This is a genomic window from Variovorax sp. J22G73 (assembly GCF_030317035.1).
Classification (GTDB): domain Bacteria; phylum Pseudomonadota; class Gammaproteobacteria; order Burkholderiales; family Burkholderiaceae_C; genus Variovorax.
The window spans coordinates 282474-340144 of sequence record NZ_JASZYK010000001.1 but is presented as its reverse complement, the minus strand read 5'-3'; the positions used below and the strand labels follow the sequence as shown (position 1 = coordinate 340144).

The following is a 57671-nucleotide window of genomic DNA, read 5'->3' as shown; positions in this document are numbered from 1 at the left end:
CAAGGTGATCCTGGAGCCCGACGTGGACGACAGCCTGCAGCTGCGCGACAAGCTGATGGCCGACGAACTCGACCTGGTCATCGTGCCCGACACTTTCGCCGACTCGCGCCTGCCGCACAAGCTCATCGGCCAGGTGCGCAGCGCGTGGATGTGCAAGCCCGGGGTCGTGAACGTGGGCGCGTCGGGCGGCACCGTGCGGCTGCACGAGCTGGCGCGCCACCGCATGCTGGTGCAGGGCAACAACTCGGGCACTGGCCGCGCGTACGACGCATGGATGAAGGAGCAAGGCGTGCAGCCCGCCAACGTGATCGTGGTGAGCAACCTGGTGGCGCTGACCGGGCTCACCGTGTCGGGCCTGGGCGTGAGCTACCTGCCGCGCCAGTGCCTGGAGCCGCTGGTGGCCGCGGGCATGCTCGCGGTGATCGACGTGACGCCCGCGCTGCCGGTTGTGCGCTATGTGGCAATGCACAAAGGCGAGCACCGCAGCGCGCTGACTTCTTCGATCGTGATGCTGGCGCAGGCGTGCTGCGACTTCACGCGGATGTTCCAGGCGCAGGGGGAACTGGGGGAGCCGGGAGAGCTGGCCGAGTTGGATGGGCCGCCCGGGCAGGCAGGCGAAAGGGCCGCGCGCGATTGACCTGCTCGCGCGGCCACGGGCGCCACGCCGCGAGCGGCGGGCGCCTGGCCTGTCGCCCTACTTCTTCGCCAGCGAGGCGCGGTAGCTCAGCGCGTACGCCAGCTTGCCGGGCTTGGGCTGGTCCACGCCCGTGTTCAGCGCGGCCAGCGCAACGGGGTCGTAGGCCTTGGTGAGCTGGCCCATGAGCGTGGCGGTCAGGCCCGACGAACCGATGATGGTGTTCGGGTCCGCGCGGTTCATCAGGCCGGAAGCCGTGCCGATGGCCTGCAGGTAGCTGGCCGCGTCGGTCAGCGTGTAGGCCGACAGGTCGACGTTCTGCGGTGCGGCCTTCAGCCACTCGGACCAGTAGAACTCCAGGAACTCGGTGCTGTTGGCAGGTTGCGCGTAGCCGAGGTCGCGCGTGAAGTACAGCAGCGCGCGGTAGGGGTCGTCCTGCAGGCCGTTGTTCAGGCCCAGCTGCTGCGGCAGGTCGGCCGGCGTGATGGCGCGGCCGTCGGGCAGCTTGAGCCAGGTGGTCTTGCGCGCGCGCATGCCGCGCCAGAACGTGGCGTTGTTCTGGTCCATGAAGTTGCCCTTCATGACCACCGGCACCTTGACCTCGGCACCGCCGCCGTCCGGCGCGTCCCAGAAGCTGGTGAGCGTGTGGTGGCCGTCCGTGAGGTACAGCACGCCGCGCGGGCCGACCACGGCCGACTTGAGCGCCGTCGAGTCGATGGTCTTGCCCGAGCAGGTGAAGGTGCTCGGTCGGTGAGCTTCGAGGTGCCTGCGATGACGCTGCCGTTCTTGGAATCGGTCAGGCCCGCGGCTTCGCAGTAGTCGCCGAACTCCTTCTTCCACTCGGTCGAGGCGTTGGCGGTGTTGCGGTAGCGCGCCTGCTTGTAATAGACCTGGTCGTAGCCGATGGCGGGCTGCGTGGGGTGCGCGTCGCCGATGCGGATGGTCATGACGGCCGTGTCCTTGGCGGGCGCGGCCGCATAGGCGGTGAGCACCGGCTGCACCGGCAGCGCACGGCACACGCCCGAGATGTTGCTGGCCGCGGCGGCGCCCGTGCTGGCGCCGGTGCCGATGAAGTACGCGGTCTGCTTGCCCACGGGCAGCAGCAGGCGCGCGGCCTTCCGGGTGTCGGCCCACTGGCCGGCGACCAGGCCGTTCACGCCGGCGGTGGCCGAGGTGGCGGCGCCGCCGATGGCCGCGTTGGCGCTGAGCGCCACGTCGGTGTCGATGGTGTCGGTCTGCAGCAGGCTGGCGCCCACCGAGACGAAGTTGCGCTGGGTGCGGCCGGTGGCCGTGCCGGTGGTGGCGCCGAGCTCGGGCTGGCTGCACAGCCATTCGCCGTCGAGCGCGGTGGCGGGCAGCGCCAGCGCCGCGTTCTGCAGCACCCAGGTGCCGGTGCGGAAGCTGCCGTCGGCGGCGGTGCTGAACTCGTCGGCCAGCAGCGTGGCCGCGCCCGATTGCGCGTTGACCATGACGCGGCCGATGCGCTGGCCGTCCAGCGTCAGGGCGAGTGCGCCGGGGTAGGTCTTCTGGTCGGCTTCGGCGGCGAGCTTGCCGGTGTGGGCGTCGGCGCAGTTGTCGGCGTAGGCGCCGCCCAGGCAGGCGCGCACGGTGCCGTCGGCCTTCAGGTTCAGCTGGCCGAACGCGGACGCGGGCGCGCCCTGCTGCACGCCCTTGGCGTTGTAGCCGGCCGTGAGCTTGATGAAGCTGTACACGCCGGCCAGCGTGGCGACATCGGCCACGCCCTGGTTCGACGCGGCGATCTCGCCCTGCAGCACCGAGCCGTCGGCCGCCTTGAGGTTGGGCACCTGCGCGAGCGAACCGCTGAGCAGGCTGCCGTCGAGCTGGAAGCGCAGCGCCAGCTTGGGCAGCGCGGCGGCGAGCGCGTCGGGCACGCCGCTGCCGGCGAGCACGGCGAAGTTGCCGGCCAGCAGCGAGCCGTCGGGCTGGGTGGTGTAACTGGCGGTCAGGGCGCCGGCCAGGCCGAAGCGCGAGTCGACGAAGCGCAGCGTGAGCTTGCCCGCCGCGGGCTGGTCGAGCGTGATGGACACCGTGTCGCCGAAGCTGGCGGTGCCCGCGTACTGCGCGCCGCCGGCAAGCGGCTGCAGCGCGACGGCGGGCGTGTCAGTGTTGTTGTTGCCGGGGTTGGCGGCCGCGGGGCCGCTGAAGGGCACGAAGCTGCTGCCGCCCCCACCGCCACCGCCACAGGCCGCCAGCGACAGGGCCGCAAGGCCGGCCAAGCCCGCGGCGCGCGCGCGGGTCCATTGAAAATTCTTGTTCATGAGGGTCCACAGGAAAGGGCTGGAGCACGCCGGCGCAGGCAAAGCTGCCATGGCCGAAAGCGGCCCGATTCTGTGAACTTAAGGTGACAGACACGTGACGATGTGTGTCTGGAGCGTTTTCAGCGCTGATAGCAAATGCATCGGCCGAAAGGCAAATCTATCTTCAAAAAACCGCAGGCGACCTGCGTGCAACCCGTGAACCGCTCAGCGAAAGCGCTTGGTGAACTCGCGGACCACGCCGATCACGGTCGCGGCGCCGAGCAGCTTGATCGGGTAGCGCGTGTTCAGCGGCTTCAGGTACAGGTCGCCGCCGTCGCGAATGAGCTGCTTGAACGTGGTTTCATTCGAATCGTTCAGGGCGATGACGTAGTCGCCAGGCACGGCCGCCATCTCGGGCTCGACGATGATCAGCGAGCCATCGGGAAACGAGTCGCCCGTTTCGCCGACCATGCTGTCGCCGTGCACGCGCAGCGCGTAGGTGTGCTGCTTGACGGGCACCGTGACGGGCACGGTGTCGAACTTTCCCTTGGGCTTGAAGTTGTCGATGACGGTGTAGTTGCCCGCCTCGACCTCGGACACCAGGGGCACCTCAGCGCGCATGTCGAAACCCGGGCTGACGTTGGTGCCGCCGGAAACCAGCTCCGCCACCGACACGCCGAGCAGCTCGGCCACGCGCGGCTGGTTGGTTCGCTTGGGAGCAGTACCGCCCGGTTTTTCCCATTGTTGTACGGCACCACGACTCACCCCGACGGCGTCAGCAAACTGCTGCTCGCTCATGCCGAGACGCTTGCGACCTTCGCGAATAAGTTGATGAATGCTCACAGCCGGGGAGGCTATGCCTTCGTCGAGATAGAAAACTAATCGATGATAGCAATTCTGGCAGCGAAGGGAAGCCGGGGAATGCGATGAGAAAAGGCGTCAATCGGCGACGCCGACACCCGACACGGGGTGGAGCTGACGCAATGCCTGGGACAGCTGGATCGCAAGGTCGCGCGCGCCCGGTTCACCGCGCGACATGGCGTCCAGCGCCTGCTCGTAGTCGTCGGTGAGCTGCTTCCACAATGCGAAGTCGGCGCCCAGGTTGTCGGCGTCCTTGTCCATGGGTTGCTCCTGTCTTGACACCCGTCCAATCCGTCAATGGTCCGAGTGTGACGTTTTTTCTGTCCCAGTGTTAGAACTTTTGGAAGCTTAATCCGAGGCTCCCACTGGAATGAGGAACAACCCATTCGTGGTGATGGGCTTCAGCGCAGGTTCTTCAGGCCCCGCGCGTCAGCATCCGGCCCGCCCGCGCGAGCACCCGCGCCTGCGGCTCGCCGCCGCGGTAGGCCAGCACGCCGTTGACGAACACGCGCTCCACGCCCAGGCTCACGCCGTGCGGCTGGTCGTAGGTGGCGGTGTCGGCGATGGTCTCGGGGTCGAACACCACCACGTCGGCCATGGCGCCCGCGCGCAGCAGCCCGCGGTCGGCGATGCGCAGGTTGCGCGCGGTCATGCCGGTCATCTTGTGCACCGCCTGCTCCAGCGTGAAGAGGCGGCGCTGGCGCCAGTAGCGCGCGAACACGCGCGGAAACGCCCCCCACAGCCGCGGATGCGGATGCCGGTCGTGCGGCAGGCCGTCGCTGCCGATCATGGTGAGCGGGTGCGCAATGACGCGCTCCACGTCTTCCTCCTGCATCTGGAAGTAGCAGGCGCCGCCCGGCTTCAGCCGCAGGCAGGCCTCCTGCTCGGTGGTGCCCCACTCGCGCGCGATGTCGGAAAGGAGCCGCCCCGTCATCTCCGGGTGCGGGTCGGACCAGGTGAGCAACACGTCGATCACGCCGTCGACCAGGTCCTCGCGCAGCACGGTGGAGCCGGCCACGTAGGGGTACACGTCCATCGCGATCTTCTGGCGCTGCGCCATCGCCTCGATCAGCGGCAGCGTCTCTTTCGTGCGGCCCCAGTTGGCGGGGCCGGCGCACTTGTGGTGCGAGATGACCAGCGGCACGCCCGCGGCAAAGGCCGAGTCGCCGGCCTCGTGCAGCGCCTCGATGATCTGCTGCATCTCGCTGCGCAGGTGCGTGGCGTACACGCCGCCGTGGCGGGCCACCACGCGCGCCAGTGCCGTCACCTCTTCGGCGGGCGCGGCAAAGGCCTCTTCGTAGAACAGGCCCGAAGACATGCCGTGCGCGCCGTCGGCCATGCAGCTGTCGAGCAGTGCCTCCATGCGCGCGAGCTCGTCGGCGCTGGCCGGGCGGTCGAGCGCCTGCATGGTCGCGAAGCGCAGCGTGGTGTGGCCGATGAGCGCCGCCACGTTGAGCGCGGGCTGCGTGGCGTCGACCGCGGCGCGGTACGCCGCCATGGTGGCGTGCTGGAACGACTCGGCCCCCAGCAGCGTGAGCGGCGGCTTCGACTGCGGCGTGCGGTACGGCGCGAGCGAAATGCCGCAATTGCCCGTCACCACCGTGGTGATGCCCTGCGACACCTTGGGCAGGCACAGCGGGTCGCGCAGCACGATGGCGTCGTCGTGCGTGTGCGCGTCGATGAAGCCGGGCGCGATGACCTTGGCGCGGCAGTCGACCACGTCGATGTCGGCCAGCGCCAGGCCTTCGGGCAGCCGCTCGCGCAGGCCCTCGCCGAGCGCGACGATGCGGTCGCCCTGCAGCAGCACGTCGCCGGGCCACGAAGGGCCGCCCGAGCCGTCGACCACGAGGCCCGCTTCGAGCAGGATGGCTTTGCTTGAGTTCGCACTCACGATGCGCCTTTCTTGCGGATGTTGTTGTTGTCGCTGGCGGTGTTGTTGATGCCGCCCCCGTCCCAGCTCTGCAGCGGGTGGGTGGTGGCGTCGATGCCGTGGCGCTGGAACGCTTCGCGCGCGCGCTGCAGGCGCTGCACCGCGGGCTCGCCGCGGCGCTGGGCCACCAGCACGGTCAGTATCTCGATGGCGGTGAGGTGCGTCAGGTAGGCGTCGATGCCCACGTGCATCACCGCGTCGTCGGGCACCGAGAGCCCGAGCAGGAAGTCGGCCTTGGCCGCCAGCGCCGTGCCGGGCCGCGTGAGCGCGATCACCTTGGCGCCCTGCCCGCGCGCGATGTCCACCGCGTCGAGCAGCGACGGCATGCCGCCCACGTGCGAAATGGCGATGACCACGCCGCCCGGTCGCTGCGCGGCACCCGCCACCTGCTGCAGGTGGTAGTCGGCCCAGGCGTTGGCCGACAGGCCCAGGCGAAAGAGCCGCGCCTGCAGGTCGTTGGCCATGAACCACGAGGTGGCACCCGCCCCATACAGGTCGACGTGCGGCGCCGCCGCAATGGCCGCCACGGCGCCGTCGAGCACCTGCATGTCCAGCTGCCCGCGCACGCCCGAGACCGAGGCCGCCGCGCTGCGCGCGATCTTGCCTACCACCTCGTCGGCCGCGTCCTCGATGTTCACGCGGCGGTGCAGCGGCGAGCCGCCCAGCGCCAGCTCCTGCGCGAGCGCGAGCTTGAACTCGCGCAGCCCGGCAAAGCCCAGGTCGCGGCAGGTGCGCATGATGGTGGGCACCGAGCTGCGCGAGCGCTCGGCCAGCTGCTCGAAGCTCTCTTCGAGCACGCGGTCGGGGTCTTCGAGGATCAGGTCGAGAATCGCGCGCCGCGTCGCCGGGGCGTCGCTGCGGATCTGCGCGATTTTCTGGAGCAGGGAGGGGGTCATCGGCGCGCGTTCAGAAGTGCATGGCCACCGCGTCGCTGACGCGGTAGTCCTGTTCGACCACCGGCATCCAGTGCCATTTGTCGAAGGTGGTGCAGGGGTGCGAAATGCCCAGGCCGACGCGGTCGCCAACGACCGGCGCCTGCGCTTCCTCGCTCGCGTCCCAGCGCAGGTAGGCGTGCTGGTCGTTCAGCGCGGTGATCTTCCAGCCCGCGGGCACGTCCTGCGGCGTGCGCACGCCACGCGCCGCGCGCGCGATGGGCACGGGCAGCGACAGGTCGAAGGAGATGTCGCGCTTGCCCACCGCCAGGATCGCCAGGCCCGGCTCGGGGCGCGACTGCACCGTGGCCCACACCTCCATCGCAGGCTCCAGGCTTTCGCCGCAGCCGCAGCCCAGGCGCTCGTCCACCGCGTTCACCATGCGCTTGTAGAAGCCGTGGTCGTGCGTGACGTAGCAGCCCGAGCGCAGCAGGCCGCGCACGGGCGAACCCAGCGCGGGCTTCAGCCGCCCCGCCACCAGGTCGAAGATGGCCGAGCCGCCGGCGGAGACCAGCACCTCGTCGGTCTCGAAAAGCTGCTGCGTGTCGCAGTGGCGGGCCACGGCCTCGACGCGGTCCATCAAAGTCTTCGCGTAGGCGGTGTCGGGCTCGCTGGCGCCGGTGGCGCCCTGCCCTTCGTAGGTCTCGATGCCCACCAGCTTCACCGCGTCGCTGGCGCGCAGCCGCGTGGCCAGCGCGACGGCCTCTTCGTGCGTGCGGCAGCCTGTGCGCGCGCCTTCGACGCCAATCTCCAGCATCACCTCGAAGGGCACGCCGCCGGGGTGGCGTTTCGTCCAGTCTTCGATCAGCGCGAGCTGCGCCAGCGAATCGACCAGGAACACGATGCGCAGGCCCGCGTTGGCCTTCAGCAGCATCTGGATGCCGCCCAGGTCTTCGTCGCTCACCACCTGGTTGGCGATGAGCGTGCGGCGCGCGCCGGCGGCCACGCCCACGGCCAGCTGCGTGACGGTCGCGAAGGTCAGGCCCCAGGCGCCCGCGTCGAGCTGGCGCTGGAAGAGCTGCGGCGACATGGTCGTCTTGCCGTGCGGCGCCAGGTCGATGCCCCACTCGCGCACGCGCGCCTGCATCCACGCCAGGTTGTGCTCCAGCGCCTCGCGCTTGAGCACGGCCAGCGGCAGCGGCAGGTCGCCGGCGAGCACGTTCCACCCGGCGGCGCCCACTTCGCTGCGGCGGCGCGGCGCCTGCGTGCGCGGGTAGCCCTTGAAGCGGTCGCTGAGCAGCGGGTCGTTGAAGTCGTTGGCGGAAGCTTTGGCGGGTGCGGATGCGGATGCGGCTTGGTCGGTCATGGTCATGCGGCGATGTTGGAGAGCAGTTCCTTGCGGATGCAGGCGCTGTAGTGTCCGGTGGAAATTTCGTCGAGCGGCGGCACGGTCTGCGCGCAGGCCTCGATGGCGTGCGGGCAGCGCGTGCGAAACACGCAGCCCGAGGGCGGCGAGATGGGGCTGGGAATGTCGCCCTTAAGCGCGATGCGCTCGGTCGCCAGCTCGGGGTCGGGCTTGGGGCTGGCGGCCAGCAGGGCCTGCGTGTAAGGGTGCGAGGGGCGCGCGAACAGCGCATCGGTGGTGGCCACCTCCATCACCTTGCCCAGGTACAGCACCACCACGCGGTCGCACAAATACTCGACCACGTCGAGGTCGTGCGAGATGAAGAGCATCGTCAGCCCGAGCCGCTCGCGCAGGTCGGCCAGCAGGTTGATGACCTGCGACTGGATGGACACATCGAGCGCCGACAGCGGTTCGTCCGCCACGATGAACTCGGGCTCCACCGCCAGTGCGCGCGCCACGCCGATGCGCTGGCGCTGCCCGCCCGAGAACTCGTGCGGAAAGCGGCTGGCGTGCTCGGCGCGCAGGCCCACGGTCTCGAGCAGCTCGGCGATGCGCTTGTCGCGCGCGGCGGCGCCCTTGTGCAGGCCGTGGGTGGACAGCGCCTCGCCGAGGATGGCGCTGATGCGCATCTTCGGGTTCAGGCTGGCGTACGGGTCCTGGAAGATGATCTGCAGCTTGCTGCGCAGCTTGCGCATGCGCTCGCCGGAGAGCGCGCCGATGTCGTCGCCGCGGTACAGCACCTGGCCGCTGGTGCGTTCGAGCAGGCGCAGCACGGTGCGCCCGATGGTGCTCTTGCCCGAACCCGATTCACCGACCAGGCCCAGGGTTTCGCCGGGCTGGATGGCGAAGGACACGTCGTCGACCGCGCGCACGGGGCGGTCGCTGCTGCCGAAGTATTTCTTGAGTCCGCGGACTTCGATGAGGGGCGCTGCGGTGGTCATCGTGGGTGTTGGCTATGGGGTATTGATATTGGCCCCCTCCCCCAGCGGGGCAGGGAGCAAGACCGGAACACGGCGCGGGTCATGCGGCTCTCGGCAGCGCCTGCCCCGGCTGCACGCGCACACACCGCGCCTCGCGGCCATGGTGCGTTTCGATCAACGGCGGCATCGCCGCGCTGCATTCCGGCAGCGCCAGGTCGCAGCGCGGCTCGAAGGCGCAGCCCGGCGGCGGCGCCAGCGGGCTCGACACCTGCCCGCGGATCGCGAAGAGCCGCTTCGGCTTGGGCTGCCCCGGCACGCGCGCCTTGCCCGGCAGGCAGGCCAGCAGCCCCTGCGTGTACGGATGCTCCGGCTGCGCGAACAGTGGCCGCACCGGCGCGCTCTCGACCACGCGGCCCGCGTACAGCACCACCACGTCGTCCGCATGGTGCGCGACCACGCCCAGGTTGTGCGTGATGAACAGGATGCTCATGCCCGTCTCGGCCTGCAGCCGGCGCATCAGCTCCAGGATCTGCGCCTGGATGGTCACGTCCAGCGCGGTGGTGGGCTCGTCCGCGATCAGCAGCGTCGGGTCGCAGGCCATGGCCAGCGCGATCATCACGCGCTGGCGCATGCCGCCCGAGAGCTGGTGCGGGTACTCGTGAATGCGCTGCGCCGCCGCCGGAATCTCCACCAGCTCCAGCATGCGCAGCGCATGCGCCATGGCGGCCTTGCGGTCCAGCCCCTTGTGCAGGCGCACGCTCTCCGCGATTTGCTCGCCGATGGTGAACACGGGGTTCAGGCTGGTCATCGGTTCCTGAAAGATCATCGACAGCTGGTTGCCGCGCAGCGAGCGCATCTCGCGCTCGCCGATCTGCAGCAGGTCGAGCGTCTTGCCCTCGCGCGTGACGAACGACGCGGTGCCGCTGACCTGCGCGTTCGCGGTCTTGGGCAGCAGGCGCATCAGCGTGAGGCTGGTCACCGACTTGCCCGAGCCCGACTCGCCCACCAGCGCGGTCGTCTTGCCGGGCTGGATCGAGAAGCTCACGTCGGCCACCGAGCGCACGAGGCCGTCCTCGGTCGGAAAGCTGGTGCTCAGGTTGCTGACGGCCAGGCGCGGGGTGGAGGTGCTGTTCGTCATCACGATGTCTTCTTGAGCTTGGGGTCGAGCAGGTCTCGCACGCCGTCGCCCAGCAGTTGCAGCGACAGCGCCGTGAAGATGATCGCCAGCCCCGGGAACAGCACCACCCAGAAGGCCTGGTGCGCGTACTGCTGGCTGCCCGCGACCATGGTGCCCCAGGTCGGGATCTCGGGCGGCACGCCGACCCCGAGAAACGACAGCCCCGCCTCGGCCAGGATGGCGTACGCGAAGATGAACGACACCTGCACCAGGATCGGCGACATCAGGTTCGGCAAGATGTGCCGCCACAGGATGCGCGAGGTGCGCACGCCCAGCGCGCGCACGGCTTCGACGAACAGCAGCTCGCGCACCACCAGCGTCGACGCCCGCACCACCCGCGCCACGCGCGGCGTGTACACCAGCACCAGCGCCAGCACCGTGTTCAGCAGCGAAGGCCCGAGGATGGCCACCAGCGCAATGGCCAGCAGGATGTCGGGGAAGGACATCATCGCGTCGACCACGCGCATCAGCGGCGTGTCGAGCCGGCGGAAAAAGCCCGCCATCAGGCCCAGCACCGTGCCGGCGACGACGGCGCCGAGCGCCGTGAGCGCGGCGATGGCCAGCGAGTAGCGCGCGCCGTGCACGATGCGCGAATACATGTCGCGCCCCAGCTCGTCGGTGCCCAGCAGGTGCTCGGCGCTGGGGGCCTTCAGGCGCTCGAGCACGGCCGTGTCGTTGGGGTCGGCGGAGGCGAAGATCGGCGCGCCGATCGCCAGGATGGCGATCACCAGCAGCACCAGGGCGGAAACCATCACGATGCGGCGGTGCATCAGCTGGCGGAGCATTCTTGGCATTTGCATTCTTCAGACCTTCACGCGCGGATCGACAACGGCGTACAGCAGGTCGATGGAGAAATTGATCAGCACGTAGATCGCGGCAATCACGAGCAGCGCCCCCTGAATGACCGGGTAGTCGCGCCGCAGCACGGCGCTCACCACCAGGTTGCCCACGCCGGGCAGGCCGAACACGGTCTCGGTGATGACGGCGCCGCCGATCATGAGCGCCACCGTCAGGCCGATCACCGTGACGATGGGCACCAGCGCATTGCGCAGCGCATGCTTGAGCACCACCGTGCTCTCGCTCAGGCCCTTGGAGCGCGCGGTGCGCACGTAGTCTTCGCCCAGCACGTCGAGCATGGAGGCGCGCGTGAAGCGGATGATGAGCGCCGAGTTCAGCAGGCCCAGCACGGCCGCGGGCAGCACCAGCGCGTGCAGCCGCTCGCCCAGTGCCGCGTCGGGCGCGCCGTAGCCCGACACCGGGAACCAGCCGAAAGACACCGCGAAGACCTGGATCAGCACGATGCCGAGCCAGAAGCTCGGAATGCTCGCGCCCAGCATCGCGATGCCGGTGAACAGCTGGTCGACCACGCGCCCGCGAAACACCGCCGACACGATGCCGCACGGCACGCCGATGAGCGCCGCGATGGCCACCGCCATCAGCGCGAGCAGCGTGGTGGGTTCGGAGCGCTCCCACAGCGCCTGCGTCACCGGGCGCTGCAGAAAGATGGACGTGCCGAGGTTGCCCTGCAGCACCTCGCGCAGCCAGTAGCCGAACTGCACGGGCAGCGGCTTGTCCAGCCCGTACTCCTTCTGCACGCGTGCGATGTCGGCCGCGGTGGCCTGGTCGCCCAGCAGCACCGACACCGGGTCGCCCGAGGCCGCGCGCGTGAGCACGAACACGAGCACCGCCACGATGGCGAGCACCACCAGCATGCCGAAGGCGCGCGAGGCGATGTAGCGGAACATGGATTTCTTCATCACGCGGAAAACTCGATGGCGGCGGCGCTGCCCACGGCCACGTACTGGCCGGTGAAACGGATGTCGCCCTTGTGCACGCGGAACACGGTGACGTTGTCGCCCTGCTTGTTGTGGCACACGTAGAGAAAGCGCCCGCTCGGGTCGAGCGCGCAGCTGCGCGGGTAGTTGCCGCGCGTCCACTCCTCGCGCACCAGCGTGGGCGCGCCGGTGCGCGCGTCGACCTTGAACAGCGAGATGGAATCGTGCAGCCGGTTGAGCGACACGAAGTGCTGGCCGTCGGGCAGCATGCGAATGCCCGAGGCGTAGCTGGTGCCCTTGAAGCCCCGCGGCAGCGCCGAGGTTTCGCTCACCAGGGCCAGCACGCCGGTGGCGCTGTCGTAGCGCATGAAGGCGATGGTCGAGGCCTCCTCGTTCACCAGGTACAGCCACTTGCCGTTCGGGTGGAACACGAAGTGCCGCGCGCCCGAGCTCTCGGACACGGCCACCGTGCTCGGCTGGCTCAGCACGCCGGTGATGCGGTCGAAGCGGTAAGAGATGACGCGGTCCAGCCCCAGGTCGGCCACGAGCACGAAGTTGCCCTTCGGGTCGGCATGCACCATGTGCGCGTGCGGGCCGTCGTGGTCGCTGGTGGCAAAGCCCTCGTGCGCGCGGGCGGCGGCCGGCACCACGTCGGCGCCGGGCTTGCAGGGTGTGCCTGGGCCGCAGGCGTCCACGTCCTTGTAGACCGCGGCGGCGGTGCCCGCGTCGGGCGTGCCGTCGGCGCGCAGCGCGATCACGCTGACGTCGCCGCTCGCGTAGTTGGCGGTGAACAGGAAGCGGCCCTCGGGGTGCACGCTGATGTAGGCCGGGTCCTTGCCGCCGCAGGGCGTCTCGGACACGAACGACAGCGCGCCGTCGGCGCCGATGCGAAAGGCCGACACCGAACCGGCCTCGAACTCGTTGGCCGCGTACAGCATCGGCAGCTTCGGGTGGCGGGCCAGCGACGCGGGGTTGCGCAGTTTCGCGCCCTCGCCCGTGCTGGCCACCGCCGGCGGCGCGCCGGCGATGGGCTTGAGCGCGCCGGTCTCGCCGTCGAGCACGAACTGGTGCACGCCCAGCCCGCGCCCGCCGCGCCACGGCTTGCCGCCGTCGCTGTAGGTGCCGACGTAGGCGTACACCGGACCGGGCCTTGCGGCCGGCGCCGCGGAGGCGATGGACGAGTCGAGGCCCAGGGCCCCGAGGCCGGAGGCCAGTGCGCTGGCTTGCAGGAGTTGGCGACGCGATGGCATGGCGAGGGTCCTTGCGCGCTTACTTGATCTTCGCGTTCCAGAAGAACGGCCAGGTCGCGGGCGTGTAGTTGTCCAGCGCCGGGCTCTTGGCAGAGAGGCCGTTGAACTTGCCGACGTTGATGTAGGGCACCTCGTCGTACACCACCTGCTGCACCTTGCCCCACAGCGCGCCGCGCTTGGCCGGGTCGCTCTCGACGTTGAAGGCCTGCAGCGCGGCCTTCTTGGTGGGCGTTTCCCACCAGCCGGGCGCGCCGTCGCCGAGCTGCGGCGGCGAGAGCATGGGCTCGGGGAACTGGCCCGAGTGGGTCACGTAGATGTCCCACAGCTTGGAGTCGTTGCGCCGCTGCACCAGCGTGGCCCAGTCGACCACGTTCAGGTCGACCTTGAAGCCCGCGCGCTTCAGCTGCTCGGCCATCAGCAGGGCCATGTTGTAGTGAAAGTCGTACTGGCGGCTGGTGAGCACGCGAATGGGCTCGCCCTTGTAGCCGGCCTTGGCCGCGGCTTCCTTGGCCTTGGCGGCGTTGCGCTGGTTGTACTGGTCGGCGCCGGCGGTCGAGTAGAACGGCGAGCCCTTGGGGAAGTGGTTGGCCTCGGCCACGAAGAAGCGCGTGTCGCCGAAGCCGGCCGCGAGCATCTCGCCCTCGCCCAGCGCGGCCTGGATCGCCTGGCGCACCGGCTGGCTGGCGGCCACGCCTTCCTTGGTGTTGAGCACCAGGTACGGGAAGCCGAACGAGGGCGTCATGATCGGCACCGTCTTGCCGCCCGACTTCTCCAGGCGCGGCAGCGCTTCCACCGGCAGCAGGTCGGCAAAGTCGTACTGGCCGGCCAGCGCGCCCTCGACGCGGGTGCTGGCGTTGGGCACGGGCACGAAGCGCAGCTCTTCGATGGCCGCCTCGCGCTTGCCGCCGTAGCCGCTCGCGGGCTCCTTTCGCGCGGCGTACTTGTCGAAGCGCGTGAGCAGCACGAACTGGTCGGGGCGGCGTTCCTTGAACTTGTAGGGGCCGGTGCCGACGAAGTCCTTCAGCGGCGAGGCGATCGAGTCCTTGGCCATGATGGCGGCCATGCCGCTGGGCAGCGCCAGTTGCGAGAGCAGCGGCGCGTACGGTTCCTTCAGCACGATGTCGACACCCAGCGGGCCCTTGGCCTTGAGGCTGTCGATTTCCTTGCCCACGGCCTTGCCGCGCGGCGACTGTTCCATCCAGCGCTGCAGGCTGGCGACCACGTCGTCGGCCGTGAGCTCGCGGCCGTTGTGCAGCATCACGCCCTTGCGCAGGGTGATGGCGTAGGTCTTGCCGTCGGCCGAGATCTTCGGCATGCCTTCGGCCAGCATCGGCACCACGTTCCACTTGGCGTCGAAGGTGTAGAGCGTCTCGTACACGTGCTGCATGATGGTTCCGACCAGGTCGGCGGTGGAGGCCATCGGGTCGAGCGTCTGCGGCTCGGCCACCATCGCCAGCGTGGCGAAATTGCGCGGGCCCTGGGCATGCGCTTGCTGGTGCGGCAGCGCGGCGCACAGCATCGCGAGCAAGGAAGCGCCCAGCAAGGTGCGCTTGGACAGCAGAGGCAGGGCGATGCGCTGGACTGGACCGACGTGGGGCATGGGGGACTCCTTCTTGGGGCGGGCGCTCAGGTTGGCGAAAGTGAAAGAAATTTTCTTTCCGGCCTGCACTTTGAAGCACTATCCATGCCAAATCATCCGTGTTAACCCTCGATCAGGGGTTATTCTGAAATAGATTTTCAGATTGGAGAGATACTCGCGGCGCGTTTTCTTCGACTTTCCCCTGCCCTCTTTTTCATTCCAAGGAGTCCCCATGCCTCTCGAATACCTCGGTGCCCCGCCCCTCGCCTCCGACCGCCAGGTGCGCCCCTTCTCCCCGGCCGTGCGCGCCGGCGACTTCGTCTACGTGTCGGGCCAGGTGCCCGTGAACAAGGAAGGCGAGATCGTGGTGGGCGGCATCGAGGCGCAGACGCGCCAGGTCATGGAAAACCTGAAGACCGTGCTCGCGCTGGCCGGCGCCACGCTCGACGACGTGTGCAAGAGCACCGTCTGGTTGCAGGACGCGCGCGACTTTGGTGCCTTCAACCGCATCTACATGAGCTACTTCGGCGAGAACAAGCCCGCGCGCTCGACCACCGAGGCGCGCCTGATGGTCGACGCCAAGGTCGAGATCGACGTGGTCGCCTACAAGCCGAAGGCCTGAGGCTCAAGCCTGGGCCCAAGCCCGGGTGCGAGCCTGGCGCCTGGCCTGGCCGTGGGCTTCAGCCGGCCAGTTCGGTCTTGCGCTGGATGATGCGCGAGACCAGTCCGTACTCGACCGCCTCTTCGGCCGACAGCCAGCGGTCGCGCTCGATGTCGGCCAGCACCACGTCCAGCGGCTTGCCGGTTTCGCGCGCGATCTCGTGCGCGATGCGCAAGCGGGCCTTGATGATTTCCTGCGCCTGGATCGCGATGTCGGTCGCCTGCCCGCCCGCGCCGCCGCTGGGCTGGTGAATCAGGAAGCGGGTGTTGGGCAGGCACACGCGGCGCTCGCGCGGCGCGGCCAGGAACAGGTGCGTGGCCGCGCTGCCGACCCAGCCGGTGCCGATCATGTTCACCGGCGCGCTGATGAAGCGCACGATGTCGTGGATGGCGTCGCCCGACTCCAGGTGGCCGCCTGGCGAGCTCACGAGGATGTCGATGGGCTTGTCGGCGCTGTCGGCGTCCAGCGCGATGAGCCGGCGCGTGACGTCGGCGGCCACCGCGTCGGTGATGCTGCCGAAGATGAGCAGCGTGCGCGACTTGAACGCCTTTTCTTCCAGGTAGGAGTTGCGCGGCTCGGCGGTGGCCGCGGGCTTGGTGTCGTCGTCGGATTCCATGGAGAACATGGGGTGCATGAGGAAGGCTCCTGTGGTTGGACTGTCTTGACGAACAAGCCCACAGTTTCGTGACATTGGCAGCTGAATGTCGGATGTGGCAAGCTGGCGCGATGCTCGACGAACGCTATCTCTCGCAATTTCCGGCCTTGCGAAACCGGCTGGTTCGCGCGGCGGCGCGCCTGCTGGGCGGCCAGGCCGAAGCGGAAGACGTGGTGCAGGACACCTACCTGCGCGCGCTGGAAGCCGGCAACACGCCGCCACCCGATTCGGCGCAGGCCTGGCTCACCACGGTGATGCAGAACCTGGCGGTGGACAGGCTGCGGCGGGAAGGCTGGATGCAGAGATGGCTGAAAGAGGCCGCCGTGAATTCGCTGCATGCGCTGCATTCGCTGTCGGCGCCTTCCGCGGAAGCCGAAGCGGGGCAGGCCGAATCCATCGCGCAGGCGCTGCGGCTGGTCGCTTGCCGGCTATCGCCCTCGGACGGTGCCGCGGTGCTGCTGCGCGAGGTGTTCGAAGCCAGCTTCAAGGAGATCGCGCAGGCCAGCGGGAAGACCGAGGCCGCCTGCAGGCAGCAGTTGCATCGGGCGTTGCTGCGACTGCGGGAGGGCAAGGAAGGGGAAGACGGCGGGTCGGAAGCCGTCTTCCATGTGTACCGGCAGGCACTGAGCGACTGCGATGCGCGGACCTTGTTCGCGATGCTGCGGCAGCCGCCTGCGCGTGCGATCGGGGTGTCTGTTGCGACTGCGCCGGGTTCAGGTTCGCCCCGCGTGGTGTGCCAGGTGATGCAGATCGGCGGACGGCTCGGGCTGGTGCTGACGCTGGGCGGCAAGGTGCTGTGCGTGCTGCCGCTGGATGCAAGGCAGCCCGAGGAAGACGCGCTGGCCGTGTTTTGAATCGGCTCCTTCCTCCTCTGGGGGAAGGTTGGGATGGGGGCACGCGCGGCCTTCGAGGCTGCGCGGCGTTGAAGGACGCGAGCCCCCACCCCTGCCCTCCCCCAGCGGGGGAGGGAGAAAGACTGAAGGCACGGCCGACGAATCGCGTTGCCTCGGCTCTGCTATTGGCTCCTTCCCCCTCTGGGGGAAGGCTGGGATGGGGGCACGCGCGGCCTCGAAGTCTGCGCGGCGTCGAAAGCCGCGAGCCCCCACCCCTGCCCTCCCCCGTAAGGGGAGGGAGAAAGACAAGAGCCTCAGCCTGCCAGCCGCCCCGCCACCAGCTGCAGCACCCGATCACACCGCTTCGCCAGGTCCTGGTCATGCGTGACCATCACGAACGCCGTGCCGTGCCGCCTTGCCAGGTCCAGCATCAGCGCGAACACGTTGTCCGCCGTGCTGCGGTCGAGGTTGCCCGTCGGCTCGTCGGCCAGCACGCAGGCCGGCTGCGTGACCAGCGCGCGCGCGATCGCCACGCGCTGGCGCTCGCCACCCGACAGCTCCGCCGGCCGGTGGTGCAGGCGCTGCCCCAGACCCACGCTCTCGAGGATCTTCGTGGCCGATTGCGCGGCGACCGATGGCTCCACGCGCCGGATCTTCAACGGCATCGCCACGTTGTCCAGCGCGCTGAATTCGGGCAGCAAGTGATGGAACTGGTAGACGAAGCCCAGGTGCCGGTTGCGCAGCCGCCCCTGCTCCGCCGCGTCGGCGTGCGCGATGTCCTTGCCCAGCAACTCGACCTTGCCACCCGTGGGCGCGTCGAGCCCGCCCATCAGGTGCAGCAGCGTGCTCTTGCCCGAGCCCGAGGCACCGACGATGGCCAGCGTTTCGCCGGCGTGCACGTCGAGATCGACGCCGTGCAGCACGGTCAGGTCGAGGCGCCCTTCGTGGAAACGCTTGGTCAGTCCACGGGCTTTCAGAACAACTTTGTCGGCGCCGGGCCGCCCCAAGCCGATGGCGGCCCCCTCGGGGGGCAGCGAAGACACGTCAGTGCCGAGCGTAGGGGACAGTTCACTCATAGCGCAAGGCCTCGGCCGGGTTCACGCGGCTGGCGCGCCAGCTCGGGTACAGCGTGGCGACGAAAGCCAGCACCAGGGAAATGATCGCGATCGGAACGATGTCGCTCTGCTGCGGATCGCTCGGCATCTTGCTGATCAGGTAGATGTCCTTCGGCAGGAAGCTCGCATGGAACAGCTGCTCCAGGAAGGGCACGATCACGTCGATGTTGTAGGCAATGCCCAGGCCCAGCAGCAGCCCGGCCAGCGTGCCGATCACGCCCACCATCGCGCCCTGCACCACGAAGATGCCCATGATGCTGCGCGGCGAGCTGCCCAGCGTGCGCAGGATGGCGATGTCGGCGCGCTTGTCGGTCACCGTCATCACCAGCGTGGACACCAGGTTGAACGCCGCCACCGCCACGATGAGCGTGAGGATGATGAACATCATGCGTTTCTCGACCTGCACGGCCGCGAACCAGGTCTTGTTCTGGCGCGTCCAGTCGCGGATGAGGAACTCGCCCGGCAGGCTCACGGCCAGCTGGTCGGCCACGTCGCGCGCCTCGTTCAGGTCCTTCAGCTTCAGGCGGATGCCCGTAGGGCCTTCGAGGCGGAACACCTTGGCCGCGTCCTGCTCGTGCACCATGGCCAGGGCGGAGTCGTACTCGTAGTGGCCCGAGTCGAAGGTGCCGACCACAGTGAACTGCTTCAGCCGCGGCACCACGCCGGCCGGCGTGACCTGCCCGCCCGGGGCCACCAGCGTGACCTGGTCGCCCGGCTGCACGAACAGCGAGCGCGCCAGCTCGGCGCCCAGCACGATGCCGAACTCGCCCGGCACCAGCTTGTCGAAGGTGCCCTTGCTGGCGATGCCGCCGGTGTCGGTCACCTCGGGTTCGAGCTTGGGGTCGATGCCGCGCACGATGGTGCCCTTCATGTCCTCGCCGCGCGCGATGAGCGCCTGCGTGTTGATGAAGGGGGCCGCGCCGATCACCTCGGGGTGCTTGCGCGCGGCGGCCATGATCTCGTCGAGCTGCGGCAGCGCCTGCCCGTCGCGCGAGAAGATCTCGATGTGCGACACCACGCCGAGCATGCGGTCGCGCACCTCTTTCTGGAAGCCGTTCATCACACTGAGCACAATGATCAGCGCCGCCACGCCCAGGGCGATGCCGAGCATCGAGACACCGGAGATGAAGGAGATGAAGCCGTTGCGCCGCGTCGCCCGGCCTGCGCGCGTGTAGCGCCAGCCGAGCTGCAGTTCATATGGAAGTCGCATCAAATTTCCTGCCGAGCCGCCTCAAGGGAAATTTGCCCGCCCTCGGGGGGCAGCGAATACACGAAGTGAGGAGCAAGGGGGTACGTCATACGGCGGAATTGTGGCATCCCGAAATAAACAAGGGCTTCCCGGACAATAGAGAGATGGCCGAACACCTCCCACGTCACTTGTTGATCCCTTTCGCCGGCCGCGGTTCCCCGGCTTGCCGCGCGGCACTGCCCACCCTGCGGCTCCCCAACCTCGAAACCCTGCTGCTTCGCCTGACCCTCGCGGACACCGACAAGCAGGACGAAAGCACACGCTCGCCCCCCCACGAACGCGCGCTGGCGCAGGCCCTGGGCATTGCCGCGGCCGACGGCTGCATCCCCTGGGCCGCGCTGGAAGCGCGCCAGCTCGGCATCGCCACGCCGGACGACACCGAAGGCTGGGGCGTGGTCACGCTGTGCAACTGGCAGGTCGGCATCGACGACGTGGCGCTGGGCGATCCCGCCGCCATCGAGATCGACGCGGCCGAGTCGGCCGCGCTGCTGGCCGTGGCCCGCCCTTTCTTCGAGGAAGACGGCATCGCGCTGCACCCCTCGCCCGTGCCCGGCCGCTGGCTGGCGCGCGCGCGCATCTTCGACGGGCTGGCCACCGCCTCCATCGACCGCGCCGTGGGCTACCCGATCTCGCAGTGGTCGCCGCTGGCCGATGCCGCGCGCCCGTTGCGCCGGCTGCAGAACGAGATGCAGATGCTGCTGTACACCGAGCGCGTGAACGACGACCGCGCCGCGCGCGGCGTGCCGCCCATCAACTCGTTCTGGCTCAGCGGCACCGGCGCGCTCAAGACGACGCCCGAGGCGACGGGCCCCGCCCCCGAAGTGAGCGACGCCTTGCGCGTGGCCTCGCTGCGTGACGACGGCGCCGGCTGGGCCGCTGCCTGGCAGGCACTGGACGCCGGCCCCATTGCCTCGCTGCTGTCCGACTACACGCGCGGCGCCGACGTGGCGCTCACGCTGTGCGGCGACCGCGCCGCGCAGCGCTACACCGTGCAGCCGCGCGGCCTGGCGCGCTGGGCCAGGAGCCTGTTCGACCGCAAGCGCGCGTCGGCCGTGCTGGAGTCGCTGTGAAGATCGTCGCCCGCGACATTCCGCCGCGCACCGTCTGGGCGCTGGAACAGGCCGGCGTGCACCCGCTGCTGGCGCGCCTGTTCGCAGCGCGCGGCGTGCGCGCCAAGGACGAGCTCGACGACGGCCTTGCGCGCCTGCTGCTGCCCGACACCCTGCGCGGCACGCAGGCCGCGGCCGTGCTGCTGGCCGACGCCATCGCGCAGGACAAGCGCCTGTGCATCGTGGCCGACTACGACTGCGACGGCGCCACCGCCTGCGCGGTCGGCGTGCGCGGCCTGCGCCTGCTGGGCGCCAAGCAGGTCAGCTACCTGGTGCCCGACCGCGTGGTCGACGGCTACGGCCTCACGCCGCCCATTGCCGAGCGCGTGGCCGACAGCGGCGCCGACATGCTCATCACCGTCGACAACGGCATCGCCAGCGTCGAGGGCGTGGCCGCGGCCAAGGCGCGCGGGTTGCAGGTGCTGGTCACCGACCACCATCTGCCCGGCCCCGAACTGCCGGTGGCCGACGTGCTGGTCAACCCCAACCAGCCCGGCTGCGAGTTCGAGAGCAAGAGCATCGCCGGCGTCGGCGTGATGTTCTACGTGCTGCTGGCGCTGCGCTCCGAGCTGCGCCGGCGCGGCGTGTTCGACGTGGCGACGCAGCCCAAGCTCGACGCGCTCTTGCCGCTGGTCGCGCTCGGCACGGTGGCCGACGTGGTCAAGCTCGACGCCAACAACCGCCGCCTGGTGGCGCAGGGCCTGCGCCGCATCCGCGCCGGGGCCATGCCCGCGGGCGTGGCGGCGCTGTTCAAGGCCGCGGGCCGCACGGCGGCGGTGGCCACCACCTTCGACTTCGGCTTTGCGCTGGGCCCGCGCATCAACGCGGCGGGGCGGCTGGCCGACATGACGCTGGGCATCGAGTGCCTGCTGACCGACGACGCGGGCCGCGCCGAAGAGCTGGCGCGCATGCTCGACGGCATCAACCGCGAACGGCGCGACATCGAGGGCGGCATGCGCGACCAGGCGCTGCTGCTGGCCGAGTCGCTGTTCGCGATCGACAGCGATGGCAGCGACGGCATCGCGGCGCCGCCGCCCGCCATCAGCGTGTTCGACCAGGGCTTTCATGAAGGCGTGGTCGGCATCGTGGCCTCGCGCATCAAGGACCGCTTCCACCGCCCCACCTTCGTCTTCGCCGCCAGCGGCGCGCCGGGCAAGGCGCACGAGCTCAAGGGCTCGGGCCGCTCCATTCCGGGCTTTCACCTGCGCGACGCGCTCGACCTCGTGGCCAAGCGCCACCCGGGCGTGCTGCTGCGCTTCGGCGGCCACGCGATGGCGGCCGGCTGCACGGTGGCGCGCGAGCACTTCGAGACCTTCGAGAAGGGCTTTGCCCAGGTCGCGCGCGAGCTGCTGGCCGAGGCCGCGCTCACCCGGCAGATCGAGACCGACGGGCCCATCGCACGCGAGTACATGCGCATCGACCTGGTCGACACGCTGCACAAGGAGGTGTGGGGCCAGGGCTTTGCGCCGCCAACCTTCAGCGAAGAGGTGGAGGTGGTGTCGCAGCGGCTGGTGGGCGAGAAGCACCTGTCGCTCAAGCTCCGGCACCAGGGCCAGCCGATCGACGCGATCTGGTTCAGCCACACCGAGCCCCTGCCGCCGAAGGTGAAGCTGGCCTTCAGGCTCGACGCGGACGAGTGGCAGGGCGTGCGCCGCCTGCGCTTCCTGGTGGAAGGCGCGGAGTTCTAAGCCGAAAACTAATCCGAAGACCAAGCCGAAGACGGTTCCAGCTCAGCCGCCCTTGCCATGCGCGGCCTCGGCCGAGACGATCTGGTGCAGCACCTTGCCGGGGTCGGTCTTCTCGGTCAGCGCCTTCACCTCGTCGTCGGCCTCGGGCGGCAGCTCCATCTTCTCGGCCATGCGCGTCACCAGGCGCAGCATGGCCGTCATCTCGCGCTCGTTGAGCAGGTTGATCTGCAGGTCCAGGTGGTGCCGGCGCTCGTTTTCCTCGTCGGACATGTTCTGGCTGATGAGGATCATGATGGCCAGCACGATCGCCTCGATGGACACCAGGAAGAGCAGGAAGGTGAACGGGTAGGGGTCGATCTTCCACACCCACTGGTTCACCGCGATCCACAGCGCGAAGAAGCCCAGGTTCCACCACAGGAAGGCCACCGTGCCGCAGAAGCGCGACATGCGCGCCACCAGCTTGTAGAGCGCAGGCTTGGAACGGCGGTTGCCCTCCTCGAGGCAAAGAATGGCCTCGATGTTGCGGTGGGTCAGCTCGCCGATGGAGGGGTGCTCTTTGGGTTGTTCGGGCTGCACAGGCTGTTCGGGTGGAGTTCGGATGGGCAATGGCAGCATGTTTATCGCCCGGATGCCGCCAGGCGCCGCGTAGGCTGGCGTCGGGATTCGTTGCAAGAAGCGCCCGCGGTCCGGCACCTCCGGTGCAAGACGGTCGCGATGTGTCGCTGCATTCCTACGCCGGCGCCCACCCGGCGCTCTACGGTGAGACCTTCGCACACAGACCGAAGAGCCGACCGCCCATGAAATCAGCCAGCGCCACCGCCCGCTCAGCCCAGCGAAAGCAGGACGCGAAAGACGCCCGCGCCAAATCCGCCGCCACCGCCGCCACCGCCGCGGCCAAGAAGCAGAAGAAGGAAAAGAATGCCGCCGTCCAGGCCGGCCCCCGCCCCCAACCCGCTCCCACCCTCCCCGCGCAGCACCTCGACAAGCCCGGCCACGAAGCCGACATGGCCCTGCGCCCGCGCTTCGAGGCGCCCGACTACAAGGGCAGCGGCAAGCTGCAGGGCATGACCGCGCTCATCACCGGCGGCGATTCCGGCATCGGCCGCGCGGTGGCCGTGCTGTATGCGCGCGAAGGCGCCGACGTGGCCATCGTCTACCTGGGCGAAGACACCGACGCCGAAGAAACCCGGCGCCATGTCGAGGCCGAAGGCGCACGCTGCCTGCTCGTGAAGGGCGACGTGCGCAAGCCGGCCTTCTGCGACAAGGCGGTGGGCAAGACGGTGAAGACCTTCGGCAAGCTCGACATCCTGGTCAACAACGCCGCCTTCCAGCTGCATGCGGCCGGCATCGAGGACATCAGCGACGAGCGCTTCGAGCTCACGCTGCGCACCAACGTGTTCGGCTACTTCCAGATGGCGCGCGCGGCGGTGCCGCACCTGCGCAAAGGCGGCTCCATCATCAACACCGGCTCGGTCACCGGGCTGGAAGGCAGCGCGCAGCTGCTCGACTACTCGACCACCAAAGGCGCCATCCACGCTTTCACCAAGGCGCTGGCCAGCAACCTGCTGCCCAAGGGCATCCGCGTGAACGCCGTGGCGCCGGGGCCGGTGTGGACGCCGCTGAACCCGGCCGACAAGCCGCCCGAGAAGGTGAAAAACTTCGGCAAGGACACCGACATGAAGCGCCCCGCGCAGCCCGAGGAGCTGTCGCCGGCCTACGTGTTCCTGGCCGCGCCGAGCTGCGCCAGCTACATCACCGGCATCGTGTTGCCCGTGACGGGCAGCGTGGGCGCGGCCTGACGCGTTTATGAGACGCATGGCATAGGCCGGCCGCGCTTCGGCGATACGATCAGTTACCGCGCTTTTCACCTGCGCAGCGTGCGCCGACCGGCGCCTCTCACCGTTACCGTTTCTCGAGCCACCCCGGATGCCGTCCCGCTTCAGTTCCTGCCGTCCTTGTCTTGCCGCCTGGGGCACGCGCCCATGATCGACGTCGCGAGCCATGGCCTGCTGGCGGGCCTGATGGTCTGCGGCCTGGTGCTGCTGCTGGTGTTCGGCACCGTCATCCACGCCTGGTACGTGCTGGCCTGCGGCTTCGCGCTGGCCGCCTTCGCCGGGCTGGACAACCTCGCACCGGGCGACCCGCTCGCGCACTGGGCGGCGGCGGCGCTGGTGCTGTGGGCCGCGTGCCGGCTGCAGTTCGCGCGGCTGCTGCTGCGCGTGCGGCACTTTGCCCCACGGCTGGACCAGGCCTTGCTCGGGCTGCTGGTGGCGCTGGCGCTCACCGCGCTGTACGCCACGGTCGAGCCCCGGCTGACGTGGACGCTGCGCGTGCTGCAGGCGCTGGTGGTGGCCTCCACGGTGCTGCTGGCGGTCGGTGCGCTGCTGGCGCGGCGCGCGCTGCCGTGGACGGCCGTGCTCTTCTGCGCCGGCGGCGTGCTGCTGCTGGCCGGCATCTCGGCCGCGCACCTGCCGGTCTGGGGCGAGCCACCCGCGGGCCCCGCATCGTTCAACCTCGCGCAGGCCGGCGTGATCGCCGAGCTGCTCACGCTGGCCGTGGCCGTGGCCGCGCGCATCCGCCAGGTGCTGCGCGCCGAGAAGGCGCTGGAGCAACGCACGCAAGCGCTCATGGGCGCCATGGGCACCGACGCGCTCACCGGCGCCACCAGCCGCGCGGGCCTGGAAAGCCGCGGCGCCGAATGGCTGCGCGACGGCCGGCCCTTCTCCCTGATGATGGTCGACCTGAACGGCTTTCATCGCGTGAACGAACGCCACGGCCGCGCGGGCGGCGACGCGGTGCTCGCGGCCATTGCGCAGCGCCTGCGCCAGCAGGTGCGCGCCGACGACATGGTGGCGCGGCTGGGCGACGACGAGTTCGCGATCCTGCTGGCCGGCAACCCGGCGCGGCAGAAGCTCGCTGAAATGGCGATCCGCATCGAGACCGCCGGCGCGACGCCGGTGGCCTTCGAGGGCCGCCTGCTCGCGGGCGGCGAGATCAGCATGGGCATCGCGTGCCACCCGGCCGACGGCGACACGCTGGCGCGGCTGATGGAGTCCGCAGAGCGCGCGCTGCGCCACTGCAAGCGGCAGCGCATGGGGCCGTCCTACGCGTTCGCGGGCGAGCAATCGGGCAGCGCCGCGAACGGCTGAGGCACGAGCCGGCGTGCACGTCGACATGCGCGTGACATGCGGCTGACACGCCGTTGAAACACGGCGCCGGCACCTCGGCGCACCGGCCTTCGAACCTTCTTCTTACCTCGTATTGCGCGCGTCGCAGTGCATGATTCAGGCATGAGATTTCATGCTTTTTCACTGCCTGTTTTTTCAGCACTGCCGAGGCAGAGAACGCCGCGTGGCTGACCGGTTTGGCCCGACAGGCCACGGCATGCCATCGCGCCATGCAATCGCTCATGCAGCAGCCCATGCAGTGCCGCGCGGCGCCTCGCCCGCGGTCGCGCCATTCATTCACAGATTCACAGGGAGGACGTTTTTTCCATGCGCCGTTTTGAACTGATCGAAGGAACCGCCAGCAAATTCTGGGAGGTGGAGCAGTCGGACACCGAGCTCAACATCCGCTGGGGCCGCATCGGCACCGCCGGCCAGAGCCAGACCAAGTCGTTCGCCGATGCCGCCAAGGCCGCCACCGCGCTGACCAAGCTGGTGGCGGAAAAGGCCGGCAAGGGCTACAGCGAAGTGGGCGTGGCCGCCGGTGCGGCCATCGGCAAGACCGAGGCGAAGCCGAAGGCAGAAGCCTCGCCGGCGGCAGACACCGTGCCAGAGAAAGCCGCCGCTCCTTCGACGGCGAAGACCGCGCCCGCAAGCAATGCAGCCGCAAGCAACGCACCCGCCAGCGACGCGCCCACCGAAAGCATCGATGGCCAGGCCGAGCGCGCCTTCGAAAACGTGCGCGCGCAAATCGAGGCGGGCACTCTCACCCACAAGGACACGCTCTCGCCCGCCGTCCTCAAGCGCCAGCACGGCGTGAGCGAGCAAGGCGCCACGCTCGCCTTCAAGCGGCTGCAGTCCACGGGCCTGATCGAAGGCTGGGGCACCAGCTGTTCGCCGAGCAAGGACGCGCAGGCCATCGCGAAGGAACTGGGCGCCTCCGCCTCCATGGCATCCCCCACGCAGGCCGCCGCATCGGTCCCCCCGGCCGGGCAACCCGCTGCCGACGCGGACACGCCGCCCTGGCTCGCCGCCGGCACGCCCGTGCGGCTGTCGCCCGACATGCTGCGCGAGGCCTACCCGTCGCGCCGCTTTCCGCCCAAGCCGGTCGAAACGCCGGCGAGCGTGGCCGCGGCCTGGTTGCCGGTGCGCCGCAAGCTGGACCTGAACGTGAACCTGGCCGGCACCGACGCCTCGCTGCGCGACGCCGCGCAACGCATGATCGACCGCAGCACGCAGCCCATTCCCGCGGCCGACGCCGAGGCCGACACCGTGCTGCTGGCGCTCGCGCTGAGCAGCGGCAACCACGGCAACAGCCCGATGGGCGCCGAGCTGGTGCCCTACCTGGCGGCGCAGTACGGCCTGCCGGGCGCCATCGACATCCTGCTGGCCGCGCAGCAGATCGAGGTGCAGTCCGCCTACGACCGGGCGGCCAAGAAGCACCAGTACAGCTTCGGCGCCACGGTCGCCAAGCCGATGGGCAGCGCCTACTACGGCCCCGTGGGCGAAGGCGAGCTGGCCTTCCGCACGCACCTGGCCCTGGCCGCGCCCGAGGTGTGGCAAGACTGCCGCGACCGCATCGAAGCCGGCCTGCCCAAGGTGCACGAAAGCCGCCGCCCCGCGCTGGCCATGCTGCTGCCCGACGCACCCGAGATCTCGAACGCGCTGGTGCATGCGCTGGCCGCCGACAAGAGCGCGACCGAGACCATGCACTGGCTGCAACTGACGGCCACCGACCCCGACGCCGTCGCACTGGCCGCGAAGGTGCGGCTGAGCTATTCAAGTGGCTTCTGGGGCCACGGCCCCATGACCAGCACGCTGGTGCAGGAGCGCGGCACGGAGGCCGTGCCCGTGCTGGAGCGCGGCGCCGCGAGCGACGACGCGGGCGACGCCCTCGCCTGCATCGGCACGCCCGATGCGGTGCTGGCGCTGGCCCGCGTGGCAAGCACGTCGAAGGGCGCGCTGTCGCGCCTGGCGCTGGCGGTCGACCGCTGGCCGATGGCGGCGATGGCGGCGCTGTCGCGGCTGGTGGCCGCCGGCGGCAAGGACGCCAACCTCATCAAGCCCAGCCTCACCCGCCTGCTGCGCGCGCACGGCGCCGCGCTGCCCGCGCTGCGGCCCTGGCTGGACGCCGGCGCGCAGGCCGTCATCGACCAGCAACTGGCGCTGCTGGCCGGCCCCACCGAGGTGGCCGAGGCCGGCGAGCTGCCCGGCGTGCTGGTGGCGCCGCCGTGGCTGGCGAAGGTGCAGAAGAAGGCGGCCGGCGCGCTGGCCCTGGAGCCGCTGGCGCTCGCGCCCGTCGAGCAATGGGGCGAAGGCGCGAGGGAGAGCGCGCTGCGCCTGGCCTCCTGGCAGCAGACCCGCCAGGACCTGGCCCGCAAGGACATCGGCGTGCTGCTCGACCAACTCGGCTTCGAGCGCAAGGACAAGAAGGAGCACGGTCCGCTCGGCAAGGCCGCGGAGGCCGCCATCAAGGCCGGCGACACCGATGCGCTGGTCACGCAGTGGCGCGCCATGCTCGCGGAGCGCAAGTCGGGCCGCTACTGGTGGTTTCGCTTCGACTCGTATGTGGCGGCGGTGCTTCCGGCCTCGATCGGCGTGCCGTTCTGGAACGCGATTGCCGGCGAATCGGAAAGCGACGACATCGGCGTGATCCTGGCCACCCACGGCCTCGCCGTGCTGCCGGGGCTGGTGGCCATGGTGCGCAGCAAGCCGACCGAGAACCTCTCGTACGCGCAGAACTACGGCGCGGCCGAACTCGCCATGCCCGCCGCGCGCGCCTTCGCCAAGCTGAAGACGCTGCGCGCCGAAGGCCGCGCCTGGCTGCTGAAGTACCCGGAGCACACCGCCTGCGGCCTGATCGCGCCCGCGCTGGGCAAGGCCGGCGAGGCGCGCGACTGCGCGGGCGCCGCGCTGCGCCTGCTGCAGGCCAACGGCCACGAGGCGGTGCTGCTCGAGGTGGCGGGCCGCTACGGCAAGCCCGAAGTGGTCGAGGCGCTGCGCGCCGTGCTCGACGAAAGCCCGCTCGACCGCTTTCCCACCAAGCGCGCGAAGCTGCCCGAGTTCTGGCAGCCGCGCGGCTGGCGCCGGCCCACGCTGAAGAATGGCAAGGCCCTGCCCGACGAGGCGCTGGAGCACCTCGGGCAGATGCTGACCTTTCCCACCAACGAGGAAATCTACGGCGGCATCGCCGTGGTGAAAGAGGCCTGCGACGCCGGCTCGCTCGCCGAGTTCGCGTGGGACGCCTTCACCGCCTGGCTCGATGCCGGCGGCCCCAGCAAGGAAGGCTGGGCGCTCACCATGCTGGGCCAGTTCGGCAACGACGACACCGCGCGCAAGCTCACGCCCTTCATTCGCGCCTGGCCCGGCGAGGCCGCGCATGCGCGCGCCGTCACCGGGCTGGACGTGCTGGCCACCATCGGCAGCGACGTCGCGCTCATGCTGCTCAACGGCATTGCGCAGAAGGTGAAGTTCAAGGGCCTGCAGGACAAGGCGCGCGAGAAGATCGCCGCCATTGCCGAGGCCCGCGGCCTGAGCACCGAGGAGCTCGAAGACCGGCTCGCACCCGACCTCGGGCTGGACGAGCAGGGCACGATGCGGCTGGACTTCGGGCCGCGCGCCTTCAAGGTGGGGTTCGACGAAACGCTCAAGCCCTATGTGCGCGAGACGACGGGTGGTGCGGGCGGCGCGGGCGGTGTGAACGGCGTGGATGGCGCGCGCCTGCCCGACCTGCCCAAGCCGAAGAAGACCGACGACGCCGAGCTGAGCAAGGAGGCCGTCGAGCGCTTCAAGCTGCTGAAGAAAGACGCGCGCACCATCGCCAGCCAGCAGCTGCTGCGCCTGGAAGTGGCCATGTGCGCCCGCCGGCGCTGGACGCCCGAGGTGTTCCGCATGTTCCTGGTCGAACACCCGCTGGTGCGCCACATCGTGCAGCGGCTGATCTGGGGCGTGTACGAAGTGGAAGGCGAAACGAGCTATGGCGGCGCGCTGAAGGCGTGCTTCCGCGTGGCCGAGGACGGCAGCTACACCACGGCCGAAGACGACCCGTTCGAACTGCCCGAAGCAGGCGACGGCGCGAACATCCGCATCGGCGTGCCGCATGCGCTGGAGCTCTCCGCCGCCGACGCGGCCGCCTTCGGCCAGGTGTTCGCCGACTACGAGCTGCTGCAGCCCTTCGCGCAGATCGGCCGCGACATCTACACGCTGACCGACGACGAGAAGAAGAGCCTGAAGCTCGAACGCTGGAAAGACGTGAAGGTGCCCACCGGCCGCGTGCTGGGGCTGGCCAACAAGGGCTGGCGCCGCGGCCAGGCGCAGGACGCCGGCTGCATCTGGTACTTCAGCAAGCCGCTGGGCACGGCCCGCGTGATCGAGCTGAGCCTGGACCCCGGCATCATCGTCGGCATGGTCGACGAGTACCCCGAGCAGACGCTGGGCCAGGTGCAGGTCGGCAAGCCGTCGGGCTGGGGCGACATGCAGGATGCGGAGGCGCTGCACCAGCTCGACGCGATTTCCGCCAGCGAACTGATCCGCGACATGGAAGGCCTCCGGGCAGCATGAGGCTCGCCCCCAGGCTTCGCGCACTTCGTGTCGCTACGCCAGCCCCCTGCCGGGGGCAACGCCTGCGGCCCGGCAAAGCCGGTGCCGTGTTGTTTCCCGAACAATGACCTGACCGAATCAAAGATGGCAACCACCCGCAAGACCCAGGACACCGGCACGGCGGCGCAACAGCTGCAGCGCCCGCCGGCGGAAATCCAGTACGCCGCGCAGCTCGCGCGCCTGCAGGCGCAAGACAAAGACCCGCGCCCGCCCGGCTGGGCGCTGGGCCTGAAGGCCGCGCGCTCGTTCATCCTCGGCGACGCGGCGCTGGACATCGCGCCGAAGATCGTCGCGCCCGTGGCCAGCATCGAGCGCATGCTCGTCACGCTGGCCACCGGCCGCGGGCTGATGCTGGTGGGCGAGCCGGGCACGGCGAAGTCGATGCTGTCGGAGCTGCTGGCCACGGCCATCTCGGGCATCTCGACGCTCACCATCCAGGGCGGCGCGTCGATCACGGAAGACCAGATCAAGTACGGCTGGAACTATGCGCTGCTCATCAACGAAGGCCCGAGCCCGCGCGCCATGGTGCCCGCGCCGCTGTACCTGGGCATGCAGCGCGGCCAGGTGGTGCGCTTCGAGGAAATCACGCGCGCGCCGCTGGAGGTGCAGGACTGCCTGCTGGGCATGCTGTCGGACCGCGTGATGTCGGTGCCCGAGCTCGCGGGCGAGCACGGCATGCTCTATGCGCGCGAGGGCTTCAACATCATCGCCACCGCCAACACGCGCGACCGCGGCGTGAACGAGATGAGCGCGGCGCTGAAGCGGCGCTTCGACTTCGAGACGGTGTTCCCCATTCTCGATTTCGACCGCGAGCTGGCGCTGGTGCAGGAGTCGTCCGCGCGGCTGCTGGCGCAGAGCGGCATCCCGAAGACCGTGCCCGCGCCCGTGCTGGAGCTGCTGGTGTCGACCTTTCGCGACCTGCGCGGCGCGCCGGGCAAGGCCGAGAAAGGCAGCGGCAATGGCAGCGGCAACGGTGGCAACGACGGCGCGATGGACAAGCTCACCGCCGTCATGTCCACCGCCGAGGCGGTGAACGTGGCGCACGCGGTGGGCGTGCGCGCGTGGTTCCTCGAGCAGCGCGAAGGCTCGCCGGCCGACCTGGTCGACTGCATCGCCGGCACGGTGGTGAAGGACAACGCCGACGACCGCGCCAAGCTGCGCCGCTACTTCGAGCAGAAGGCGGCCAAGCGCAACGGCGCGCACTGGCGCGCGTACTACGAAGCGCGCCACCGGCTGCCTTGACTCTGCCGATGACGCAACCCCACATCGTCGGCGTGCGCCACCACAGCCCCGCCTGCGCGCGGCTGGTGGCCGAGCGCATCCGCACGCTGCGCCCGGCGTTGGTGCTGATCGAAGGCCCCGCCGATTTCAACGAGCGGCTCGACGAGCTGTACCTGCCGCACCGGCTGCCGGTGGCGATCTACAGCTACCTGTCGGGCGACGAGCGGCACCACGGCTCGTGGTCGCCCTTCGCGGAGCATTCCCCGGAATGGCAGGCGCTGATGGTGGCGCGCGAGGTGGGCGCGGCGGTGCGCTTCATCGACCTGCCCGCGTGGCACGAGGCCTTCTCGCACATGGAGAACCGCTACGCCGACGTGGCCGACCACGCGCACGAGGAGCGCGCCGAGGCCTACGAGCGCGCGCTGACCGAGACGCTCTCGGTGCAGGGCCGCGACGCGCTGTGGGACCACCTGTTCGAAGACGGCTGCGACGCGGGCGAACTGGCGCGGCGGCTCTCGACCTACTTCGACCACCTGCGCGGCGAAGACCGCGGCTCGCAGGGCAACCAAGCTCGCGAAGACATGATGGCGCGCTGGATCGCCTGGGCCATGGCGCAGCCGGCGCAAGCCGGCCGCGCGCAGGCGCTGGTGGTGTGCGGCGGCTACCACGCACCCGCGCTCGCGCGGCTGTGGCGGGGGATGCCGGCGGACCTGCCCGGCACGCCGCAGCCGTCGGTCAAACCGTCCGCCGAAAGCACACCTGAGATGGCGGCCCGAACGACGGCCGCGGCGCCTGCGGGCGCCCCGCTGCGCTTCGGCTCCTACCTCGTGCCCTACACCTTCAAGCGCCTGGACGCCTTCGCGGGCTATGCCTCGGGCATGCCTTCCCCGGCCTACTACCAGTGGATGTGGGAGCTGGGCCCCGAGGGTGCCGCGCACCGCGCGCTGCAGCAGGTGATGCAGCGCCTGCGCGAGAAGAAGCTGCCCGCCTCCACCGCCGACCTGATGGCCATGCACCTGCGTGCCCAGGGCCTCGCGCGGCTGCGCGGGCACGAGAAGCCGCTGCGCTCCGACTGGCTCGACGCGCTGGCCGGCGCGCTCGTGAAAGACGCGCTCGACGCCCCCCTGCCCTGGACCTACCGCGGCGCCATGCGCCCCGGCACCGACCCCGTGCTGGTGCAGGCGATGGACGTGCTGGCCGGCGACACCGTCGGCCGCCTCGCGCCCGGCACGCCGCAGCCGCCGCTGGTGGCCGCGGTGCAGGCCGAGCTGGCGGCGCACGGCATCGTGCTGCGCGGGCAGCTCAAGCTCGACCTGCTGGGCGAGGCCGACCGCGCCAAGAGCCGCGTGCTGCACCGGCTGTCGATTCTTCGGCTGCCCGGCGTGCGCCGCACCCAGGGGCCGAAGCTGGCGATGTCGGGCGAGCGCACCGAGCTCTGGTCGCTGGGCGAACCGCTGGAACAGCAGGCCGCGCTGATCGAGGCCGGCGCCTGGGGCGCGAGCCTGCACGACGCGGCGCGGGCCCGGCTCGAAGACGACCTGCGACAGGCACAAGGCCGGATCGGCCCGCTGGCTGAGGGCCTCAACCAGGCCGCGTGGGCGGGGCTGTCGGCACTCAGCGATTCGCTGCTGCGCGAGCTGCAGGGCGCCATCGCCAACGAAGCGCGGTTCGAGGCGCTGGGCCCGGCCCTGTCGGTGCTGCACACGCTGCTGCGCCACGGCCAGATGCTGGGCATGGCCGACGCGCCGGTGCTGCGCGTGGTGATCGCCGCGGGCTTCGACCGCGCGCTGTGGCTGCTGGAGCCGCCGGCCGAGGTGGCGCCGGCGGACATGCAGCCGCACCTGGAAGGCCACCTTGCGCTGCGCCGGATCGTCGCTGACATGTTGGCCGATGCGCAGGACCGTGCGCATGACGCGAGCAGCGCGAACGCTGCGAACGCCGCGAACACTGGGTCTCTGCTCGACATCGAGCCCGCGCGCGCGCTCGCCGTGTGGCAACGCAAGGCCGCAGATATGGCCGCAGCGCCCGTGAGCCGGGGCGCTGCGTTGGGCGCGACGCTGAGCCTGGCCGGCCGCACGGTCGGCGCGCAAGTGCAATCTCAAGCGCAGTCACAAGTGAAGTCGCAGGTGCCATCGCATGCCGACGGCGTGAACGAAGCGATGCAGCTGCTGCACTCGTTGCCTGCCCCCGTGCTCGGCGACGCGCTCACCGGCCTGCTCGCGCTGGCGCGCGAAACGCTGGCCGCCGAACCCGCCTTCATCGCCGGCATGGACCGCACCGTGCAGGCACTGGACAACGCCGACTTCGTGCGCGCCATGCCCAGCCTGCGCGCCGCCTTCGCCTGGCTGCCGCCGCAGGAGCGCGGCCTGCTGGCCGACCAGGTGCTGGCGCTGCACGGCGCCACGCACCTGTCGCGCCGCACGCTCACCGCGCCCCTGGCCGGCGATGCCGCGCCCGAGCAGCTGGGCGAGGCGCGCCGCGTGGAAGACGAGGTGCTCGCGCGCCTCGCGGCCTGGGGCGTGACGCTGCCGGGACAAGACACAGAGGAAGCCGCCCCGTCATGAGCCTCGACATTCCCGATCCGCTGCAACGCTGGCGCCTGCTGCTGGGCGATCCGGCCGAGAAGGCCTGCGGCAGCCTCAGCGCCGAGGCGAAGGCCGCCGACGCCGCGCTCGACTGGCTCTACGGCCGCGACAGCGACCGCGCGAGCCGCGGCGAACGCAGCGCGGGCCTCGGCCCTTCTGCGCTGAGCACGCCCGACTGGATCAACACCATCCACACGCTCTTTCCCAAGGAAGTGATCGAGCGGCTGGAGCAGGACGCGGTCGAGCGCTACGGCATCGACGAGGTGGTGACCAACCTGGAGGTGCTGGAGCGCATCGAGCCCTCGGAGTCGCTGCTGCGCGCCGTGCTGCACACCAAGCACCTGATGAACCCCGAGGTGCTCACGGCCGCGCGCAAGCTGGTGGCCGAGGTGGTGCGCCGCATCATGGAGAAGCTCTCGACCGAGGTGCGCCAGGCCTTCAGCGGCAGCCGCGACCGGCGCCGGCGCTCGCGCATGAAGGTGGCGCGCAACTTCGACTTCAAGCAGACGCTGGCGGCCAACCTGCACCGCTACGACCCCGAGCGCCGCAAGCTCTACGTGGAGCGGCCGGTGTTCATCAGCCGCACGCGGCGGCATGCCGAGCCGTGGGACATCGTGCTGCTGATCGACCAGAGCGGCTCGATGGTCGACTCGGTGATCCACAGCGCGGTGATGGCCGCCTGCCTGTGGCAGCTGCCCGGCATGCGCACGCGGCTGGTGGCCTTCGACACCGCGGTGGTCGACCTGACGGACGATGTGTCCGACCCTGTCGAGCTGCTGATGAAGGTGCAGCTGGGCGGTGGCACCGACATTGCCAAGGCGGTGGGATATGCGCAGTCGCTCATCGCCAATCCGGCCCGGAGCATCGTGGTGCTGGTGAGCGACTTCTACGAAGGCGGCAGCCCGCACGAGCTGGTGCGGCGCGTGAAGGCGCTGGTGGAGTCGGGCGCCAAGGTGCTGGGCCTGGCCGCGCTCGATTCGACCGCCGAACCCAACTACGACCGCGAGATGGCCGCGCGGCTGGTGCGCGAAGGCGCGCAGATCGGCGCGATGACGCCGGGGCAGCTCGCCGGCTGGCTGGCCGAGAAGGTGCAGGCATGAGCACCGGCACCGCATGGCGCGCCGACCTGCTGGAGCTGACGCCCGAGGCGCTCACGGCGCTTGCGAACGCGGGCTTCGTGAAGCGCGCGCAGAAGGACGTGGCGGCCGGCCTGCTGCCCAGGCTCGAGAACGGTTCGGGTGACGCAGATGGCGTGGTGGTAGCACACTTCGACGACGGCGTGCGCACCAGCCTGCCGCCGGGGCGCACGCTGCGCGACGCGCAGTGCAGCTGTCCCGCGAGCGGCATGTGCAGGCACCGCGTGATGCTGGTGCTGGCGTACCAGGCACTGGCTGCGTCGTCGAAGGCGGAGGCGCCTGCCTCCGCTTCCGCGCAAGAAGCGTCCGGGAAGCCGGGCGAGAAGTCGGGCGAGAAGCCGAGTGAGGCCGACGGCGCCTGGAGCCCCGCGCAGTTCGACGACGACGCGCTGGCCGCGAGCGTCGCGCCCTCGGTGCTCGAGCAGGCGAACAAGCTCGCCGCGGCGCGTCCGGTGGTCGGCGTGCAGGCGTGGCGCAGCGCCAGCGCGCCGCCGGTGGCGCGGCTGCCGATGTGCAGCGTGCGCTTCTTCTCGCGCAGCTCGCTCGTGCACGCGCGCTGCGACTGCAAGCAGGGCAGCGGCTGCGCGCACGTGGTGATCGCGGTGTGGGCGTTCCGCCAGGCCGGCGAGCTGGCGCCGGGCTCGGCGGAAGCGATGGTCGAGGTGCGCTCGCCCACCGCCGCCCATTCAGGCCCGGAGGCAGGCGCGGTGGACGATGCCGGCGCGCGGCAGCCGCTGATGCAGGGCGACGCGGCGCGCACGCTGCGCGCGAACATCGACGCCCTGCTGCTGTCGCTCTGGCTCGACGGTTCGAGCCAGCCGCTGATGGCGCTGGCGGCGCGCTTCGAGGCCGTGCGCGAACAGGCCCGCGCGCTGGGCTGGAACTGGATCGACGACGCGCTCGACGAGCTCTGGCAGCTGCTGCAGGCGCAACAGGCGCGCAGCAGCCGCTTCGAGCCGCTGCGGTTGGTGCGCGTGCTGGCCGAGCTGTGGGCGCGGCTGCAGGCCGCGGCGCACGCGGAACAGCCGCGAACGCAGAGGCCCGCGCTGCTGGCGAGCCAGATCCTGGGCGTGGGGGTGAAGGGCGAAGTGGCGCTCGACCACCTGCGGCTGGTGTCGCTGGGGGCGGAGCTCTGGTCCGACCTGTCCGCGGACGGCAGCGCGACGGGTGGGTCGGAGGGTGGATCGGAAGGCGCGAGCATCCTCTTCGCGGACCCCGACACGCAGAACGTGACAGTGCTGCAGCGCCAGTGGTCGCGCGCGGCCGACGCCGCGGCCGGCGGCGCGGCGCAGGCGCTGATGAACCGGCGCGTGGCGGGCTTTCCGCTGCGCCAGCTCGCGAGCGGCCAGGTCATCACCAAGACCGCGACGCGGCGCGCCAACGGGCTGGTCGACATCACGGCCGGCGCGCGGCAGACGGGCGTGCTGCCGCTGTCGCCCACCTCGTGGAACGACCTCGTCGCACCGCTGCGGCAGGACAGCGTGGCCGCGCTGGTCGCCCACCTGGGCGAAGCGGCGCCGGATTTCGTTCGGCCCAGGCAGGCGGCGAGCGGCGCGTCGGCGGGCACGTCGGGGCAGCTGCATGTGGTGGCGTTCGACCGCATGGAGGTGGTGTCGTGCCACTGGGACGCGGCGGCGCAGGTGCTGCATGCGGAGTTGGGGCAGGCGCCGGGGGATGCAGTGGGTGCGGCGGATGCGGACGACGCCGGCGAGTCCGTGGTGGCGCCGCCCTCAGAACGGCTGCGGCTGGCGCTGCCGCACCGCGCGGTGGCGCCGGGCGCGGTCGATGCGCTGGCCCGCACGCTGGCCGGCGACCACGGCCCGCTGCGCGCGGTGGCGGGCACGGTGCACCTGCAAGGCGGCGTGGCGGTCATGCAGCCGCTGAGCCTGCTCACGGCGCAGCGCGCGGTCGTGCTGCAGGTGGAAGCGGTGGCGCCGCAACCGCTGGGGCTGGAGAGCGACGTCGACGAAGTGCCCGCGCTGAATGCGCTGGCCGGTGACACGCTGGAGCTGCTCGCGCAGTGGCTGCGCCAAGGGCTGCGGCACCAGGGCGGCGGCGCGCTGTCGCGGGCCGAGGCGCAGGTGCTGCGGCTGAAGCAGGCCGGCCTGGCGCGGGGCGCCGCGCTGCTGGGTGCCGTGCTGGAGAACCTGCGCTCGGCGCAACGGCCCGCGCTGGTGGCGCAATTGGCGATGCTGGGGTTGCTGATGCAGGGGGTGGTGCAGGCGGCTTCAGCGCACGCTCCGGACCCCGCGCAGGCATGAAAAAGCCCCCAGGCCATTGCTGACCTGGGGGCTCTTTGCTTGGTGCCGCTTGTCGGAATCTTAAAAAGGTCCACAGCCCGCACGGATGCTTGAGACTCGGCGCGGGGCTCTGAAAAGTACCGGCAGCAGTACCGACAGCTTTCGACCTGTTGCTCAACTGCGTCGCACACTTCGTTGACCATCGACTATGAGCCTTGAACCGCAACCCTGCTGTGCGCATTCGTCTCGATCGGGGGCAGGAACACTCCGGTACCGGAGCTCGCCCTGCCGACTTTCGGACTACGCGTCATTTGAGCCAGCGCATTCACCCGTTTTGAGTTGGGTCGACCGATATTTCTCCGGGTTCTCGACCCATGCGCGAAGCGATGTGGTGCGCCAGCCGCATGCTCTCCCACCTAGGTGCACGGGCGCGGGGAAGAGGCCGCACGCAATGCGCCGATAAATCGTTGCACGACTTAATCCGGTGATTCGAAGCACAGCATTCATTCGAACGTAAGCCGGAAGCTCAGCTATCGCAGGGCTTAGCGGGTCATGGTCCTCAGGCAATTTAATTGAACTGTCTCTTTTCACCATCGTCTCCTCCGCCGAGCTTAATGCGTTGAGCAGGTAAAGTCGTGGGCTGCGTGGCTCGGCGTGAACACACACCCCTAGCAGACGACCAGCCAAGCCGCCATGAATTCAGACTACTTCGAAAAATTGACAATGGCTACTACTAAAAATAGCAGTCAACTCAGCGAAAAAGCAATTCGAACGCTAAGCGCTCACGCGATATCGCGGCTTATTTAAAAGAAGCTCGGCCACATCCACGTTGATCGAAATCGCCAGCCGTTCGACGTTGTCGCAATGAGACGCGACACCGCACCGTTCATCAGAGCCGACATTCCTTGCAACGGTCGAACTACCCCGAATGTGTAAGTAACACCGTTCAACCCAACATCCATGCGGGGTGCAAGGATGGTGTGATACCGACGACATCTGAGTAACACACGACTTTCTCGAATTCATGCGGGTTTGCAAGCATCCTGTGGGTGCGTATGGTGTATAGGCTTGGCTTGCATAAAAAATAGGCACCTAGTCCGAACGCCCCTATCCATTGTTCGCTGGCAGTCCACATCGAGCGCTCGACACGAGCGATCGAGAGCGTCATAGCGCGACGCCGCAGGCGTCTGAGTTGCGTCCGACTTGCGTCCGAGTTGCGTCCGAGTTGCGTCCGATCTGGGTCCGATCTGCGTCCGATCTGCGTCCGATCTGCGTCCGATCTGCGTCCGATCTGCGTCCGATCTGCGTCCTAGATGTACACATACCCGCTTGACCCGCTGATCATCTGTCGCCGAGCTTCACACAAGCCGCAGCAAACTTGAAACTACTCGTGCGCAGACGTTCGTGGTGGCTTATGTACCGCCGCACGGCGGTCGTCTCGTCCTCACCTAAAGGCTTAAAGGCATTTAAGACTTGCGGCATCGTAGCTTCGACCGTGAGTGCATGAATGCCCGCTGTTTGTTTCGGTATATCGAATGATTCTTTATCGGACACCGAGTATTCATCGGACGTCCGGCCTGACATTCGACCTCCTCTGTGCCAAGGCTAAAGCATTTTGATATGACCCTGCCCAGCGCGATCTCTATGCAACGCCGCCGGTCATCGGAAGCGTAACCATCGAAATCGAAAACTATGTCGGCGCAGTTGGGATTGTTCGAGGTCCGCGCGATACCCGCGGTATCAAGGGTCCACCACAGCGATGATTACGTTGGTTGTTGGGCTCGGCTTAGTCAAGAATGTCCTGACCCTCTCTGTGGCCCTCGTCGTCATCTAAGTCTTGGCCTTCATCCCCGTCATGATTCTCTTCAAACGTAGCGCCTCCATCTCCCTTCAAACTTGTCTGCAGCGCTTCAACAAATGCTCTAACTATGGGAGCAAGTTGGCGACGGCTCGGGTAAGTTAGATACAGCGCCAATGGGGGAAATTTAATTTCCGTGTGTACGTGTCTCAAAGTTCCAGCGGCAAAGTGAGCAGTGCAGAAATGCAACGGGAGAACGCCAACTCCGAGACCCGCCAGCACCAGTTCTCTGATGCCGTGGTCATCGTTGCCGGCAACACGAACGACGCCTTCATAACCCGTCAAACCGTTGGCTTCAAGGCTAAGCGGCTCAACTTCCAGCCGGTTGATGAAAGCCGCTGGTGCTCGCGCCGAATCGTAGTCTGATCTGGCCACAAGGCCACGAGTCAGTTGTGCGATGCGCGCCGCTCCAGGCGGCGGTGTCGGACCCGGGAACAGGGCCACATCGACCTCTGCACCCAAGAGAACTGACCGTTCGCTCGCAACGCGAACAACAAATTGCGCGGAGTCGTAGCGCTCGAGGAGCTGCGGCAGGACGATCTTGTACAGATGATCCGCCAAACCTGCATCACTGGATACGTGAACAACAAGCGGTCCCGTCGGAGCAGCCTTCAACTCCTTCACATGAAAAATCGAGTCGCTGACGCGTTGAAGAATTTCAGTGCCTCGATCCCGGAGGGCGCTTCCTGCGCGGGTCAATTTCACCTTGCGTGTAGTGCGCTGGAGCAGATCTGTTTTCAGGAGCCGCTCAAGGCGCGAAATGCTTCGACTGACACTCGATTTGCTTGTCCGAAGCTCTTCGGCAGCTGCCGAAAAGCTGCACAGGACAGCAACGTACGTGAAGATGCGAAGGTCATTCAGATCGAGCAATTGCTCAGAAACAGTTTCAACGCCTTGACCTGCATCTGACTTTTCCGACTGATGAGAGGACATACCCGTTTGGTGTGATGGAAATGAAAAAAGCCACTCGACTTTCGTCGAGTGGCTTCTTGAGCTTCTTGAATTCAAAGCTGGCTTACGCCAGCGTCAAATTAGAAAGCGTGACGGATACCGAAGTCGTAGCCGGTGGAGCTCTTCGGGGTGAAGGCGCCAGCGGTGTTGTTGTAGAAGGCGGGGCCGCCAACCGTCAGAGCAGCACCGTTCTTGTTCGACACGCGAGCGATCGTTGCGTACAGAGCCGTGCGCTTCGACAGGTTGTGCACGTAGCCCAGAGCCAGCTTGTTAGCCTTGGGATCCGGCGTGTTCACTGCGAACGGGTTGTTGTTCACCGTGTTGAAGTCGTACTTGACGTGCGACCACGAAGCGCGGATCAGGCCAGCACCGACCGGCACGGTAGCGCCGAGCAGGTAACCGGTCAGGTCGACGTCAGGACGGCCGCCCAGGAAAGGCGTCACTTCGTAGTCGACCTTGTTGCGGGCCTTCGACAGTTCACCGAACAGCTTCACGGGACCGAAGTCATACGAAGCGCCCAGGTTCACGGTGTTCACGCTGGTGGTGGTGCCGGCGTAGTAGTTGTCGCCAACCGTGCTGCTGCCGTAAGCCAGTGCAACGTCCAGAGGACCGTTTGCGTAGCCGAAACGGCCACCGACGTAACGACCTTGGCGTTGGCTGTTAGCAACGTCAGGCGTGAAGATGCCCGAGTCGTACTTGGTCTTCTCAGCGAAGCCGTACTGCAGCTGGCCGTAGAAGCCGCCCAGGTTCGGCGGCAGGAAGTAGCCGACGGTGTTGCTGGCGCGAACATAGTTGCTCGAACCGACGTTAGCCAAGGAGCCAACGGATGCTGCGGGGGTACCGAAGCCGCCGAAAGCGGTGTTAGCCGTCGAGATCAGGTTGGTGCCAACGCCGTTGGTGCCGAACGGATCGAACACGGTGTCGTTCCAGAACGTCGGGGTGTAGTCACGACCCAGGCGGATTTCACCGAAACCACCCGACAGGCTCACGGTCGAGCGACGTGCGAAGGTTGCGACACCTTGGCTGCCGTCGTCGTTGGAGATCGGGGCTTCGAGCCAGAAGCTGGCTGCCAGACCGCCACCCAGGTCTTCCGTACCACGGAAGCCCAGACGGCTGGAGTTGTAAGCCGAGTTAGCCAGTTCACGACGGCTGGTCTTGACCGAACCTTGGTTCAGGTAAACAGGGATGCCGAATTGGTTCGGGAAAACCGTTGCACGCTCATCGCGGGCGGTGTTCGAGTAGCCAGTGACCGAAGCGTCAACGACACCGAACAGGGTGACCGACGACTGAGCCGAGGCAACGCCGGCAACAGCCAGGGCAGCCAGAGCAACAAGAGATTTTTTCATTGCAAGTTTCTCCAAGGTTAAACATAGGGCTCCGGTGCGAAGGGCTCACTGTGACTGGCACTTTGTGCTCCCACCGGACCCCGGGCCAACCTCCTTTTGGGAAGTTGTAGCTATTGCACCAGAGCCACTCCGGCAGGGCAAAGCAAATCAGCGGAAAAGTGCCGCTGTTGACCGGTTTCGTTGCGTCAACACGACAGCACGGCCCCTCCCTTCCGCGACGGTTCTCCCACCGTCAGTTGCGACACAAATGCTTGCATTTCGTGTGTGGCCAAGCATCACCGCTGCACATTGCAACAAAGGTAAGCACAGCTACGGTGCCAACGCTCTCTTCACCCACCACCGCAGCTAACTTTCGGGTTTAACTAGGTTGATATGACCGAGAAGCGGAATGTTGCAATCCTGGATCTGTGATCGCTCGGCCTTAGAGCCGTCGCAGGCCAGCGCGCCAGCATCGGGCGCGCCACGGGCCCTAATCCCTCCGCGGTGGCCGATTCAGTCCGCGATTTGGGCCGAAGAGCTGCGCAGGCGATCAAGATAGTCCGCCCAGCGCTGCATCATCTCAATGCGTGCAGCAAGGTGCGTAGCGCGGTTGTAGGCACGACCAAGCGGTCCATGCACTGCGTGACCCAGCTGGGCCTCGATCAGATCCGGCCTCTCTCCCAGGACCTCGTCCAAGAGGGTCCGTGCAGTGGCGCGGAAACCGTGCGCAACATGCGTCGAAGAGTCATACCCCATCGCTCGCAGCGCCGCGTTGATGGTGCCATCCGACATCGGCAAGCCGCCGGCGCGGATCGAGGGGAAGACATAACGGCCATGCCCACTCAGCGCGTGCTGCTCGCGCAGGATCTGCGTAGCCTGGGTGGGAAGCGGTACCAGCAGATCGCGCTTCATCTTGGTCTTGCCCCCTGGGATGGTCCACAGCCCGCCATCGAGATCGACCTCAACCCACTCCGCAGTACGAAGCTCCCCGGGCCGAACAAACACAAGGGGCGCCAACTTGAGCGCGGCACTCACAGTCGGGTGAGCCGGCCAGCCATGGATCGCACGTAGCAGCCCGCCAAAAGCCTTCGGCTCGATGATCGCCGCGTGGTGCACTTTCTTTTTGACTGCGATGGCGCCCTTCAAGTCCGCAGTCACGTCCCGCTCTGCCAAGCCTGCTGCCACGGCATAACGAAAGACTTGGCCGATCAGCGTGCGGACGCGCGCCGCACTGTCGAGCGCACCTCGCCTTTCCATTCGTCGCAGCACGCGCTCCAGCACATCCCGAGGTGAGATTGCGGAAACCGGCATCTTGCCGATGTACGGATTGATGTCCTTGGTGAGCCAGGTGGTGAGCTTGTCCGTCGTGACAGCCATGCGTTGGTCGTCTGTCTTCGTCAGCCATGCGGATGCGACACTGGCGAAATCGTTCTTTGCGGCATCCGCGCGCGCCTGCTTCTCTTCGCGGTTGGCCTTGCTCGGGTTGATGCCATCTGCCAACTGCTCGCGGGCTTTCTCTCGACGCTGGCGTGCCTTCGCGAGCGACACCTCTGGGTAGATCCCCAGCGCCAGCGTCTGGGCCTTCCCATCGATTCGATAGTCCAAGCGCCAGTATTTGCCAGCCGCCTTGACCCTCAGATACATGCCGCCGCCATCAGCGTAGCGCTCTCCAATCGCAGAGCCTTTGTGCTTCACCTGCTTCACGAACGTGTCCGTCAGTGCCATGGATGAACCCCTTGTCGGTACCTCGAATGTCGCCCTTTGCGAAGTACCTGCAGAAGTACCGACAAAGTGCTGATATGGAATGCTACAAGCTGACCTATTCGAAGACAAAGAAAAACCCGCTGCCCCTATGAGGGACAGCGGGTTCGGTGTTCTGAGAGTACCCAGGAAACACTAAGTTGGTGCCGCTTGTCGGAATCGAACTGACGACCTTCCGCTTACAAGGCGGGTGCTCTACCAATTGAGCTAAAGCGGCGGAAATTCCAAGGCGTGATTCTAGTGGCGTCGGCCGGGGTGTCCGGCCGTGCCTGCGCGCGCTTACTTGACCCGCTTGAGCGAAGGCCGCGCGCCGCCGCCGACCGGCGGGCGCGGCGGCTCGTCGACCGGATCGCTGCCCGCGCCGGCGTCGACGACGCTTTCGTCGCCGTCTTCGCCCGTCACCAGGTGCACGATCTTGCCGGCATCGCCTTCGGTGCCGCGCGAGGCGTCACGCAAGGGCATGCGCGCCGGGCCCTGGGGCGACGGCGCGGCAGCCGGGGCGTCGCCGCCCTGTTGATCGGCGGGAACGGAAGGGGCCGGCGCCGGAAACGCCATGCCCTGCCCGTTCTCGCGCGCATAGATCGCAATCACGCGCCCCACGGGCACGCTGATTTCACGCGCCGTGCCCGCGAAACGGGCCTTGAACTCGATGAAATCGTTGCCCAGCTTGAGCGAGCTGGTCGCGTCGAAGCTGATGTTGAGCACGATCTCGCCGTTCTTCACGTACTCGCGCGGCACCTGGACGGTGTCGTCGACCTGCACCGCGACATAGGGCGTGAACCCGTTGTCGGTGCACCATTCATACAGCGCCCGAATGAGGTACGGGCGGGTGGAGGACGACTCGAGCGCGTTGATCATGAAAAACTGCGAGAAACGATGGAAGCAAGCATTGCAGCTTACTTACTTTCGCATGACCTTTTCGGACGGGGTCAGTGCTTCGATGTAGGCCGGGCGCGAGAAGATGCGCTCCGCGTACTTCAGCAGCGGTGCCGCGTTCTTGCTCAGGTCGATGCCGTAGTAGTCCAGGCGCCACAGCAGCGGCGCGATGGCCACGTCGAGCATCGAGAAGTTGTCGCCCAGCATGTACTTGTTCTTGAGGAACACGGGTGCCAGCTGCGTGAGGCGGTCGCGGATGTGCGAGCGGGCCTTTTCAATGGCCTTCTCGTTGCCCTTGGTGGTGCGGTTCTCGAGCGTGGCCACGTGCACGAACAGTTCCTTCTCGAAGTTGAGCAGGAACAGGCGCACGCGGGCGCGGTCGACCGGGTCGCCGGGCATCAGCTGCGGATGCGGGAAGCGCTCGTCGATGTACTCGTTGATGATGTTCGACTCGTACAGGATCAGGTCGCGCTCGACCAGGATCGGCACCTGGCCGTACGGATTCATCACGCTGATGTCTTCGGGCTTGTTGTAGAGATCGACGTCGCGAATCTCGAAGTCCATGCCCTTTTCGAACAACACGAAACGGCAACGGTGGGAAAAGGGGCAGGTCGTTCCTGAATACAAGACCATCATGGCGAGAGACTCCTAAAAATCAAAAAGAGTGGGTTGCGTTGGCAACCCACTCTGTGGGACCGGTTGCCCCCAGCGGGCGCCCGGTCGGCGTGGACGGAACTACTTGACGTCTTTCCAGTACGAGGCGTTCAGTCGCCACACAAAAACCACCGACATGGCCAGGAACAGCAGCACCCAGACGCCGATGCGAATACGGGTGTTCTGTGCCGGTTCGGCCATCCATTGCAGGTAGCTCACCAGGTCGCCGACGGCATTGTCGTATTGCACGGATGTCAGGGTGCCGGGAGTGACTTGCTCCCAACCCTTGAACACTTCGGTTTCGTGGCCGTGCTGTTCGACCTTGGTGTAGACCGGGCGGCGGTCGCCTTGCAGTTCCCACAGGGGGTTCGGCATGGCGACGCTCGGGAACACGAGATTGTTCCAGCCGGTGGCTTTGGTGTCGTCGCGATAGTACGTGCGCAGGTAGGTGTACAGGTAGTCGGCACCCGTGCCGCCGTGGCCGGCGCGCGAACGTGCCACCAGCGTGAGGTCGGGCGGCGTGGTGCCGAACCATTCCTTGGCCTGGCGCGCATCGATGTTGGCCTTCATGGTCTCGCCGACCTTGTCGGTCGTGAACAGAAGGTTGTCCTTGATCTGCTGCTCGGTGATGCCGATGTCCTGCAGGCGGTTGTAGCGCATGAACGCGGCCGAGTGGCAGTTCAGGCAGTAGTTGACGAACAGCTTGGCGCCGTTCTGCAGCGCGGCCACGTCGGTGGTCTTGTTGGGCGCCTTGTCCCAGGCGATGCCTTCGGACTCGGCAGAGGCCGCCGCGGAGAAGGTCAGGCCCAGCGCGAGACCCAGGACCGCGAGCCAGCCGGAAATGCTTTTCTTCATCGTGTGTTCTCTCAGCTCTTTGGCACTTGTCTGACTTGTCTCAATGCGCGGCGAAGACCACGCGCTCGGGCACGGTCTTGAACTCGCCCTTGCGGCTCCACCACGGCATCAGCAGGAAGAAGCCGAAGTAGAACAGCGTGCCGATCTGCGAGATGGTCTGCGCGATGTCCAGGGCGAAGGAGCCGATGACCAGGTTGCCCCAGACGCCCGGCGGCTGGATGCCCAGGTAGCCCAGGATCAGGAAGAAGAACACGAACACGCCGTACACATACTTGTGCCAGCTCGGGCGGTACCGGATCGACTTGACTTCGCTGTGGTCGAGCCACGGCAGGAAGAACAGGATGATGACCGAGCCACCCATCACGACCACGCCCCAGAACTTGGCGTCGAAGGACTTGAGCAGGAAGATGACCACGGCGGCCACGACCACAGCCGCGACCTTCAGGCCGGTGCCCGACTTGCCCTTGACGAAGTTCCAGATGGCGGCGGCCGCGATGATCAGCGAGAACACGTTCACCATGTCGTCGGTGGTTGCGCGCAGCATCGAATAGAACGGCGTGAAGTACCACACCGGGGCGATGTGGTTGGGCGTTTTCAGCGAGTCGGCCGGAATGAAGTTGTTGTACTCCAGGAAGTACCCACCGGCTTCGGGCGCGAAGAAGATCACGGCCGAGAAGATCGTGAGGAACACCACCACGCCGAAGATGTCGTGCACCGTGTAGTACGGGTGCGACGGAATGCCGTCGACCGGATGGCCGTCGGGGCCGCGGTTGGCCTTGATCTCGATGCCGTCGGGGTTGTTGGAACCCACTTCGTGCAGCGCGATCAGGTGGGCCACCACTAGGCCGAGCAGCACCAGCGGCACGGCGATCACGTGGAAGCTGAAGAAGCGGTTCAGCGTGGCGTCGCTCACCACGTAGTCGCCGCGGATCAGCAGGGCCAGGTCGGGGCCGATGAACGGAATGGCCGCGAACAGGTTCACGATCACCTGGGCACCCCAGTAGCTCATTTGCCCCCAGGGCAGGAGGTAGCCCATGAAGGCCTCGGCCATCAGGCACAGGAAGATCGCGCAGCCGAACACCCAGATCAGCTCGCGCGGCTTGCGGTAGCTGCCGTACATGAGGCCGCGGAACATGTGCAGGTACACCACGATGAAGAACGCCGAGGCGCCCGTCGAGTGGATGTAGCGAATGAGCCAGCCCCAGGGCACGTCGCGCATGATGTACTCGACCGACGCGAAGGCCTGCGCCGCGTCGGGCTTGTAGTGCATCACCAGGAAGATGCCGGTGACGATCTGGATCACCAGCACCAGCATGGCCAGCGAGCCGAAGATGTACCAGAAGTTGAAGTTCTTCGGCGCGTAGTACTTGCCCCACTGGTCGTTCCAGAGCTTGGTCAGCGGGAAGCGGTTGTCGACCCAGTTGAGCAGCTTCGCGCCCGCGGGCGCATTGGGGGAGATGTCGTGGTATTCAGCCATGTTCTTCTTCTGCCTCAGGCCTTCTTGGAGTCTTCACCGATCAGGAGCTTGGTGTCCGACAGGTACATGTGCGGGGGCACAGGCAGGTTGTCGGGGGCGGGCTTGTTCTTGAAGACCCGGCCGGCCAGGTCGAACGTGGAACCGTGGCATGGGCAGAGGAAGCCGCCTTCCCAGTCGGCGGGCAGCGAGGGCTGCGGGCCGGCCTGGAAGCGGTCGCTGGGCGAGCAACCCAGGTGGGTGCAGATACCGACCACGACCAGCACTTCGGGCTTGATCGAGCGGTGTTCGTTCTGCGCGTACTTGGGGGTGAATTCGTCGGGATGCCGCTTGGAGAGCGGGTCGGCCAGCTGGCCGTCGAGCTTGGGGAGTTCTGCGATCTGCTCGGGGGTGCGCTTGAGGATCCAGACCGGCTTGCCGCGCCATTCGACGGTGAGCTTCTCGCCGACCTTGAGGCCGCCGATGTCGACTTCGACGGCGGCACCCGCGGCCTTGGCCTTCTCGGAAGGCTGGAAAGTGCTCACAAAGGGAATGGCGGTGGCCACGCCACCTGCTACGCCGGCACAACCGGATGCGATCAACCACGTCCGCTTGCTGGTGTCGATCCGGGGCGAGCCGGAGGTCATGTCACTCATGGGGATCCTCTTGTCTTCTTCGCTGGAGCAGGGCCAACCTTAACCGTAGCAAGGTCAACCAAGGATTGTAGCGGGGCGCTTCAAGGACTTTCAACAGGCGAAAACCCGCTGAAGCGGCGCGCAGCAGCGCTTTGCGGGCGTGCGCGCCCGTGCCCAAGCGCTGCCCGAGCCGTGGCCCGATCGCTTGCAATCCACATTTCCGCAACACGTGCCGCCCGCCATGCCGGGGCAGGCACGAACGCACGCGCCTCAGTTCAGCAGGCCGTGCTGCGTCGCCTCATGGACCGCCTGGGTCCGCGACTTCACCGAGAGCTTGCGGTAGATGCTCTTCGCGTGGAACTCGACCGTGTTGATCGAAAGAAACACCGCTTCCGCGATCTCGCGGTTGCTCCAGCCTTGCGCGATGAGGCGCAGCACCTTCAGCTCGCGCGGCGACAGCGGTCCGGGCGCGGGACGCTCCAAGGACGGCCGCGTCACCACCGGCGCGATGCTCCTGGGCTTGGCCGAGGCCGCGATCATGCCCAGCAGGCGACGCGCGACGCGCGAATCCATCGGCGCGCCGCCACGCTCGATCGAACGCAGCAGGAAGGCCAGCTCGGCATCGTCCGCCTCGGTCAGCAAGTAACCCACGGCGCCCGCGGCAATGGCTGCATCTACCAACTGGTGATCGTCGGCCGCCGACATCGCGACGCTTTCGATCCACGGATAAGCCTGGCGCACATGCCTGATTAGCGCGACACCGTCGTCTTGCGGCAGGCGCATGTCGACCAGCACCAGGTCGTAGGGCAGCGCCGCCAGCAGGTTGCGCGCCTCGGCGAGCGTGGACGCGATCACCACGCGGCGACCCGGCGCGAGCTCGCTCAGGATGCGGCGCATGCGCTCGCCCATGGCGATGTCCTGTTCCACAATCAGCGCGCCATGGAAGGCACCGCCGTAGGAGGCTTTGTAGACTCCGGGTGCCGGCATGGGCACCGAAGTCGAAGGATGGCAAACAACACTCATGGCGACAACTCCCGAACTAGAAATGTTCACTTTCGTATCAGACGTTTGCAGGAACAGTGCCCGGGCAGAAACACTTTGATGCGGGCGCTCGGCAGTCAGGTCGAAAGTGTTGATTTCATTGGGGAATACGGCACTTCCGAGCGCAATCGCAGACTTCGGAAAGGGGTGCCTGGCGCGGGCTTTCGCGTCACTGTTACGAGCGATGCGGCGAAACACGTTACGTAGCACCGCGAAACACCGCCCGCCCGAGTTAAACAGGACCGCGAAACGGGGGCTCTTCAGAGGGAGAAACTGTTGAGAAAGGTTTGCGATGCTGTTACCCTCACCAGGGTACATATCGAAATATTCGAGGGATCAGCATGACAATTTCAAAGCTCGTCGCAGCCGTGGCCGTCGCCGCCCTGGCAACTTCTTCCGTGTTCGCACAAACCAATGCTCCCGCAGCGCCTGCTGCCGACGCGGCTCCGGCCAGCGAAGCACCCGCAGCCGGCACCGCTGGCGCAACCGGTGCCACCGGCGCCGCAGCTGGCGTGCTGACCCCCACCGTCATCGCCGGTATCGCAGCTGGCGTGGCCCTTGGCGTTGCGGCTGGCAGCAGTAACGGTGGCAATTCCGGCGGCGGCTTCGGCATCGGCCCTGGCGGCACCACCGGCACGACCGGCACCACCGGTACCACCGGCACGCGTTGATGCTGCATGCCCTCCCACTGGGAGGGCATTCGCTGAAAAGTCCGAGCGTCGGCCCTGCCACGCGATTCTTGAAACGTTGCCTTTGGGCAACGTTTTGTTTGGGCGTTGGCGGTTGCTCCTCCGGATCTTCTGCCATGCTGGACACGGCCCGCCTGATCTATCGCGGCGGCGTGCCCGAAGCTGCAGAGCCCAAGTTCAATCCCGACTTCCGCTACCTGAAGACGACCGTCAACGGACGCGCCATCTACATGGTGCTGGGCTACGTCGACAAGCGCGCCGACGGCCAGGTCGAGGTCTGGTACAGCAGTGCCGGCGAAGTCATCAAGCTATTGAACGGCCATCTGGCAGGGACCACCGGTCTCAGCGTCGACTGGCGCGAAGTCCGCTTTTCTTCGCTGCCTTCATGGCAAGGCGACGCGGCCAAGTCGACCAGCTACTCACGCGAGCGCGACCTGATGCCGGGCTACCGTTTCGGCGTTCGCGACGACGTGGTCCGCACCCCCATCGCACCGCCCAAGAACAGCGCCCTCTCGGCAACTGCCGCAGGCCCGCTGCAGTGGTACGAAGAGCGCAGCGTGTCGCGCCCCGCAAACCTTTCATTGCCGGCCGCGCGCTTCGCGGTCTCGGCTGCTTCCGGCACGCCCCAGGTCGTGTATTCGGAGCAATGTATTTCCAGTGATCTCTGCATGAGCTTCGAACGGTGGGCGCCCCCCACGCCAGCAGCCGGCGCACCGGCGAGCGCTGGCACATGAGCCCCCTGCTTCGCACACGCAGCAACCCCCATTGGCCCCGTCAGGTGGCTGTCGCCTGCGCGTTGGCGGCCAGCCTGGGCGCCGTGGCGCAGCCCGCGGCCAGGACGACAAGCAACGCGCCGGCCACCGACGCCGACGTGCGCGCCGGCGAACGCCTGAGCACCTGGCTGCTGCGCCAACCCGAGGGCACCGCGGCACCCGGCCTTGCATGGCGCGTTCCGCAGGAGCGGCTGGCCCAGCAATTCCTCAAGAACACGCTGCTGGTTCGCATCGAGGCGGCGAACCGGCAGGCACCCCGCGCCGACCAGGTCGAGCGCCTGAAGCTGATCACCTGGCTGCAGGGCATGCCTGTTACTGGCCGCGTCGCGCTCGGCGTCGTCGATCCACGGTGGCTGCAGGCCCACCCGGAAGAAGACCCCATCCTCAGTGCCGGCCAGCAACTGGTCGCACCGCCGCCCGCGCTGAAGACCATTGCCGTCGTGCGCCCCAACGGCGAGCTTTGCAACGTCGCGCACGAGCCCGGACGTTCCGCCTGGGACTATGTGACGGCATGCGGCCCCGTGGGCTCCTACGACTGGGCATGGGTCGCGCAGCCCGACGGCCGCACCGCCCGCGTAGGCGTGGCGCCGTGGAACAGCCAGCCCTCCGACGAGCCCGCACCCGGCGCGTGGATCTGGGCAGCGCCACGCGACATGACCGACCTGGTTGCCGCCTCCGAGGGCATCGCCAAGTTCCTCGCGACGCAGGGACCGGCGCCGCAAGGCACGGACACCGCCACCGCGGCCAGCACGGCGCCCGTCGTGGCGTCCCTGCCGCTCGAAACGCAAGCACCTGCGCCCGCGGCAGTACCGTCGACCACAGTGTCCGTGCGCCCAGAGCCCGTGCCGCAGTACCAAGCCTACCGCAGCAGCGGCAACGACTGGGGCGAAACCGGCTTGCTGCAGACACCGTCCGCCCGCATGGGCCAGGCCGGCGATTTCCGCACGTCGCTCACCAACGTTGCGCCCTACTCGCGGTTCAACTTCATGTTCCAGCCGCTCGATTGGCTAGAGGCCGGTTTTCGATATACGTCGATCAGCAACCAGGTCTACGCAGCCAGCACCACCGGGCAAAGCAACAAGGACAAGAGCATCGACCTGAAGGTGCGCCTGCTCAGCGAATCCGCCTACGTGCCCGAGATGGCGCTGGGCTTTCGGGATCTGGGCGGTACGGGTCTTTACTCGTCCGAGTACCTCGTGGCGAACAAGCGCTACGGCGACTTCGACTTCAGCCTCGGCATCGGTTGGGGCTACATGGGCAGCAGCGGCAACATCCGCAATCCGTTCCTCGCGTTGAGCAACCGTTTCAGAACCCGTTCAGGCAGTTCCGCCAACGGCGGCGAAGTCAGCTTCGGCTCGTTCTTCCGCGGCCCCGCAGCCATGTTCGGCGGCGTGGCGTGGCGTACGCCCTGGGAGCCGCTCACCATCAAGCTCGAGTACGAAGGCAACGACTACCAGCACGAGCCGCAGAACAACAACCTGCCGCAGCGCTCTCCCTTCAACATCGGCCTGGAGTACCGCTACTCGAAGAACATCGCGTTCAGCGCCGGCTTCGAGCGTGGCAACAGGGCCATGATCGGCATCACGCTGTCGACCAACGTCGCGTCGCTGAGCGCGCCCAAGGCTGCGGACCCGCCGCAACCCAAGTTCATCCCGACAGCACCGGTGAACCCGCCCGGCTGGGCATCGACCGCCGAAGAGATCCAGTCGCGCACCGAGTGGACCGTGCAGCGCATCGCGCCGCAGGGCAGCAACCTGCACGTGTGGATCACCGAGAGCAACACCGTCTACCGCGAAGCGCGCGTGCAGCAGATCATTGCCGTGCTGCACCGCGATGCGCCGGCGTCGGCCCAGACCTTCATCCTGCATTACAACGAGCGCGGCCTGGCCATGCATGCGCAGGTCGTCGAGCGGGCCGAATGGGTGGCCGCGCACTACCAGGCGCAAACGCCCGCCGAGCGACGCGCGGTCAGCCAGCGCGACTACGCACCGCCGCAGGACAACAGCGAAGACCGGCTCCTCGACATGGCGTCGAGGAACGCGGCCTCGGCCTCAGCCAACACGGCAAGCCCCCTGCAGCCCGCCGAAGCAACGATGTCCACTTGGGAACATCGCCCCGAGAAGTTCACCTTCGGGGTGACGCCCAGCTTCTCGCAGATCCTGGGCGGCCCGGACGCCTTCGCGCTCTACCAGCTCGGCGTTGCCGCCACGGCCGAATACCGCATCACGCAAAGCACCTGGGTCAACGCCGCGCTCAACTGGCGACTGATCGACAACTTCGACAAGTTCACCTACACCGCGCCCAGCAACCTGCCGCGCGTGCGCACCTTCCAGCGCGAGTACGTCACGACCAAGCGCCTGACCATGCCGGTGTTTCAGCTGACCCATGTCGGCAGGCTGAACGAAGACCAGTACTACAGCGTGTACGGCGGCGCGCTCGAACCGATGTTCGCCGGCTTCGGCGCCGAATGGCTGTACCGGCCGTGGCGCAGCAGGTTCGCGCTGGGCGTGGACATCAACCACGTGCAGCAACGCGACTTCGCGCAGGACTTCAAGCTGCGCGACTACAAGGTCAACACCGGCCACGCCACGCTCTACTGGGACACCGGCTGGAACGGCGTGCAGGCGCGCATCAGCGTGGGCCAGTACCTGGCGGGCGACCGCGGCGTGTCCATCGACATCAGCCGCACTTTCGACAACGGCGTGACGATCGGCGCCTACGCCACCAAGACCAATGTGTCGGCCGCGCAGTTCGGCGAAGGCAGCTTCGACAAGGGCATCTTCATCTCGGTGCCGTTCGACGCGCTGCTGCCGCGCTCGAGCAAGTTCTCGGCAAACTTCACCTGGGCGCCGCTGGTGCGCGACGGCGGAGCGAAGCTGGGCCGCATCAATCCGCTGTACGAGATGACGACCGCGCGCGACCCGAGGGCGTTCAACTTCGCACCGCCGGACGACAACAAGCCCAAGGCGGGCGACAACATCCTGGATTTCGGGCCGGCGCGATAGCTCATGCGGTGCAAACGCATGCTGCACTAACAGCGGCACAAGCCTTCGCCATATGACAAGACCTCGCCTCTTTTGAAGTGAGGTCCAGCGTTCGCTACCGATGAGCGCGCGCCCTATTCGGCGGTACGCCTAGTACGGCCTGGTTCGTACGACGCAGCGCCCCTCCCTTCCACGACGGCGCCAAAGTGTCCTTCACGCCGTCGAAAAGCGTTGGCAAGGTGATTTTGAGGCAGTAACAGAGCGTGGCCAGCGTCAGCAGCGACGGGTTGATGTGCCCACGCTCGATCTTGGAGATACGCGACCGCTCCACCTCCGCATCAAACGCGAGTTCGACCTGCGTGAGTCCCGCCTCCTCGCGGAAATGCCTGAGGTTCTGACCGAGGGCCAAGGTCACCGCGTTCGGCAGCATGCCTCGCACGCCGCCCGTCGGCTTCTTGGTTCGCGTACCTGATGTCATGTGCATGCAGGCTCGCCGAATGTGCTTGTGGAAGAAACGTCTTAAACGACACATAATCTCGCCATGCATGTCTTAAACAGCACGCCATAGCAAGCCATGTCGAACTGGAACGTCAGCCGCTTCACTCAACGCCTCCCGCGGTGCGTTGCCCCTGTCATGCGCCCGAACGAGCACTTCGCATGAGACACCGACAGGTCGCCTCACCCTTTCCGACAGCGCGTCCGTTACGACTGCCAACGGTGACGCACACACGTGTCGTGCAACCTCCACGTGAAGCGCGGAGTGCCTCGGCCTTGCGCATCGGCGCTCAGGTACGCGCCCTGCGCATGGCTGCGGGTATCTCAGCCGGCGAACTTGCCCAGCGTTCTGGCATTTCGCGCTCCATGCTTTCGCGCATTGAGCATGGGCTGGTTTCTCCATCGGTCGAAAAACTCGACGGCCTCGCCGGCGGACTGAACGTACCGATCGCGCGCTTCTTTGGGGATCAGCCCAGCCGCACCGACTTTTCGTATGTACCTGCCGGGCGCGGCATCCACGTGCAGCGCATGGGCGCCGTGGCTCACTATCACTACGAGTTGCTAGGACATCTCCTCTCGGGCAACCTGTTCGTGGAACCTTACTTAGTCACGTTGCTGCCGGGCGCCGAACCTTACGTTACCTTCCAACACCCCGGTCTGAAGTTCCTGTACTTGCTTACGGGGCGAGTGACCTACCGCTATTGCGACAAGACGCTCTCGCTCACGCCTGGCGACTCGCTGCTGTTTGATGCCGCGGCGCTGCACGGCATTGAGGCAATCGGGGACGAACCCGTGTCTTACCTCTCGGTGGTCTTCACGCTGCGCGAGTGACCCAGCGCATACATACTTCAGGTCAAGTTCGCACCTGCGGCACTGCGCGAACTGCAGCGGTGGCAAAGTTTTCCGCGCCCGAAGAATCCCCTCGCTGGTCGCATCGTGGATCCAGCCAAATATGCACGGGCGAGATGGATTTTCTGTTGAGTCCACTCTTCCGCGCTCATCCCTGCCCGGATGGCTCGGACAGCTGTGAGCCAAGCACCCACACGAAGTCCTCGCGCGCGATCTCGATCGCCAAAAAGCGTTTCTGATCTCGGTCATCGAAGCCCCAGCCAGTAACTGTCGAATCTGGCGCCAGCAGGCGCGAGGCTTCAACCCCTTAGCGAGCAGAAAAGAGAATCAGATGGCGATCGCCACCGGCGATGCGGGCTTGCCGGCGCCATCGGGGCGAGGCCCGGCGATCGCGGAAGCGAAGGGCGATGCGCCCAGGGGCCGCACGCGGTGCTGCTCCATGTGCACCCAGTCGACCACTTCCATGTGCGGCTGGTAGCCAGCCAGCATCTGCTTCAGCACCAGCTTCAGGGCCGGCACGTCGCTGCTTTCCAGCGCGGCGCCCAGCACGCCGAACTGGCGCCAGAGCTCTTCCCACTGCGGGCAATCTTCGTTGGCCTTCATCACGCGCGGGTGCACGGTGGGCATGGCGTTGTTGCCGATGAGCAGCTCTTCGTAGAGCTTCTCGCCCGGGCGCAGGCCGGTGATCTGCAGCTCGATGTCGCCATCGGGCGTGATCTCGTCACGCACCGTGCGCCCCGAGAGTTCTACCAGCCGGCGCGCCAGATCGATGATGCGCACCGGGTTGCCCATGTCGAGCACGAACACATCGCCGCCCTGCGCCATGGCGCCCGCCTGGATCACCAGCTGGGCGGCCTCGGGAATGGTCATGAAGTAGCGGGTGATGTCCGCATGCGTCAGCGTGATGGGCCCGCCCGACTCGATCTGCCGGCGAAACAACGGCACCACCGAGCCGCTGGAGCCCAGCACGTTGCCGAAACGAACCATCGAGAAGCAGGTGTCGGCGCTTTGCTGTGCGAGGCCTTGCAGCGCCATCTCGGCGAGCCGCTTGCTGGCGCCCATGATGTTGGTGGGCCGGACCGCCTTGTCTGTGCTGATGAGCACGAAACGCCGGACCTTGCACTCCATGGCCACGCGCGCCGCGGTGAGCGTGCCGACCGCGTTGTTGCGCACGCCCTCGACGGGGTTGTGCTCGACCAGCGGCACATGCTTGTAGGCAGCCGCGTGGTAGACCGTGTCGGGGCGCCATGCGTGCATGATCTCGCGCAGCCGACGGGCGTCGCACACCGAGGCCAGCAGCGGGATGACACGAACGTCGGGTGCCAGTGCCTCGAGCTCTTGGTGGATCGCGTAGAGCGCGTACTCGCTGATTTCCGCCAGCAGCAGGGTCGTCGGCGCGAGCTGCACGATCTGCCTGCAAAGCTCGCTGCCGATGGAGCCGCCCGCACCGGTCACCAGTACCACCTGGTTGCGGATGTGCTTGTGCAGCAGGTCGGCCACGGGGGCCACGGGGTCGCGGCCCAGCAGGTCTTCGATGTCGACCTCGAGCAGGTCGTTGACCTGCACCCTGCCGTTGGCCAGGTCGGCCATGGCGGGCAAGGTGCGCACGTGCAGGTGCAGCGGCAGGAGGTGATTCAGGATCTCGACGCGGCGCAGGTGGCTTGCCGAGGGCATGGCCAGCAGCACGTCGGTAATACCGAGCTTGGCGGCGTTGTGCTCTAGCCAGTCTGGCGAGTAGATGCGCAGGCCGTTGAGCGTGTTGCCCTGCAGGTGGGCAGCGTCGTCGACGAAACCGCGGACCATCATTTCGCGGCTCTGCGCCAATGCGGCTGCCAATTGCAGGCCGGCACCGCCGGCGCCGTAGATCACGACCTGAGGGAGCGCCTTGCGGTCGAGGGCGCTCATGTAGAGGCCGCCGAGCCAGTAGCGGGCCAGCATGCGGCAGCCTGCGACCGAGAGGAACAGCAGCAGCGGGGCCAGGATGCCAACCGTGCGCGGCACGCCCTTCACACCGACCACTGCGAACATCACCGCATAGGCCAGGCCGAACAAGGCACAGGCGCGCACGATCGCCATGAGCGCGGCGCTTCCCGCGTAACGGAAGATGGCCCGGTACAGACCAAAGAAGATGAACAGAGGCAACGCGAGGACCACGGCCGCGATGGCCGCAAACCAATGCACATCCTTAGGGGTTACCCACTGTTCGTAACGAAAACTCAGTGCGAGCCATACGCAAAGCAGGCAAAAGGCAGCATCTACCGTCAACGCCAGCATTCGCTTGGCAGGGCGCGGTAGGGCGAGCAGCGGCGCCGCCATTCGATTCATCACTTGCCCCTCTCCTCTAGCCTGCGCTTTGTGTCATAGCTGCATTTTCTGTGAACAAATGCTGACGCACACTACCGGTTCTGGGTATTCGTCATCAAGATATGTGAGTTTTTGTGTAATTTGTACTTGAAATGGCGAGCAATCTTGGCGCTGACATCTGAAGGTTTGCTGTCAGCGCGGTACCCGGGACCTGCACCCAGCCATTCAGGCGAGCGAGTTCGCTGCATTTCTAGAGGCGGCTACACCGGCCAATGAAAAGGCCGAGACATGCTCGGCCCTTCGTCGCGTCGCGGTTTTGCTGGTGGTCTCGGCGACCCTGTGCAGGCTGCTTGGCAGCCTGCACCCTCACCCCAAAAATCAGGTCGCTTCCTTGTACTTGTATTCGGTGTAGCGGTAGCCACCGTACTTGTATCCATAGCTTCCGTAGTGGCGACGCGAGAGGTCCATGCCGTTGAAGACCACGCCGCTGACCTGCCGGCCTGCGTGCGCCAGCCGCTTCACGCTCTCGTTGAGTTCCCCGAGCTGCGTCAGCGTGTCCCGCGCGACCAGCAGGATTGCGCCTGCGTGCGCGGCAACTGCCGCTGCATCGGCGGCAACCAACACCGGCGGGCTGTCGATGACGACCAGGTCGTATTGCTCGGACATGGCATTCAGGAACTCGCCGAGCCGCGCCGACAACATCAGGTTGGCCGGGTTGGCCGGGTAGTTGCCGGTCGTCAGGATGTCGAGGTTGGGGACCACTGCGCCGTGGATGGCTTGCTCGGCCGGCATGTCGCCGATGAGCACGTCAGCCAGACCACCACGCCGCGGGAGGCCAAAGGCTTTCTGGATGTGGCCCTTGCGCAAGTCGGCGTCGATCAACAGCACGCGCTTGCCGGCCTGCGCCATGATGACCGCGAAGTTGCCTGACACGAAGCTCTTGCCCACGCCCGGCGTAGCGCCGGTGATCAGCACGCGGTTGTTGCCCGACTCCATCAAGGTCAGCTGCAAGGAGATGCGCAAATTGCGCAGGCTTTCGATGGCGAGGCTTTCCGGTTCGGTAATGGCCAGCACCTGGACGCCGCCTGCACCGCCTGCGATGCGTTGCAGGATCCTGTCCTGCTCCAGCGCCAGCGGAACGACAGAGTAGACGTTCAGGCCGAGGCGGTCTTCGATTTCTTGCGGGTTGCGGATGCCGCTGGCCATCTTGCTGCGCAAGATGGCCAGAGCGACGCCTGCCAGCAAACCCAGC

General features: G+C 67.6%; 45 protein-coding genes and 1 tRNA gene (2 of these 46 cut by a window edge). 16 read left to right on the top strand and 30 right to left on the bottom strand.

Going from position 1 to position 57671, the window contains the following annotated elements; translation table 11 throughout:
- Window positions 1–637, top strand: the 3' portion of a protein-coding gene (locus QTI51_RS01505; protein ID WP_286513110.1) for a LysR family transcriptional regulator. Its footprint begins 350 nt before the window's first position; 637 of the gene's 987 nt are visible here — the last part of the coding sequence; the start codon falls outside the window, past its left edge; it ends in the stop codon at window positions 635–637.
- A 57-nt stretch (window positions 638–694) separates the two neighbouring features.
- On the opposite strand, the gene QTI51_RS38915 is transcribed toward QTI51_RS01505, so the two are convergent.
- From QTI51_RS38915 to QTI51_RS01440, 12 genes are all read right to left on the bottom strand, one after another.
- Window positions 695–1966 (bottom strand): ParB/Srx family N-terminal domain-containing protein, encoded by a 1272-nt coding sequence (locus tag QTI51_RS38915; RefSeq protein ID WP_353506500.1) that lies wholly within the window; start codon window positions 1964–1966, stop codon window positions 695–697.
- A 1151-nt stretch (window positions 1967–3117) separates the two neighbouring features.
- On the bottom strand, window positions 3118–3735 hold the full coding sequence (locus QTI51_RS01490) for a LexA family protein (protein WP_286513114.1): 618 nt from the start codon (window positions 3733–3735) through the stop codon (window positions 3118–3120).
- Window positions 3736–3831: 96 nt separating this feature from the next.
- Window positions 3832–4014 carry a hypothetical protein gene (locus tag QTI51_RS01485; RefSeq protein ID WP_116908487.1) on the bottom strand — a complete coding sequence of 61 codons (183 nt, stop codon included), beginning with the start codon at window positions 4012–4014 and terminating at the stop codon, window positions 3832–3834.
- A 154-nt stretch (window positions 4015–4168) separates the two neighbouring features.
- On the bottom strand, window positions 4169–5644 hold the full coding sequence (locus QTI51_RS01480) for an N-acyl-D-amino-acid deacylase family protein (protein WP_116908488.1): 1476 nt from the start codon (window positions 5642–5644) through the stop codon (window positions 4169–4171).
- Window positions 5641–6579 carry a MurR/RpiR family transcriptional regulator gene (locus QTI51_RS01475; RefSeq protein WP_116908489.1) on the bottom strand — a complete coding sequence of 313 codons (939 nt, stop codon included), beginning with the start codon at window positions 6577–6579 and terminating at the stop codon, window positions 5641–5643. The genes QTI51_RS01480 and QTI51_RS01475 overlap by 4 nt, the downstream gene beginning before the upstream one ends.
- A 10-nt stretch (window positions 6580–6589) precedes the next feature.
- Window positions 6590–7921 carry an amino acid deaminase gene (locus QTI51_RS01470; protein ID WP_116908581.1) on the bottom strand — a complete coding sequence of 444 codons (1332 nt, stop codon included), beginning with the start codon at window positions 7919–7921 and terminating at the stop codon, window positions 6590–6592.
- A gap of 2 nt (window positions 7922–7923) precedes the next feature.
- Entirely contained in the window at window positions 7924–8901 is a 978-nt protein-coding gene (locus QTI51_RS01465) for an ABC transporter ATP-binding protein (protein ID WP_116908490.1), read from the bottom strand.
- Between the two features lie 79 nt (window positions 8902–8980).
- Window positions 8981–10018 (bottom strand): ABC transporter ATP-binding protein, encoded by a 1038-nt coding sequence (locus tag QTI51_RS01460; RefSeq protein WP_116908491.1) that lies wholly within the window; start codon window positions 10016–10018, stop codon window positions 8981–8983.
- Window positions 10018–10857, bottom strand: coding sequence for an ABC transporter permease (locus QTI51_RS01455; protein WP_116908492.1), 840 nt, complete (start codon window positions 10855–10857; stop codon window positions 10018–10020). The genes QTI51_RS01460 and QTI51_RS01455 overlap by 1 nt, the downstream gene beginning before the upstream one ends.
- 3 nt (window positions 10858–10860) lie before the next feature.
- Window positions 10861–11802, bottom strand: coding sequence for an ABC transporter permease (locus QTI51_RS01450; RefSeq protein WP_116908582.1), 942 nt, complete (start codon window positions 11800–11802; stop codon window positions 10861–10863).
- Window positions 11803–11813: 11 nt separating this feature from the next.
- Complete coding sequence (locus QTI51_RS01445) at window positions 11814–13082, bottom strand: lactonase family protein (protein ID WP_116908493.1); 1269 nt, start codon at window positions 13080–13082, stop codon at window positions 11814–11816.
- Between the two features lie 19 nt (window positions 13083–13101).
- Complete coding sequence (locus QTI51_RS01440; protein WP_116908583.1) at window positions 13102–14682, bottom strand: ABC transporter substrate-binding protein; 1581 nt, start codon at window positions 14680–14682, stop codon at window positions 13102–13104.
- A gap of 211 nt (window positions 14683–14893) precedes the next feature.
- On the opposite strand from QTI51_RS01440, the gene QTI51_RS01435 reads away from it, so the two are divergent.
- A complete protein-coding gene (locus QTI51_RS01435; RefSeq protein ID WP_116908494.1) occupies window positions 14894–15283 on the top strand; it encodes a RidA family protein in 390 nt (129 codons plus the stop codon).
- Between the two features lie 58 nt (window positions 15284–15341).
- Here the strand turns inward: QTI51_RS01435 and QTI51_RS01430 are convergent, their stop codons facing one another.
- A complete protein-coding gene (locus tag QTI51_RS01430; RefSeq protein ID WP_116908584.1) occupies window positions 15342–15938 on the bottom strand; it encodes an ATP-dependent Clp protease proteolytic subunit in 597 nt (198 codons plus the stop codon).
- Window positions 15939–16048: 110 nt separating this feature from the next.
- Between QTI51_RS01430 and QTI51_RS01425 the strand changes: the two genes are divergently transcribed.
- Complete coding sequence (locus tag QTI51_RS01425; RefSeq protein WP_116908585.1) at window positions 16049–16831, top strand: sigma-70 family RNA polymerase sigma factor; 783 nt, start codon at window positions 16049–16051, stop codon at window positions 16829–16831.
- Window positions 16832–17124: 293 nt separating this feature from the next.
- On the opposite strand, the gene lolD is transcribed toward QTI51_RS01425, so the two are convergent.
- A complete protein-coding gene (gene lolD, locus QTI51_RS01420) occupies window positions 17125–17886 on the bottom strand; it encodes a lipoprotein-releasing ABC transporter ATP-binding protein LolD (RefSeq protein ID WP_286513122.1) in 762 nt (253 codons plus the stop codon).
- The gene (locus tag QTI51_RS01415; protein WP_116908496.1) at window positions 17879–19135 is read right to left on the bottom strand and encodes a lipoprotein-releasing ABC transporter permease subunit; all 1257 of its coding nucleotides are present in this window, start codon (window positions 19133–19135) and stop codon (window positions 17879–17881) included. Before QTI51_RS01415 ends, lolD begins: the two co-directional genes overlap by 8 nt.
- Window positions 19136–19278: 143 nt before the next feature.
- On the opposite strand from QTI51_RS01415, the gene QTI51_RS01410 reads away from it, so the two are divergent.
- Both QTI51_RS01410 and recJ read left to right on the top strand, forming a co-directional pair.
- Window positions 19279–20244 carry a hypothetical protein gene (locus QTI51_RS01410; protein WP_116908497.1) on the top strand — a complete coding sequence of 322 codons (966 nt, stop codon included), beginning with the start codon at window positions 19279–19281 and terminating at the stop codon, window positions 20242–20244.
- Window positions 20241–21971: a single-stranded-DNA-specific exonuclease RecJ gene (recJ, locus tag QTI51_RS01405; protein WP_116908498.1), complete on the top strand. Its 1731-nt coding sequence runs from the start codon at window positions 20241–20243 to the stop codon at window positions 21969–21971. Before QTI51_RS01410 ends, recJ begins: the two co-directional genes overlap by 4 nt.
- Window positions 21972–22013: 42 nt before the next feature.
- On the opposite strand, the gene QTI51_RS01400 is transcribed toward recJ, so the two are convergent.
- The gene (locus tag QTI51_RS01400; protein WP_165840287.1) at window positions 22014–22547 is read right to left on the bottom strand and encodes a DUF1003 domain-containing protein; all 534 of its coding nucleotides are present in this window, start codon (window positions 22545–22547) and stop codon (window positions 22014–22016) included.
- A 221-nt stretch (window positions 22548–22768) separates the two neighbouring features.
- Here QTI51_RS01400 and QTI51_RS01395 point away from each other — a divergent pair, with 221 nt between their 5' ends.
- The 7 genes from QTI51_RS01395 to QTI51_RS01365 all read left to right on the top strand — a co-directional run bounded on the left by QTI51_RS01395 (window position 22769) and on the right by QTI51_RS01365 (window position 36937).
- Complete coding sequence (locus tag QTI51_RS01395) at window positions 22769–23770, top strand: SDR family oxidoreductase (RefSeq protein ID WP_116908500.1); 1002 nt, start codon at window positions 22769–22771, stop codon at window positions 23768–23770.
- A 183-nt stretch (window positions 23771–23953) separates the two neighbouring features.
- On the top strand, window positions 23954–25120 hold the full coding sequence (locus QTI51_RS01390; protein ID WP_116908501.1) for a sensor domain-containing diguanylate cyclase: 1167 nt from the start codon (window positions 23954–23956) through the stop codon (window positions 25118–25120).
- 345 nt (window positions 25121–25465) lie between these two features.
- Window positions 25466–29695 (top strand): DUF4132 domain-containing protein, encoded by a 4230-nt coding sequence (locus tag QTI51_RS01385; RefSeq protein ID WP_116908502.1) that lies wholly within the window; start codon window positions 25466–25468, stop codon window positions 29693–29695.
- A 123-nt stretch (window positions 29696–29818) separates the two neighbouring features.
- A complete protein-coding gene (locus QTI51_RS01380) occupies window positions 29819–30976 on the top strand; it encodes an ATP-binding protein (protein ID WP_116908503.1) in 1158 nt (385 codons plus the stop codon).
- A gap of 8 nt (window positions 30977–30984) precedes the next feature.
- On the top strand, window positions 30985–33519 hold the full coding sequence (locus tag QTI51_RS01375) for a DUF5682 family protein (RefSeq protein ID WP_116908504.1): 2535 nt from the start codon (window positions 30985–30987) through the stop codon (window positions 33517–33519).
- Window positions 33516–34640, top strand: coding sequence for a VWA domain-containing protein (locus QTI51_RS01370; RefSeq protein WP_116908505.1), 1125 nt, complete (start codon window positions 33516–33518; stop codon window positions 34638–34640). Before QTI51_RS01375 ends, QTI51_RS01370 begins: the two co-directional genes overlap by 4 nt.
- Window positions 34637–36937 (top strand): YehQ family protein, encoded by a 2301-nt coding sequence (locus QTI51_RS01365; RefSeq protein WP_116908506.1) that lies wholly within the window; start codon window positions 34637–34639, stop codon window positions 36935–36937. Before QTI51_RS01370 ends, QTI51_RS01365 begins: the two co-directional genes overlap by 4 nt.
- Window positions 36938–37216: 279 nt before the next feature.
- On the opposite strand, the gene QTI51_RS01360 is transcribed toward QTI51_RS01365, so the two are convergent.
- From QTI51_RS01360 to QTI51_RS01310, 11 genes are all read right to left on the bottom strand, one after another.
- Window positions 37217–37423, bottom strand: a complete 207-nt coding sequence (locus QTI51_RS01360) for a helix-turn-helix transcriptional regulator (protein WP_286513744.1) — start codon at window positions 37421–37423, stop codon at window positions 37217–37219.
- A gap of 1279 nt (window positions 37424–38702) precedes the next feature.
- The gene (locus QTI51_RS01355) at window positions 38703–39707 is read right to left on the bottom strand and encodes a LysR family transcriptional regulator (protein ID WP_286513134.1); all 1005 of its coding nucleotides are present in this window, start codon (window positions 39705–39707) and stop codon (window positions 38703–38705) included.
- Window positions 39708–39805: 98 nt separating this feature from the next.
- Window positions 39806–41071 (bottom strand): porin, encoded by a 1266-nt coding sequence (locus QTI51_RS01350; RefSeq protein ID WP_286513138.1) that lies wholly within the window; start codon window positions 41069–41071, stop codon window positions 39806–39808.
- 492 nt (window positions 41072–41563) lie between these two features.
- Entirely contained in the window at window positions 41564–42775 is a 1212-nt protein-coding gene (locus QTI51_RS01345; RefSeq protein WP_116908511.1) for a tyrosine-type recombinase/integrase, read from the bottom strand.
- A 177-nt stretch (window positions 42776–42952) separates the two neighbouring features.
- Window positions 42953–43028, bottom strand: a tRNA-Thr gene (locus QTI51_RS01340).
- A 62-nt stretch (window positions 43029–43090) separates the two neighbouring features.
- The gene (locus QTI51_RS01335; protein ID WP_116908512.1) at window positions 43091–43669 is read right to left on the bottom strand and encodes a ClpXP protease specificity-enhancing factor; all 579 of its coding nucleotides are present in this window, start codon (window positions 43667–43669) and stop codon (window positions 43091–43093) included.
- Window positions 43670–43711: 42 nt separating this feature from the next.
- Window positions 43712–44323 (bottom strand): glutathione S-transferase N-terminal domain-containing protein, encoded by a 612-nt coding sequence (locus QTI51_RS01330; protein WP_116908513.1) that lies wholly within the window; start codon window positions 44321–44323, stop codon window positions 43712–43714.
- Between the two features lie 99 nt (window positions 44324–44422).
- A complete protein-coding gene (locus QTI51_RS01325; protein WP_116908514.1) occupies window positions 44423–45196 on the bottom strand; it encodes a cytochrome c1 in 774 nt (257 codons plus the stop codon).
- A 40-nt stretch (window positions 45197–45236) separates the two neighbouring features.
- Entirely contained in the window at window positions 45237–46673 is a 1437-nt protein-coding gene (locus QTI51_RS01320; protein ID WP_116908515.1) for a cytochrome b, read from the bottom strand.
- Window positions 46674–46687: 14 nt separating this feature from the next.
- Window positions 46688–47305 (bottom strand): ubiquinol-cytochrome c reductase iron-sulfur subunit, encoded by a 618-nt coding sequence (gene petA, locus QTI51_RS01315; protein WP_116908516.1) that lies wholly within the window; start codon window positions 47303–47305, stop codon window positions 46688–46690.
- Window positions 47306–47554: 249 nt separating this feature from the next.
- A complete protein-coding gene (locus QTI51_RS01310; protein WP_286513144.1) occupies window positions 47555–48523 on the bottom strand; it encodes a response regulator transcription factor in 969 nt (322 codons plus the stop codon).
- Between the two features lie 143 nt (window positions 48524–48666).
- On the opposite strand from QTI51_RS01310, the gene QTI51_RS01305 reads away from it, so the two are divergent.
- The 3 genes from QTI51_RS01305 (at window position 48667) to QTI51_RS01295 (ending at window position 52792) form a co-directional block, all read left to right on the top strand.
- Window positions 48667–48996, top strand: a complete 330-nt coding sequence (locus tag QTI51_RS01305; protein WP_286513145.1) for a hypothetical protein — start codon at window positions 48667–48669, stop codon at window positions 48994–48996.
- 134 nt (window positions 48997–49130) lie between these two features.
- Complete coding sequence (locus QTI51_RS01300) at window positions 49131–49748, top strand: YjbF family lipoprotein (RefSeq protein ID WP_286513147.1); 618 nt, start codon at window positions 49131–49133, stop codon at window positions 49746–49748.
- Entirely contained in the window at window positions 49697–52792 is a 3096-nt protein-coding gene (locus QTI51_RS01295) for a YjbH domain-containing protein (RefSeq protein WP_286547587.1), read from the top strand. Before QTI51_RS01300 ends, QTI51_RS01295 begins: the two co-directional genes overlap by 52 nt.
- A 94-nt stretch (window positions 52793–52886) precedes the next feature.
- Here QTI51_RS01295 and QTI51_RS01290 read toward each other — a convergent pair whose 3' ends face one another.
- Window positions 52887–53255, bottom strand: a complete 369-nt coding sequence (locus QTI51_RS01290; protein ID WP_353506486.1) for a helix-turn-helix domain-containing protein — start codon at window positions 53253–53255, stop codon at window positions 52887–52889.
- 293 nt (window positions 53256–53548) lie between these two features.
- Between QTI51_RS01290 and QTI51_RS01285 the strand changes: the two genes are divergently transcribed.
- The gene (locus QTI51_RS01285; protein WP_286513747.1) at window positions 53549–54097 is read left to right on the top strand and encodes a helix-turn-helix domain-containing protein; all 549 of its coding nucleotides are present in this window, start codon (window positions 53549–53551) and stop codon (window positions 54095–54097) included.
- A gap of 345 nt (window positions 54098–54442) precedes the next feature.
- On the opposite strand, the gene QTI51_RS01280 is transcribed toward QTI51_RS01285, so the two are convergent.
- Together QTI51_RS01280 and QTI51_RS01275 are read right to left on the bottom strand one after the other, a co-directional pair.
- Window positions 54443–56440: a polysaccharide biosynthesis protein gene (locus tag QTI51_RS01280; protein WP_503011471.1), complete on the bottom strand. Its 1998-nt coding sequence runs from the start codon at window positions 56438–56440 to the stop codon at window positions 54443–54445.
- Window positions 56441–56797: 357 nt separating this feature from the next.
- Window positions 56798–57671, bottom strand: partial view of a polysaccharide biosynthesis tyrosine autokinase gene (locus tag QTI51_RS01275; protein WP_286513151.1) — the 3' portion only. The gene runs 1385 nt beyond the window's last position; the window shows 874 of its 2259 coding nt (coding positions 1386–2259); its start codon lies off the right edge, out of view; the stop codon is at window positions 56798–56800.

What these genes read in the sequence shown, in the direction of transcription:
- QTI51_RS38915 (WP_353506500.1), bottom strand. Translation starts at nt 1,966, where the DNA reads ATGGCTGTGCAGCCAGCCCGAGCTCGGCGCCACCACCGGCACGGCCAC.
- QTI51_RS01485 (WP_116908487.1), bottom strand. Translation starts at nt 4,014, where the DNA reads ATGGACAAGGACGCCGACAACCTGGGCGCCGACTTCGCATTGTGGAAG.
- QTI51_RS01475 (WP_116908489.1), bottom strand. Translation starts at nt 6,579, where the DNA reads ATGACCCCCTCCCTGCTCCAGAAAATCGCGCAGATCCGCAGCGACGCC.
- QTI51_RS01470 (WP_116908581.1), bottom strand. Translation starts at nt 7,921, where the DNA reads ATGACCGACCAAGCCGCATCCGCATCCGCACCCGCCAAAGCTTCCGCC.
- QTI51_RS01465 (WP_116908490.1), bottom strand. Translation starts at nt 8,901, where the DNA reads ATGACCACCGCAGCGCCCCTCATCGAAGTCCGCGGACTCAAGAAATAC.
- QTI51_RS01460 (WP_116908491.1), bottom strand. Translation starts at nt 10,018, where the DNA reads ATGACGAACAGCACCTCCACCCCGCGCCTGGCCGTCAGCAACCTGAGC.
- QTI51_RS01455 (WP_116908492.1), bottom strand. Translation starts at nt 10,857, where the DNA reads ATGCAAATGCCAAGAATGCTCCGCCAGCTGATGCACCGCCGCATCGTG.
- QTI51_RS01450 (WP_116908582.1), bottom strand. Translation starts at nt 11,802, where the DNA reads ATGTTCCGCTACATCGCCTCGCGCGCCTTCGGCATGCTGGTGGTGCTC.
- QTI51_RS01445 (WP_116908493.1), bottom strand. Translation starts at nt 13,082, where the DNA reads ATGCCATCGCGTCGCCAACTCCTGCAAGCCAGCGCACTGGCCTCCGGC.
- QTI51_RS01440 (WP_116908583.1), bottom strand. Translation starts at nt 14,682, where the DNA reads ATGCCCCACGTCGGTCCAGTCCAGCGCATCGCCCTGCCTCTGCTGTCC.
- QTI51_RS01435 (WP_116908494.1), top strand. Translation starts at nt 14,894, where the DNA reads ATGCCTCTCGAATACCTCGGTGCCCCGCCCCTCGCCTCCGACCGCCAG.
- QTI51_RS01430 (WP_116908584.1), bottom strand. Translation starts at nt 15,938, where the DNA reads ATGGAATCCGACGACGACACCAAGCCCGCGGCCACCGCCGAGCCGCGC.
- QTI51_RS01425 (WP_116908585.1), top strand. Translation starts at nt 16,049, where the DNA reads ATGCTCGACGAACGCTATCTCTCGCAATTTCCGGCCTTGCGAAACCGG.
- lolD (WP_286513122.1), bottom strand. Translation starts at nt 17,886, where the DNA reads ATGAGTGAACTGTCCCCTACGCTCGGCACTGACGTGTCTTCGCTGCCC.
- QTI51_RS01415 (WP_116908496.1), bottom strand. Translation starts at nt 19,135, where the DNA reads ATGCGACTTCCATATGAACTGCAGCTCGGCTGGCGCTACACGCGCGCA.
- QTI51_RS01410 (WP_116908497.1), top strand. Translation starts at nt 19,279, where the DNA reads ATGGCCGAACACCTCCCACGTCACTTGTTGATCCCTTTCGCCGGCCGC.
- QTI51_RS01395 (WP_116908500.1), top strand. Translation starts at nt 22,769, where the DNA reads ATGAAATCAGCCAGCGCCACCGCCCGCTCAGCCCAGCGAAAGCAGGAC.
- QTI51_RS01390 (WP_116908501.1), top strand. Translation starts at nt 23,954, where the DNA reads ATGATCGACGTCGCGAGCCATGGCCTGCTGGCGGGCCTGATGGTCTGC.
- QTI51_RS01385 (WP_116908502.1), top strand. Translation starts at nt 25,466, where the DNA reads ATGCGCCGTTTTGAACTGATCGAAGGAACCGCCAGCAAATTCTGGGAG.
- QTI51_RS01380 (WP_116908503.1), top strand. Translation starts at nt 29,819, where the DNA reads ATGGCAACCACCCGCAAGACCCAGGACACCGGCACGGCGGCGCAACAG.
- QTI51_RS01375 (WP_116908504.1), top strand. Translation starts at nt 30,985, where the DNA reads ATGACGCAACCCCACATCGTCGGCGTGCGCCACCACAGCCCCGCCTGC.
- QTI51_RS01370 (WP_116908505.1), top strand. Translation starts at nt 33,516, where the DNA reads ATGAGCCTCGACATTCCCGATCCGCTGCAACGCTGGCGCCTGCTGCTG.
- QTI51_RS01365 (WP_116908506.1), top strand. Translation starts at nt 34,637, where the DNA reads ATGAGCACCGGCACCGCATGGCGCGCCGACCTGCTGGAGCTGACGCCC.
- QTI51_RS01360 (WP_286513744.1), bottom strand. Translation starts at nt 37,423, where the DNA reads ATGAATGCTGTGCTTCGAATCACCGGATTAAGTCGTGCAACGATTTAT.
- QTI51_RS01355 (WP_286513134.1), bottom strand. Translation starts at nt 39,707, where the DNA reads ATGTCCTCTCATCAGTCGGAAAAGTCAGATGCAGGTCAAGGCGTTGAA.
- QTI51_RS01350 (WP_286513138.1), bottom strand. Translation starts at nt 41,071, where the DNA reads ATGAAAAAATCTCTTGTTGCTCTGGCTGCCCTGGCTGTTGCCGGCGTT.
- QTI51_RS01345 (WP_116908511.1), bottom strand. Translation starts at nt 42,775, where the DNA reads ATGGCACTGACGGACACGTTCGTGAAGCAGGTGAAGCACAAAGGCTCT.
- QTI51_RS01335 (WP_116908512.1), bottom strand. Translation starts at nt 43,669, where the DNA reads ATGATCAACGCGCTCGAGTCGTCCTCCACCCGCCCGTACCTCATTCGG.
- QTI51_RS01330 (WP_116908513.1), bottom strand. Translation starts at nt 44,323, where the DNA reads ATGATGGTCTTGTATTCAGGAACGACCTGCCCCTTTTCCCACCGTTGC.
- QTI51_RS01325 (WP_116908514.1), bottom strand. Translation starts at nt 45,196, where the DNA reads ATGAAGAAAAGCATTTCCGGCTGGCTCGCGGTCCTGGGTCTCGCGCTG.
- QTI51_RS01320 (WP_116908515.1), bottom strand. Translation starts at nt 46,673, where the DNA reads ATGGCTGAATACCACGACATCTCCCCCAATGCGCCCGCGGGCGCGAAG.
- petA (WP_116908516.1), bottom strand. Translation starts at nt 47,305, where the DNA reads ATGAGTGACATGACCTCCGGCTCGCCCCGGATCGACACCAGCAAGCGG.
- QTI51_RS01305 (WP_286513145.1), top strand. Translation starts at nt 48,667, where the DNA reads ATGACAATTTCAAAGCTCGTCGCAGCCGTGGCCGTCGCCGCCCTGGCA.
- QTI51_RS01300 (WP_286513147.1), top strand. Translation starts at nt 49,131, where the DNA reads ATGCTGGACACGGCCCGCCTGATCTATCGCGGCGGCGTGCCCGAAGCT.
- QTI51_RS01290 (WP_353506486.1), bottom strand. Translation starts at nt 53,255, where the DNA reads ATGCACATGACATCAGGTACGCGAACCAAGAAGCCGACGGGCGGCGTG.
- QTI51_RS01280 (WP_503011471.1), bottom strand. Translation starts at nt 56,440, where the DNA reads ATGAATCGAATGGCGGCGCCGCTGCTCGCCCTACCGCGCCCTGCCAAG.